At 58.0% G+C, this 44,513-nt stretch carries 34 protein-coding genes and 1 pseudogene; 16 read left to right on the top strand and 19 right to left on the bottom strand.

Annotation, left to right across the window (positions count from 1 at the left end; genetic code table 11):
- Window positions 1–14: 14 nt before the first annotated feature.
- On the bottom strand, window positions 15–1,703 hold the full coding sequence (locus DT23_RS09585) for a peptidoglycan-binding domain-containing protein (RefSeq protein WP_051697183.1): 1,689 nt from the start codon (window positions 1,701–1,703) through the stop codon (window positions 15–17).
- Window positions 1,704–1,890: 187 nt separating this feature from the next.
- Between DT23_RS09585 and lipB the strand changes: the two are divergent.
- The 4 genes and pseudogenes from lipB to DT23_RS09565 all read left to right on the top strand — a co-directional run.
- A pseudogene (gene lipB, locus DT23_RS09580) lies at window positions 1,891–2,571 on the top strand (lipoyl(octanoyl) transferase LipB); the annotation flags it as partial.
- A gap of 115 nt (window positions 2,572–2,686) precedes the next feature.
- Complete coding sequence (locus DT23_RS09575; protein WP_038130754.1) at window positions 2,687–3,115, top strand: c-type cytochrome; 429 nt, start codon at window positions 2,687–2,689, stop codon at window positions 3,113–3,115.
- Between the two features lie 247 nt (window positions 3,116–3,362).
- Window positions 3,363–5,036, top strand: coding sequence for a cytochrome c oxidase subunit I (gene ctaD / locus DT23_RS09570; protein WP_038130752.1), 1,674 nt, complete (start codon window positions 3,363–3,365; stop codon window positions 5,034–5,036).
- 132 nt (window positions 5,037–5,168) lie between these two features.
- Window positions 5,169–5,693, top strand: coding sequence for a DUF2244 domain-containing protein (locus DT23_RS09565; RefSeq protein WP_038130751.1), 525 nt, complete (start codon window positions 5,169–5,171; stop codon window positions 5,691–5,693).
- A gap of 3 nt (window positions 5,694–5,696) precedes the next feature.
- Here DT23_RS09565 and DT23_RS09560 read toward each other — a convergent pair whose 3' ends face one another.
- Window positions 5,697–6,113, bottom strand: coding sequence for a hypothetical protein (locus DT23_RS09560; RefSeq protein ID WP_038130749.1), 417 nt, complete (start codon window positions 6,111–6,113; stop codon window positions 5,697–5,699).
- A 49-nt stretch (window positions 6,114–6,162) separates the two neighbouring features.
- Window positions 6,163–6,627, bottom strand: coding sequence for a GatB/YqeY domain-containing protein (locus tag DT23_RS09555; RefSeq protein WP_038130747.1), 465 nt, complete (start codon window positions 6,625–6,627; stop codon window positions 6,163–6,165).
- A gap of 167 nt (window positions 6,628–6,794) precedes the next feature.
- Between DT23_RS09555 and carA the strand changes: the two genes are divergently transcribed.
- Together carA and DT23_RS09545 are read left to right on the top strand one after the other, a co-directional pair.
- A complete protein-coding gene (gene carA, locus DT23_RS09550) occupies window positions 6,795–7,961 on the top strand; it encodes a glutamine-hydrolyzing carbamoyl-phosphate synthase small subunit (RefSeq protein ID WP_038130745.1) in 1,167 nt (388 codons plus the stop codon).
- A gap of 117 nt (window positions 7,962–8,078) precedes the next feature.
- The gene (locus DT23_RS09545) at window positions 8,079–10,160 is read left to right on the top strand and encodes a glycosyltransferase (protein WP_081847063.1); all 2,082 of its coding nucleotides are present in this window, start codon (window positions 8,079–8,081) and stop codon (window positions 10,158–10,160) included.
- Between the two features lie 6 nt (window positions 10,161–10,166).
- Here the strand turns inward: DT23_RS09545 and DT23_RS09540 are convergent, their stop codons facing one another.
- Window positions 10,167–10,820: a GntR family transcriptional regulator gene (locus DT23_RS09540; protein ID WP_038130743.1), complete on the bottom strand. Its 654-nt coding sequence runs from the start codon at window positions 10,818–10,820 to the stop codon at window positions 10,167–10,169.
- 95 nt (window positions 10,821–10,915) lie between these two features.
- On the opposite strand from DT23_RS09540, the gene DT23_RS09535 reads away from it, so the two are divergent.
- The 3 genes from DT23_RS09535 to DT23_RS09525 all read left to right on the top strand — a co-directional run bounded on the left by DT23_RS09535 (window position 10,916) and on the right by DT23_RS09525 (window position 13,375).
- Window positions 10,916–11,566, top strand: a complete 651-nt coding sequence (locus tag DT23_RS09535; protein ID WP_038130742.1) for a pyrimidine 5'-nucleotidase — start codon at window positions 10,916–10,918, stop codon at window positions 11,564–11,566.
- Between the two features lie 113 nt (window positions 11,567–11,679).
- Window positions 11,680–11,913 carry a hypothetical protein gene (locus tag DT23_RS09530; protein ID WP_038130740.1) on the top strand — a complete coding sequence of 78 codons (234 nt, stop codon included), beginning with the start codon at window positions 11,680–11,682 and terminating at the stop codon, window positions 11,911–11,913.
- Between the two features lie 250 nt (window positions 11,914–12,163).
- On the top strand, window positions 12,164–13,375 hold the full coding sequence (locus tag DT23_RS09525) for a UbiH/UbiF family hydroxylase (RefSeq protein ID WP_038130739.1): 1,212 nt from the start codon (window positions 12,164–12,166) through the stop codon (window positions 13,373–13,375).
- Here the strand turns inward: DT23_RS09525 and DT23_RS09520 are convergent.
- The 5 genes from DT23_RS09520 to ppk2 form a co-directional block, all read right to left on the bottom strand.
- Window positions 13,368–14,765 (bottom strand): MATE family efflux transporter, encoded by a 1,398-nt coding sequence (locus DT23_RS09520; protein WP_240473582.1) that lies wholly within the window; start codon window positions 14,763–14,765, stop codon window positions 13,368–13,370. The genes DT23_RS09525 and DT23_RS09520 overlap by 8 nt on opposite strands.
- Before the next feature lie 43 nt (window positions 14,766–14,808).
- Window positions 14,809–15,402 carry a cytochrome b/b6 domain-containing protein gene (locus tag DT23_RS09515; protein WP_038130736.1) on the bottom strand — a complete coding sequence of 198 codons (594 nt, stop codon included), beginning with the start codon at window positions 15,400–15,402 and terminating at the stop codon, window positions 14,809–14,811.
- A 15-nt stretch (window positions 15,403–15,417) separates the two neighbouring features.
- On the bottom strand, window positions 15,418–15,864 hold the full coding sequence (locus DT23_RS19490; RefSeq protein WP_038130735.1) for a c-type cytochrome: 447 nt from the start codon (window positions 15,862–15,864) through the stop codon (window positions 15,418–15,420).
- A gap of 241 nt (window positions 15,865–16,105) precedes the next feature.
- Window positions 16,106–16,708: an SAM-dependent methyltransferase gene (locus DT23_RS09505; protein ID WP_038130733.1), complete on the bottom strand. Its 603-nt coding sequence runs from the start codon at window positions 16,706–16,708 to the stop codon at window positions 16,106–16,108.
- Window positions 16,709–16,775: 67 nt separating this feature from the next.
- The gene (gene ppk2, locus DT23_RS09500) at window positions 16,776–17,822 is read right to left on the bottom strand and encodes a polyphosphate kinase 2 (protein ID WP_081847059.1); all 1,047 of its coding nucleotides are present in this window, start codon (window positions 17,820–17,822) and stop codon (window positions 16,776–16,778) included.
- A gap of 140 nt (window positions 17,823–17,962) precedes the next feature.
- On the opposite strand from ppk2, the gene DT23_RS09495 reads away from it, so the two are divergent.
- The 3 genes from DT23_RS09495 (at window position 17,963) to parE (ending at window position 21,251) form a co-directional block, all read left to right on the top strand.
- Complete coding sequence (locus DT23_RS09495) at window positions 17,963–18,622, top strand: glutathione S-transferase family protein (protein ID WP_038130732.1); 660 nt, start codon at window positions 17,963–17,965, stop codon at window positions 18,620–18,622.
- Between the two features lie 220 nt (window positions 18,623–18,842).
- Window positions 18,843–19,178 carry a hypothetical protein gene (locus DT23_RS09490; RefSeq protein WP_156023911.1) on the top strand — a complete coding sequence of 112 codons (336 nt, stop codon included), beginning with the start codon at window positions 18,843–18,845 and terminating at the stop codon, window positions 19,176–19,178.
- A gap of 117 nt (window positions 19,179–19,295) precedes the next feature.
- Window positions 19,296–21,251, top strand: coding sequence for a DNA topoisomerase IV subunit B (gene parE, locus DT23_RS09485; protein ID WP_038130729.1), 1,956 nt, complete (start codon window positions 19,296–19,298; stop codon window positions 21,249–21,251).
- 58 nt (window positions 21,252–21,309) lie between these two features.
- Here the strand turns inward: parE and DT23_RS18570 are convergent, their stop codons facing one another.
- From DT23_RS18570 to DT23_RS09440, 9 genes are all read right to left on the bottom strand, one after another.
- Window positions 21,310–24,294 (bottom strand): methyl-accepting chemotaxis protein, encoded by a 2,985-nt coding sequence (locus DT23_RS18570; RefSeq protein WP_051697182.1) that lies wholly within the window; start codon window positions 24,292–24,294, stop codon window positions 21,310–21,312.
- A 109-nt stretch (window positions 24,295–24,403) separates the two neighbouring features.
- Window positions 24,404–27,505 carry an efflux RND transporter permease subunit gene (locus tag DT23_RS09475; RefSeq protein ID WP_038130727.1) on the bottom strand — a complete coding sequence of 1,034 codons (3,102 nt, stop codon included), beginning with the start codon at window positions 27,503–27,505 and terminating at the stop codon, window positions 24,404–24,406.
- Between the two features lie 6 nt (window positions 27,506–27,511).
- Entirely contained in the window at window positions 27,512–28,714 is a 1,203-nt protein-coding gene (locus tag DT23_RS09470; protein WP_051697181.1) for an efflux RND transporter periplasmic adaptor subunit, read from the bottom strand.
- A gap of 181 nt (window positions 28,715–28,895) precedes the next feature.
- Window positions 28,896–30,863 (bottom strand): bifunctional 2',3'-cyclic-nucleotide 2'-phosphodiesterase/3'-nucleotidase, encoded by a 1,968-nt coding sequence (locus tag DT23_RS09465; protein WP_038130726.1) that lies wholly within the window; start codon window positions 30,861–30,863, stop codon window positions 28,896–28,898.
- A 147-nt stretch (window positions 30,864–31,010) separates the two neighbouring features.
- Window positions 31,011–32,024 carry an ABC transporter ATP-binding protein gene (locus DT23_RS09460; protein WP_038130724.1) on the bottom strand — a complete coding sequence of 338 codons (1,014 nt, stop codon included), beginning with the start codon at window positions 32,022–32,024 and terminating at the stop codon, window positions 31,011–31,013.
- Window positions 32,021–32,989, bottom strand: a complete 969-nt coding sequence (locus DT23_RS09455; RefSeq protein ID WP_038130723.1) for an oligopeptide/dipeptide ABC transporter ATP-binding protein — start codon at window positions 32,987–32,989, stop codon at window positions 32,021–32,023. The genes DT23_RS09460 and DT23_RS09455 overlap by 4 nt, the downstream gene beginning before the upstream one ends.
- 1 nt (window position 32,990) lies before the next feature.
- Window positions 32,991–33,893 carry an ABC transporter permease subunit gene (locus DT23_RS09450; RefSeq protein ID WP_038130759.1) on the bottom strand — a complete coding sequence of 301 codons (903 nt, stop codon included), beginning with the start codon at window positions 33,891–33,893 and terminating at the stop codon, window positions 32,991–32,993.
- Between the two features lie 22 nt (window positions 33,894–33,915).
- Window positions 33,916–34,839, bottom strand: coding sequence for an oligopeptide ABC transporter permease OppB (gene oppB / locus DT23_RS09445; RefSeq protein WP_038130721.1), 924 nt, complete (start codon window positions 34,837–34,839; stop codon window positions 33,916–33,918).
- Window positions 34,840–34,901: 62 nt separating this feature from the next.
- On the bottom strand, window positions 34,902–36,488 hold the full coding sequence (locus tag DT23_RS09440) for a peptide ABC transporter substrate-binding protein (protein WP_038130758.1): 1,587 nt from the start codon (window positions 36,486–36,488) through the stop codon (window positions 34,902–34,904).
- 605 nt (window positions 36,489–37,093) lie between these two features.
- Between DT23_RS09440 and DT23_RS09435 the strand changes: the two genes are divergently transcribed.
- From DT23_RS09435 to ilvD, 4 genes are all read left to right on the top strand, one after another.
- Window positions 37,094–39,220 carry a glycosyltransferase gene (locus DT23_RS09435; RefSeq protein WP_038130720.1) on the top strand — a complete coding sequence of 709 codons (2,127 nt, stop codon included), beginning with the start codon at window positions 37,094–37,096 and terminating at the stop codon, window positions 39,218–39,220.
- Window positions 39,221–39,283: 63 nt separating this feature from the next.
- Window positions 39,284–40,423: a hypothetical protein gene (locus tag DT23_RS19485; protein ID WP_156023910.1), complete on the top strand. Its 1,140-nt coding sequence runs from the start codon at window positions 39,284–39,286 to the stop codon at window positions 40,421–40,423.
- A 13-nt stretch (window positions 40,424–40,436) separates the two neighbouring features.
- Complete coding sequence (locus tag DT23_RS19055; protein ID WP_162177202.1) at window positions 40,437–41,396, top strand: sulfotransferase family 2 domain-containing protein; 960 nt, start codon at window positions 40,437–40,439, stop codon at window positions 41,394–41,396.
- A gap of 414 nt (window positions 41,397–41,810) precedes the next feature.
- Window positions 41,811–43,646 (top strand): dihydroxy-acid dehydratase, encoded by a 1,836-nt coding sequence (gene ilvD / locus DT23_RS09420; RefSeq protein WP_038130716.1) that lies wholly within the window; start codon window positions 41,811–41,813, stop codon window positions 43,644–43,646.
- A 90-nt stretch (window positions 43,647–43,736) separates the two neighbouring features.
- Here ilvD and DT23_RS09415 read toward each other — a convergent pair whose 3' ends face one another.
- Window positions 43,737–43,922 (bottom strand): PLDc N-terminal domain-containing protein, encoded by a 186-nt coding sequence (locus DT23_RS09415; RefSeq protein WP_038130714.1) that lies wholly within the window; start codon window positions 43,920–43,922, stop codon window positions 43,737–43,739.
- Window positions 43,923–44,513: the final 591 nt, after the last annotated feature.

The following is a 44,513-nucleotide window of genomic DNA, read 5'->3' as shown; positions in this document are numbered from 1 at the left end:
GCAAGAGTTTGGCGTTACTGCGTGGCCCCCGTGGTGACCAGATCCGCCGCCATATCGGCAAAACCGGGCGTGACGGACGCTGCCGGAACCGGGGCCGCCTGCGTGTGACCGTTGATCATCAGCGCCGCCTTGCGGATCAGACCATTGCGTTCAGGCTGCGCAGGGGCAAAGACCGGCGTGGCTGCGGCGCTTTTTTCATACCAGCCCAGCGCCAGATCGCGGCGCTCCTGCGTGCCGATGCCACGCACCAAATGGTGACCGATCAGCTCTCCGTAGCCATCTTGGCCCAGCGCGCTGAGCACCAGCGCCGAGCCCATCGCCACGCCCATATCATCGGTGCGATAGCCGACCGACAGGCAGATCTTGGCGGTGCCCGTCAATTGCGCGGGGCTCATGCCCGAGCCTGCAACAAAGGCTTTGACCTTATCAATCACCACATCGCGCGGGCTGATCCCGGCCGAAGCCACCTCGGATTTCAGCAACGCGCCGAAATCGCGGCATTGCGCGGCCACCTGATCAGGCGTGAAGCCGGAAATCTTGGCCGCCATCGCCTCACCACTGTCGATTGCGTAACCGCGCGCAAGACAGAACTGCTCGCCCAGCGCCTGATCGGCATCGCTGAGCGCGGCTTCGGTCATGAACCCACCATTGGACGAGGTCACAAGCCCGACCTTGGCGCAGTAAGAGGCCAACGACACCGTGGGCTCTGCTGTTGCAAACGACGGCATCGCGGGGGCCGCCGCAACCTGCGCGGCAAATGCAGGCACCTGCGGTTGCGTGGTCGAGGTCATCACCGTATCGGGCAAGCCCTGCGGTTGGGTGGACAGGTTCGAGCCGGGCGCGCCCGCCATCACCGGCGCGGTCTGATCAAGCTTTTGGCAAATCGCCTGACGACAGGTGAACATCGCAGGCGTGGCCCCGACGGCCTGAAAATCGTTGCGCTCATAGCCCTGCGGGGTCGAGGCGAAAATCCGCACGACGCAATTGTTGCCATTGCACCAGAACCCCTGCCCCAGAACCGAAGTATCCAGCAGATAATCCGTGCGCCCGTCAGCATTCATATCGGCCAGCTGCACAAAGCCCGCCCGCGCGATCAACTGCTGGGGCTGCACATTCGAGTTGTGGGCGATTTCAAATACGGCTTCCGACACCTCGGGCGGCAGACCGCCAATCGTGCCGCCAGCGTAGGTCTGCGACCCCGAACCGCCCAGCATCTGCTCGCGCGTTTCGATCAGCAAACCGCGCATCCCTTGGGGATGGTTTGAAACGGTTTGCGCAACCGCAGAGCCGCCCAGCCGCGCCTTTTGATACGCGGTGGTCAGGATCGTGCGCTCCATTTCCCCCAGCTTGCCGGTGATCGGGAACTTCATATAGGCCTGATATTGCGACACACCCGCGCGCGAGTTGCGCCCCAGCACCCCATCAGGCGTGCCCACATTCCAGCCGAAATGATTGAGCGAGGTCTGCACTTCGCGATTTTGCTCGCGCTGCGCCGAGGACATCGTGGGTTTCTTGTAATAGCGTTTAGTGACGGTGCGCGTCCGGGTGGTCCGATTGCGATTCGCCTCATTGACGATCGCACCGCCGATGATACCACCGATCACCCCGCCAACGATATCAGAGCCACCCGCCGCAACCGGACCCACCGGCCCAAACGTGACGGCCAGCGACAGCGCGCTGATAATCAAAGCCTTATGTTTCATCTCTTGATCCCCCAATCCCAGAATTTCGGCCTTGCATTTTCATCGGCAAAAGCCATTTTCGCAGCGCAAGGCGGGTCCGCCGACTGTCGAAGGTGCCATGCACGCGTCACGATTGTGTGAATTTTGGCGCTTGAACCGTGTTTATGGCAAGCAAAATTGACGTCAGGTAAGGAATTCCAGCCTCAGAAAGGATAGCGACATGGTTGAGTGGCGTATCAGCGAGGCTCCCGTGCAATACGACGAGGCGCTCTCTTTCATGGAAGCCCGCGTTGCGCAAATCCACGCGGGTGAAGCGGATGAAATGATCTGGCTACTCGAACATCCCCCGATCTATACGGCGGGCACCTCGGCCAAGCGCGCCGATCTTGTCGATCCGGATCGCTTCCCGGTTTATGAGGCAGGGCGCGGCGGGCAATACACCTATCACGGGCCGGGCCAGCGCATCGCCTATGTCATGCTGGACCTGAACAAACGCGGGCGCGATGTGCGCAAATTCGTGCAACAGCTTGAGGAGTGGGTGATCGCGGCGCTGGCCGAATTCAACGTCAGCGGCGCGATCCGCGACGGGCGTGTGGGCGTCTGGGTCACGCGCCCTGAAAAGCCGCTGGGTGCCGATGGTATGCCCGCCGAAGACAAGATCGCGGCGATCGGGGTCAAACTGCGCCGATGGGTCAGCTTTCACGGCATCTCGATAAATGTTGACCCCGATCTCAGCCATTTCGAGGGAATCATCCCCTGCGGAATTCGCGACCATGGCGTGACCAGCCTTGTCGATTTGGGGATTCCTGCGACGATGGTCGATCTTGACGTAGCGTTGGCTGCGACATTCGCGCGCACATTCGGGGACAAACCTGCTCACGCGCGATAAATTTACTGACATCACCCCCGATTTGCATGTTATGAACGCCATCAAGACAGCGTGACTGTCTGTGAAAGCCGGGTCGGGAGGACCCGCAACACTCACATAAAACAAGGATTACGCGATGAAACTTAGCCTGATTGCCACGATCACCGCCATCGCTCTGGCTGGCCCTGCTTTCGCGCAGGACGTCGCCAAAGGGGAAAAAGAATTCAGAAAGTGCAAAGCCTGCCACGCAATCACTGCGCCCGATGGCACTTCCATCGTTAAAGGCGGCAAGGTTGGCCCGAACCTCTATAACGTCGTGGGCCGCCCGGTCGCTTCGGTAGAAGGCTTTAGGTACAAGGACGGCATCAAAGAGCTGGCCGAAACCGGTGCCGTCTGGACCGAAGCGGACATCGCTGAATACATGACCGATCCGTCCACCTATCTCGAAGAGAAAACCGGCGATCCCAAAGCCAAATCGGGCATGACCTGGAAGCAGAAGAAAGATCAGGCCGATATCGCCGCCTATCTTGCCTCCCCCGAGGTTTCGCCGGGCGAAGCTAGCTAAGCAGCGCTTGCGCGATGAGACGTTGAAAAGGCGGGCCTTCGGGCTCGCCTTTTTTCGTCGAAACGAGCGTGGTCGGCGCAACGACATGCAAATATTCACGATTCTGCAAAAACCTCACGCCCCTGCGACAATTTTTCACGCTTACGTGTCCTGAATTCTTGCGACGGGCGCGAAATCCCCATAACGTCACCCTATTCAGGCCCATGGGAGGGAGACCCCGGCCTGCAGGGAGATATGGGAGTTTACTATGGCGGACGCAGCCGTTCACGGCGATGGTGCGCATGACAGCCGCGGGTTCTTTACCCGTTGGTTCATGTCCACCAACCACAAAGATATCGGCATCCTCTACCTGTTTACCGCAGGTTTTGTTGGCCTGATCTCGGTTCTATTCACTGTTTATATGCGCCTCGAGCTGATGGAGCCCGGCGTGCAATACATGTGCCAGGAAGGCGCGCGTTTCATTGCGAACGCGGCCGAGGAATGCACCCCCGATGGGCACCTTTGGAACGTGATGATCACTTATCACGGCGTTCTGATGATGTTCTTCGTGGTGATTCCCGCGCTATTCGGGGGCTTTGGCAACTATTTCATGCCGCTCCAGATCGGCGCGCCGGATATGGCGTTCCCGCGGATGAACAACCTCAGCTACTGGCTGTATGTGGCAGGCACCTCGCTGGGGATTGCTTCGTTGCTGGCGCCGGGTGGCGGTGGTGGCATGGGGTCTGGCGTGGGCTGGGTTCTGTATCCGCCGCTTTCAACCAATGAATCCGGCTATTCGATGGATCTGGCGATCTTTGCCGTGCACGTTTCTGGCGCAAGCTCGATTTTGGGCGCGATCAACATGATCACCACGTTCCTCAACATGCGTACACCGGGCATGACGCTGCATAAGGTGCCGCTGTTTGCTTGGTCGATCTTTGTCACATCGTGGCTGATCCTGCTGTCTCTACCGGTTCTGGCGGGCGCGATCACCATGCTGCTGATGGATCGCAATTTCGGCACCACCTTCTTTGATCCTTCGGGCGGTGGCGATCCGATCCTGTATCAGCACATCCTGTGGTTCTTCGGTCACCCCGAGGTCTATATCATCATCCTGCCGGGCTTTGGCATCATCAGCCACGTCATCGCGACCTTCTCGCGCAAGCCGGTCTTTGGCTATCTGCCGATGGTCTATGCGATGGTGGCAATCGGCGTGCTGGGCTTTGTCGTCTGGGCACACCACATGTACACGGTGGGTCTGTCGCTAACGCAGCAAAGCTACTTCATGGTGGCGACGATGGTGATTGCGGTGCCCACGGGCGTGAAGGTATTTAGCTGGATCGCAACGATGTGGGGCGGGTCTATCCAGTTCAAGACGCCGATGCTTTGGGCGCTTGGGTTCCTGTTCCTGTTCACCATCGGCGGCGTGACCGGCGTGGTTCTTAGCCAGGCGCCGCTTGATCGTGTCTATCACGACACCTATTACGTCGTGGCACACTTCCACTATGTGATGTCGCTTGGCGCTGTGTTCGCGATCTTTGCCGGGATCTATTTCTGGATCGGCAAGATGTCGGGGCGGCAATACCCGGAATGGGCGGGCAAAGTGCATTTCTGGGCGATGTTCATCGGCTCGAACATGATCTTCTTCCCGCAGCACTTCTTGGGCCGTCAGGGCATGCCGCGCCGCTACATCGACTATCCCGAGGCGTTCGCGACTTGGAACTATGTCAGCTCGATCGGCGCGTTCATCTCGTTTGCCAGCTTCATCTTCTTCATCGGCATCGTGTTCTACACGCTGTTCTTCGGCAAGCGCGTGACCGAGAACAACTACTGGAACGAATATGCAGATACGCTGGAATGGACCCTGCCCTGCCCGCCGCCCGAGCATACGTTCGAGCAGCTTCCCAAACGTGAGGACTGGGATCACGCCCATTCCCATTAGCGGGGCTCCCGTCTCCTGAACTTGAAACGGCCCCGAATTAATCCGGGGCCGTTTTTGTTGCAACCCGCGCGTGACGCTTTGCGGGACCTGCAACCCGCGTTAGTCTGAAAGCCCGCGTGACCGAGAGAGCCAATGCCCTATCGCTGGATCGAAACCGCCCCCACCGAGGGGCAAGCGGATGCCCCCGCAACCGAGCTGCATTTGTGGCCTTACCGCTCCTTGCCGCGCAAAGGGTTTGTGATTTTCATCGTGATCTTCGTCACCCTGATCAGCCTGCCGCTTTTTGCGGTGCTCGGGCGGGTGGAGCTGTGGTGGCTTTTGCCTTTCGTCATGGCAACCGTGGCCGGGGTCTGGTGGGCGATCTCTGCAAGCTACCGCACCGGCGAAGTGCGCGAGGTGCTGTCCTTCAGCCCGCAAAAGCTGCGCCTGATCCGTCGCGATCCGGGGCGCGCCGAAGCACGCGACTGGGAGGCCAACCCGCATTGGGTCCGCGTCGAAATGCACGTCAAGGGTGGCCCGGTGCCCAACTACCTTACGCTGCTTGGCGGTCCGCGCGAGGTCGAGATCGGCGCGTTTCTGTCTCCCGAGGAACGGCGCGATTTACACGGCGAACTCACCCGCCACATCGCCAAGGCGAGTGTGCCAGACCCGCTTTAGCGCCTAATCCTGCACGCCCACACCGGGGCCGGAAATCGGCAGACATTGATAGGTTTTCTCAATCTTGAGGGCCGCTTGGCGCGCCCAAACCGCGCTGTCGCCATTGACCTTTCGCGTGGCCGCCTTTGGCGAGGTGCCCGCCGTCAGCGCCCCCACCAGCTCTGCGGCAAAGGTGTCACCATAGGTGCGAATCTCGGCCTCATAAGCCGCATGCGCCTTGCGCGCACGGGCTTTGGTCGCGCGCGGCGTTACACCGGGCGCACAAAGATAGCCCAGTTCCCCGCCAGCAACGCGGGAGGAGAACTGAAACATTTGCCTGTCAGGATAGCTGCGTTTGATCTCGTCCAACCCCGCCGTGGGCACGCAAGCGCCAAGCAGTGCTGACACGCCCAACACGTGCAGTTTCAAGCGGTTGAACATATCGCGCGCCCCCTCACGCACATAGCCGCAAAAGCAAACGCCCGCCTGTTTACGAGGCGAGGCGATCCTTGACCTGCGGGCCGACTTTCGAGAAATCCATCTGGCCGGTGAATTGCGCTTTCAGCTCGCCCATTACGCGACCCATATCGCGGATCGAATCTGCACCGAGCTTGGCGATCGCGCTATCAATAGCCGCTGACACCTCATCTTCGCTCAGCTGGCGGGGCAGGAAATCTTCGATCACCGCGACTTCCGACAGCTCTTTTTCGGCCAGTTCCAGCCGCCCGCCCTCTTCATAAGCGCGCGCGCTTTCCTGCCGTTGCTTGACCATTTTTCCCATGATCGCAAGCACTTCGGGATCACCGACCGTGCCTTCACCCTCGCCTTCCGAGCGCATCGCAATCTCGCGGTCCTTGATGGCCGCATTGATCAAGCGCAGCGTCGAAAGCCGCTCGCGATCCTTGTTCTTCATCGCTGACTTCAGCGCCGTTGCGATCTGTTCGCGCATTTGCATAATCTACGTCCTTTATGCAGCAAGCCGCCAGAATAGCCGCTTTGCGAAATGCGCACAACCGCTGCAAATTATTGATTTCGTTGATAAATACAAATCTCTCGCGAGCCCTTGACCCGCGCGTGGCGCGCGCCTAAGTTCCGTCGAATTTTGCCTCGGGGAGTCGCGCCATGCCTGCAAGTCAGACTGCATCGGAAAAGCCCACCGCCTTGATCGCGTTGGCGGATGGACAACTCTTTTATGGTCGCGGATTTGGCGCAACCGGTGAAACGGTGGCCGAGCTGGTGTTCAACACCGCGATGACGGGCTATCAGGAAATCATGACCGATCCGTCCTATGCGGGTCAGGTCGTGACCTTTACCTTTCCCCATATCGGCAACACGGGCGTGAACCCCGATGACGATGAAACCGGCGATCCGGTGGCGGCTGGCATGGTGGTCAAATGGGACCCGACCGAGCCAAGCAACTGGCGCGCAAGCGAGGATCTGGTGGACTGGCTGGCAAAACGCGGGCGCATCGGCGTGGGTGGCGTTGACACCCGCCGCCTGACCCGCGCGATCCGTCAGCAAGGCGCGCCCCATGTCGCGCTGGCTTATAATCCCGATGGCGAGTTTGACATCGAAGCGCTGGTGAAAAAGGCGCGCGATTGGTCGGGGCTTGAGGGGCTGGATCTGGCCAAGGACGTGACCTGCGCGCAAAGCTACCACTGGGATCAGATGCGTTGGGCTTGGCCCGAGGGTTACACGGCCGCCAAGGGCAATGATCTTAAGGTTGTCGCGATCGATTACGGTGCGAAACGCAACATTCTGCGCTGTCTGGCCTCTGCGGGCTGCGATGTGACTGTGCTGCCCGCAACCGCGACTGCCGAAGATGTGCTCGCGCTGAACCCCGATGGCGTGTTTCTGTCCAACGGTCCGGGCGATCCTGCGGCAACAGGTATTTATGCCGTGCCGATGATCAATGGTGTGCTCGAAGCGCAACTGCCGGTTTTCGGGATTTGCCTTGGTCACCAGATGCTGGCGCTTGCACTGGGGGCCAAGACGATCAAGATGAGTCACGGCCATCACGGGGCCAACCATCCGGTGAAAGATCTGACCACCGGCAAGGTTGAGATCACCTCGATGAACCACGGCTTTACGGTCGATAGTCAAACGCTGCCTGAGGGTGTCACTGAAACGCATATCTCGCTGTTTGATGGCTCCAATTGCGGCATCGCCCTGCAAGATCGCCCGGTCTTCTCGGTGCAACACCACCCCGAAGCCAGCCCCGGACCGCAAGACAGCTATTACCTGTTTGAACGCTTCGCCGATGCGATGCGCACGCGCAAAGCCGGTTGAATTCGTGGCATTTTTGCGCCCTCACGGCGCGAATGCCACGCAATGCCCTTGATGCGTTAACCCCCCGTTAACCCTGCGTCCGCATGTTGAGTGCGGGACAGTGGTTAGGGGCGACTCATGGCGCAGGCCAAGGCAAGTATCGTGGAACCGTTTGAAAGTGTCGCACAGGATGCGCCGCCGCTTTCGTCGCAGCAAAACGTAACGCCCGCACCACGCCGGCAGCGGGTGTTCCCGAAATCTCATTCGGGGCCAGCGCTGCGCACGCCACTGGGCCAGATCCTGCTGGAAATGGGCGAGGTCGAGCCGGGCAACCTGCTCAAGGCGCTTGCGCTGCGCCAACGCGAAGACGTCCGTCTCGGGGATATTCTGCTCACCCATGGTTGGGTTGATGAGCCCGCCCTGATGGCCGCTTTGGCGCGGCAATGGCAGGTCTCTGTCGTTGATCTGACGCGCGAGCACCCCGACCCGCGCTTGATTGACGCGCTTGGGGCAGAGCTGTGTCTGGCGCAGGCGATGGTGCCTTGGCGTCAGATCGGCGGGCATACCGTCATCGCCACCGCGCGCCCCGAGAGTTTTGCAGCGCTGAAATCAGAGCTGCCCGCCAAATTCGCCCCCTATCGCATGATGCTTGCCCCCGAGCGTGAGGTCCATGAAAGCCTGCTGCGCCGCCGCCAAACCGCGCTGATCCGGCGCGCCGAGGTCAAGGTCGATCTTGCCGAAAGCTGTCGCACCCATAATGAGGCCCGAGCCGCGCGGATCGCAACGGCGTTCGTCATTTTGACTTGCTTGGGTCTTTTGTTTGCGCCGCAATGGATTTTTGGGGCGCTGTTTGGCTGGGTCATGCTGACCTTGATCGCCTCGATGGGGCTAAAGCTGATGGCCTTTGCCGCCGAATTCAGCGCGTTGCGCAAGGCCGACGCGCGTCCCGTTCCAGAGCGCCGTCCAAAGGCTGGCCCACCGCCGCGCCTGCCGATTATTTCGGTGATGGTGCCGCTGTTTCGCGAAAACGACATCGCGGCGCGGCTGGTCGAGCGGTTGGGAAAGCTGACCTATCCGCGCGAATTGCTGGACGTCATTCTTGTAGCCGAGCAAAGCGATACGATCACGCGCGACGCTTTGGCGCGCACGCAATTGCCGCGTTGGATGCGCGTCGTAAGCGTGCCCGACGGCCCGATCAAGACCAAGCCGCGCGCGCTGAATTACGCGCTCAGCTTTTGTCGTGGCTCGGTGATTGGTGTGTGGGATGCCGAGGATGCGCCCGAACCCGATCAGCTCCATATCGTGGCGCGCCACTTCGCACAGGCACCCGCCGAGGTGGCTTGCCTGCAAGGGATTCTCGATTACTACAATCCGCGCACCAACTGGCTGTCGCGCTGTTTCACGATCGAATATGCGACTTGGTTCCGGATGTTTCTGCCGGGTCTCGCGCGGCTAGGGTTCGTGGTGCCCTTGGGGGGAACGACCCTGTTTTTCCGCCGTGATGCGCTGGAAAAACTGGGTGGCTGGGATGCCCATAACGTGACTGAGGATGCCGATCTGGGCGTGCGTCTGGCGCGCCACGGCTATCGCACCGAACTGATCCCTGCCGTCACCTATGAAGAGGCCAATTGCCGCGCGATCCCGTGGGTCAAGCAACGCTCGCGCTGGCTCAAGGGCTATGCGATGACGTGGTCGGTGCATATGCGCGACCCGCTGCAGCTTTGGCGCGATCTTGGCACCAAGCGGTTTATCGGCGTGCAAATCCTGATCCTTGGCTCGCTATCGCAATACATTCTCGCACCGGTTCTGTGGAGCTTCTGGATCACGCTGTTCGGCCTGTGGCATCCGATTGCGTCCAACATGCCAGCCGTTCTGTTTTGGCCGATGATGGCGCTGTTCGTGGCCTCGGAACTGATCAATATCGCCGCTGGCATGTGGGCCGTGCGCCACGAGGAACACCGCCATCTAATCAAATGGGTGCCCTCGCTGCATCTCTATTTTCCGCTTGGCGCATTGGCGGGGTGGAAGGCAATTTATGAGGTGATCGCGATGCCGTTTTACTGGGACAAAACCCATCACGGCATCTTTGACACCGCGCAATCGCATGATGCGTTAGGGCCAGCACTGAGCGAAACAAGCTTAATTCCCGCCATCGCCTTGGTCAGTGACCAGTTCTCAAAGCCTGCCCCACGCACCGCACGCGCACCCTTGATTGACTAAGCGCGACTAAAGCGCCTCGGCCCAATGGCCTGCGGTGCCATGGCCCGCCGCATCCAGCTTGAGGCGCGTTTCAAAGGCCCGCGAGATATGGGCGCGCAGCGCGGCAGCCGCAGCCTCTTCATCGCCCTCGCGGATCGCATCAATAATCGCCTGATGTTCGTCCAGCGCGGCCTTGCCCCGACCCTTTACACCCAGCGATGTGGTCGCCAACAACGCCATCGAGCGATGCACCAGATCAAGCTGCTGCACGAGATAGCGGTTATGCGAGGCCAGATGGATCTGGTGGTGAAAGCGCCGGTTGGCACGGCTCAGTGCCTCGGGGCTGTTAAGCTGGCCGCGATCCTCATCAATCATGTTTTGCAACACGCGCACCTCTTCGGGGGCCGCATGTTTGGCCGCCAGCCGTGCCGCCAGCGCCTCTAGCTCGGCACGTACCACGTAAAGCTCGGCGAGCTGGTTGTGATCAAGCGAGGCCACGATCAGCGAACGCCCGTCGCGCGCCAACATCTGCTGCGTTTCAAGGCGCTGCAGCGCCTCGCGCACCGGGGTGCGTGACACGCCGAACCGATCCGCCAATTCGGATTCCACCAAACGGTTTCCGGGGCGATAAATCCCCTCGTCGATTGCTTCGAGTATCAGCGTATAGGCGTCTTTTTGCATCTGTCCTGCCTTGTAACTTGCGCAAGATTAGGCCCGTGCGCGCGCCGAAGACAAGCAGATTGCACCTGCGCGCCTCTCGCCTTACGTTTCGCGCCATGAGCACACATGATTTTTCGCACGTCACCGACTGGGTCTTTGATCTTGATAACACGCTGTATCCGCCCTCGGCGCGGCTGTTTGACCAGATCGAAGTGAAGATGACCGATTTCGTGATGCAGGCGCTGGGGGTTGATCGCGCCCATGCCGATCATCTGCGCGGGCATTACTGGCAGCTATACGGCACGACACTGGCGGGGCTGATGCATGAACATGACGTTGATCCCGGCCCCTATCTGACCGAGGTGCATGAGATCTCGCTGGATCATCTGCTACCCGATCCGGCCCTGCGCGCAGGGATTGCCGCCCTTCCCGGTCGTCGCATCGTGTTCACCAACGGTTCGGCCCCCTACGCCGAACGGGTTCTGGCTGCGCGCGGTCTGTCGGGGCTGTTTGACGGGGTTTATGGCGTAGAACATGCCGAGTTTCACCCTAAACCCGTGCCACAGGCCTTTGACACGGTGTTTGCGAAAGCAGGGATCACGCCCGCGACAGGCGCGATGTTCGAAGATGATCCACGCAATCTGCGCCACCCCCATGCGTTGGGAATGCGCACCGTACATGTCGCGCCGACCGCCGAGCCCGATGATTACATCGAATTTTACACCGATGATTTGGCGACATTCCTGACGCATCTGACACAAAAGTAACGCCGCGATCACGAAACTGCGACATTATGGCGCGCGTTGCGCTATATAAAATAAATCCACCTCCCGTTAAGCCCTAACGGACTATCAGGGAGATAGCGAAGGGAGATTCGACAATGACCACCACGACCGCCGAGCACGGCGTTACGCCCCCCGTCGTCGACACTCAGGATCATGCGCATGACACTGCGCACGTGAACCCGCGCATCGCCTATCTGATCGCATTCGTGACCGTTGCTCTCGCTGTTGGTCTGATTGCCACGATGGGCCTTGGTGGCTTGATCCTTTGGGGTGTTGGTGCGACCTGGATCATGCTGGCCTTGCTGGTTTTGATGACCGCTGGCGGTTGATCTGCCCGACTTAGGGTCGGTCGCGTAAAGCTGACTTTTGTGTTTTTAAGCGCGGCCAGAACAAAAGGTTCGGGGCCGTGCGCAGTTATGCGCGACGCCACGACCGTTTGGATGACCGCGATGGCCTTTGTGGTTTTCGTCGTGCTTGTGGGAATCTCGTTTAGCTAGGCTGCACGGGACCCCGACTTTCAGTGATTGCGAACGCGGCCCGATCGGCGCAAATTGGGCGTGTATCAGACGGGGGTTTTCCATGTCACAATCAAGCCACATCCAACAGACCGACATCCTGATTTCCGGCGGCGGAGTCGCGGGCCTAACGGCAGCGGCGGCGTTTGGCGCGGCGGGTTTCACGACAATCTGCGTCGATCCCACTCCGCCCGTCACCTCGGAGGGCGATGACGGGGCGGATATGCGCACGACGGCACTGCTGCACCCCTCGCGCAAATTGCTTGAGGCGGCGGGGCTTTGGGCGCGGCTGACGCCCCATGCTGCGCCATTGCAAATCATGCGCATCATCGACGCGGGTGGCGAGAAATCCGAGGCGCGGCTGTCGCGCGATTTCGATGCTGCCGATCTGTCGGACGATCCGTTTGGCTGGAACTTTCCCAACTGGTTGCTGCGCCGCGAAATGGTGGCGCGGCTCGCGGAAATCCCTCAGGTTGATTTCCGCCCCGGCGTCGCAACGACCGGGCTGATAACGCGTGAAAGCGGAGCCGAGGTGACGCTGAGCGATGGCAGCCATGTCCGTGCGCGGCTGGTGATTGCTGCCGACGGTCGTAACTCGTTTATCCGCGAGGCGGCAGGTATTTCCGTCAAAACAACGCATTACGGACAAAAGGCGCTGGCCTTTGCGGTCACCCACCCGATCCCGCATGGCAATGTCTCGACCGAGATCCACCGCTCGGGCGGGCCGTTCACGCTGGTGCCGCTGCCCGATCGTAACGGCGTGCCCTCATCCGCCATCGTCTGGATGGAGCGCGGGGCCGAGGCCGAACGTCTGGCCGCCCTGCCCGTCGCGGAATTTGAGGCCGCTATGCTGGAACGCTCGACCGGTATTCTTGGGCCGCTCAAGCTGGAGACGCGCCGCTCGATCTGGCCGATGATGACGCAGATCGCGCGCCGCTTTAGTGCCCAGCGCGTGGCCCTGATCGCCGAGGCGGCCCATGTCATCCCGCCCATCGGCGCGCAGGGATTGAACATGAGCCTTGCCGATCTGTCCTATCTGCTTGAGCTGTGTGACCGCGATCCCGCGCATCTGGGCGAACCCGCGATGCTGGATGCCTATCATCGCCGCCGCTGGCCCGAGGTTAAGGCGCGCGAGATCGGGATTGATTTTCTTAACCGCGCCTCGATGGTGCAGGCCCGCCCGTTGCGCGATCTGCGCGCGGGGGTTTTGGGCGCGCTTTATTCGCTGGGGCCGGTACGCAAGTCGTTGATGCGTGCGGGATTGGGCGTCAAATAGCTGTGCGGCTCGGAGTTTGACGCAGCCACGGCCCGCGCCAGAACCGCCGCATCATCAGCGCACCCGCACAGGCCAGACCCAGCACCAGCCCGAACCACAGTCCGACCCCGCCAAATCCCAGCGGAAAGGCCAAAGCGTAGCTTGCCGGAATACCGACCAGCCAATAGCTCAGCACCGCCATCCACATCGGCACACGCGTATCCTGCACGCCCCGCAACAGGCCCAACGCCATCACCTGCATCAGATCAAAAAGCTGAAACACCGCCCCAACCATCAGAAAGCTGACGCCGCTCGCGATGATCTGCGCACTTGCAGGATTGGCGCGATCCAGAAACAGCGCGGTCAGCGGCCCGCCCAATGTCACAAACAGCGCCACCGTCGCCAGCCCGTAGGCCAGCGACAGGCCGATGACCGCCAGCGCCCCGTCGCGCAACAGCCGTGGATTGCGCGCGCCATGCGCCCGCCCTGCGCGCACCGTCGCCGCATTGGACAGCCCGACATGCACCATGAACGCTATCGAGGTGATTTGCAGCGCGATGCCATGGGCGGCCAGCTCGACCGTGCCAATCCAGCCCATCATCAGCGCCGAGGCCTGAAACATCGAGCCCTCCGCAACCGAGGTCAGCCCGACCGGCACGCCCATTTTCAGCACCAGCCAGAACGCCTCCCAATCGGGGCGCCAGAAGCGGGCGAACAGCTCGATATGGGTCAGGCCAGGGGCGCGCGCGGCGTAGATCGCCTGTGCGACCAGACTAAGACAAGCGACGGTAAGCGAGGCAATCGCCGCCCCCCGCACGCCCAGTTCGGGAAAGCCCCAATTGCCGAAAATAAACAGCCAGTTCAGCCCGATATTGACCCCGATACCCGCCAGCGTGATCCATAGCAGAACCTGCGTGCGCTCTTGCGCAGAGAGGTAAGAGCGCAGCACCATCATCGCCAGCGCAGGGGCCAGGGCAAAGCCGAGGATGCGCAGATAGTCCTGCGCGAGGCTCGCGATCTGGGGCTCTTGGCCCAGCAATTGCAGGATCGCGCCAGAATACCACGTCACCGGCAACACCGCGATACCATACAGGATCGACAGCCAGATCCCCATCCGCGTGTCACGGCGCGCCTGCACCTCATCATCCGCGCCAAGGCTCGCCGAGACCCGGCCCATCACCGCCAAAGCGATGCCATTGCCCAGCATAAACAGCGAGAAAAAGAACGACGAGCCGAGCACCAGCGCCGCCAATGCCTCAATCCCGTACCAACCCACCATCACCGTATCGGTGACGTTGAGCATCATCTGAGCAAGGTTGGACCCGACCAGCGGCAAGCCAAGCGTAAGGATCGCGCGCAGGTGGCGCGTGATCGGCATCGGAGAGGTTGAGGTCGGGATTTGCGCGCTCATCCAAGTTCGCTAGACGCGCGCGCAGGCTCGGTCAAGAGTTGGGTTAGTCTCCCTCGACCACCTTCTTGCCGGTGATCATCGGGGTAACGAGGTTCTCACCCTTCCACCGCTTGTAAAACAGGATCGCAGAGATATGCACGCCCACCACGATTAGCAGCAAGGTCGAGATGATATTATGCAGCTTCACCGACAGATCACTGATGCTATCGGGCACATATTGCGCCAAGGGACCGACATTGATGTAATCCTTGGGATCAGACATCAGCCCGGTCGCGATCTGCGCGATCAGCAGTCCAAGGATAATAAAGACCGACCACCCCCCCATAGGGTTGTGGCCGATCCAGTTTGACGGTTCGCGCGAGGGCAGATGGCGCAGATACGCCAACGTCTTGCCCGGTCCGAACAGAAAGCTTGAAAAACGCGCGTTACGCGTGCCCACAAAGCCCCAGATCAGACGCACCCCCACCAGCCCCGCGATGAAATAGCCAAAATAGAAATGCCATGTCATCTGGTTCGGCCCCCATTTCCCCAGCCCCCAAGCGCCAGCAAACGCCAGCACCAGAAGCCAGTGGAAAGAGCGAACGACCGGGTCCCAAACCTTGACGGTTCGGGTTTTGGGGGAGGTGGTGTCACGCATCTTGATACGCCTTACTTACTTCGCGCGGAAATCGTCGTGGCAAGCCTTGCAGGCGCCGCCCAGTTTTCCAACAGCGGGCTGAAGTGTCTCAAGGCTACCTGCGGCTGCGGGCATTGCAGCGGCTGCTTCGTGCAGCCCGGTGGCTTTGGCCGTGAAATCATCGCTCTTTTCCCAGATCGCGGGAAGCGCGCGGGTCTTGTCGCCCAAATCATCCGTCGACGTACCCGGCATGAAGAGCGGCGAGACATCAACCTTGGCGAGGGCGGCGATGTTATCAGCGGCGACTTTAGCCTTGGCTGCATCAAATTCCATTTTGCCCTGCGCCATCGGTGCCAGCACGGCCATCTGGGCACCGAGCATTTCGAAATAGCCTTGGCGAGCTTTAACCGCATCTTCAGGCGATTGTGCTGCGACCATACCGGCGGGCAGAGCGAAGCAAAGAGCGAGGAGGGTTTTACGCATGATAGTCTCCCAAATTATAAAAATCAGATAGTTCCCGCTTCGCATGTTACACGAACGCGTGAAACTCCCAAGACACTTTATTTGTGCGCGAAAGCACATGCGGCGTGCTGACGCTGGCGCAAAGCATTTGATTTCACGCGATTTTCCGCCGAGTGACAGAAATCTCATCATCCGTGCGACGGAAACTACATATAGCGACGTATCAACGAGTTCACGCGCGCTCAAATATGAGTTAATCGCACTATCGCACTGGTTTTCGTGCCACGAAATCGACCAGGGCCGCACGACCGGAATGCCCCGCGCCCTCGTCCAGATCGCCGTCATAATCGGCTTGATGCAGCACGTCCCAACGCGGAAACGCGCCGTTGAGCAAATCCAGATCATAGAGTTGCTCAACCATGCCCGGCCCGCCAGTGCCATAGCGCGGCTGGCGGCGTGCAAAGCCGTGGATCAACACCAGCCCGCCGGGTTTTAGCGCCCGGGCGAGACCGTCAAAAATCTCGGCGCGAAACGCGGGATCCGCAAATTGGATGTAGCAGGCCAGAACCGCATCATATTCCGCCTCGGGCCAATCAAAGCCACGCAAATCCGCGTCGATGAAATCAAGCGTCACGCCGCGCTCTTGCGCCAGCCTGCGCGCCTTCGTACGGGCATTCGGCGCGGCCTCAAGCGCGGTCATCACCACGCCCTGCCCGGCCAGGAATGCCGCGTTGCGCCCCTCTCCCTCGGCAATCGAAAGCATTCTGGAACCCGGCGCAATACGCCACGCCTGCTCTGCCACAAACGTTGCAGGAGCCTTGCCGTAAAGATAGTCCTCACCTGCGAACCGCGCGTTCCAACTCATCGTGACCTCCTTGGTCTGGCCTGATGAGATGGAGCGCGATTGCAGTGTGGCAAGCCGAGCACGCAAGTCACTTCGGCGTAGCGGGTGCCTTGCGTGAGGTCTTGCGCTGATCGGGATGCATGGACGCCCCCAAAATGTGATCGGCCGAGTGCACCACGTGGCTGGCATTACCAACGATCAACGGATCGGGGCCTGACGCGATCTCATAGTCTTTATCGGGATAGTCCAGCGTGGACAGGAAATGACGCATGCAATTGAGCCGCGCACGTTTCTTGTCGTTCGATTTCACGATGGTCCAAGGCGCATCGGCGGTGTCGGTATAAAAGAACATCGCCTCTTTTGCCTCGGTGTAGTCATCCCATTTGTCCAGCGAGGCAAGGTCGATCGGCGATAGTTTCCAGCGCTTGAGCGGATCGGTTTCACGCGATTTGAACCGCGCGCGCTGTTCGTTCTGCGTCACAGAGAACCAGTATTTATACAACCGAATCCCCGAGCGCACGAGCATCCGTTCCAATTCCGGGGTCTGGCGCATGAATTCCAGATATTCGCTGGGCGTACAGAACCCCATCACCCGCTCGACACCGGCGCGGTTATACCAACTGCGATCGTAAAACGTCATCTCGCCAGCCGTGGGCAAATGGTCGATATATCGCTGGAAATACCATTGGCCACGCTCTTCTTCGGTCGGCTTATTGAGCGCCACGACACGGGCAAAGCGCGGGTTGAGATGCTCGTTAAAGCGCTTGATCGTGCCGCCCTTACCCGCCGCATCCCGCCCTTCAAACAGGATCACAAATTTCTGACCCGTCTCAAGCGCCCATTTCTGGACCTTCAGTAATTCAGCCTGAATCTGCGCTTTCTCACGCTCGTATTGGGCGCGCTTCAACCTAGTTCGATAGGGGTATTTGCCACTTTCAAACGCCAATCGAACGGCGTTGGGGTCAACGCGCGGAAAGCTCTTCGGCCCTTTCTCGGTCTGGCCATCCGCCACGATTGCGGGATTGGGATCAACCGGATCGGCTGGCTTTGCAACGGCGCTTGCCGCAACCGCTTTTGACTCTGCTGTGGCTTGAGTGTCGGCGGTTTTCTTGTCGGTCACGGTTTCATCCTTCATGCGCGTCTCTCCTGTTTGAAATCGTCAGCAAGGTTAGAACAAAGCCCCGTGATCTGCTTTGATACGCATCAAGAATGTCGCACTTGGGGCTATGCAACGGCTCCGAAAATCCGCCATATCACTCAAAAGTGGAGGATCGGATGCTCACAGTCTACGGAAACTATCATTCCCGCGCGAGTCGCACGCTTTGGCTGCTTGAGGAAACCAAGCTGCCCTTCAAGCTGACGCGTGTGGTGCAGGCCAATCGCTTTAAGGATCCGCTCGCGCCCGATGCACCGCTCAACACCCGCTCGCCCGAGTTCCGTCGCCTCTCGCCGATGGGCGCGATCCCGGTGCTCGAAGATGAGGGGCTGATCTTGTCGGAATCGCTAGCGATCAATCTGCATCTGGCGCGCAAGGTTGGTGGTCCCTTGGCCCCTGCCAATGAACGTGAACTCGCCCTGATGGAGCAATGGGCCCTGTTTTCCGCCACTTGGATCGAGGCGGATTCACTTGCGCTGAGCTTTGTCTATCGGCGCAAGGAACAAGACACCGAGGAAGGGCGGAGCGAAATCGCGCGTTTGACCGCCAAGCTTGTCCGCCCGCTTGCGGCGCTAGAGGCCCATCTCGAAGATCACAGCCATATGGTCGGCGGGCGCTTTACCGTCGCTGACATCAACACCGCCGAAATTTTGCGCTATGGCACCGATCACGCAGATTTCCTGTCGCCTTACCCGCGTCTCGCTCAATGGTTAAAGCTGTGTCACGGACGCGCCGGGTTCCGCGCGATGTGGAGCAAGTTTCAAGCCGAGCCCGTCTAGGCGCGAATCGCATCGCAGAAATCAGGCGATTCGCGGGCGCATCCCCCGCCCACAACAGGCATTGCTCGCCACGCGGGCAATTGCTCAGCCCGCGCCTAACCTTTTGGTCAGGTTTTCCTGCACACTCAGTCTGGAATTCCTCTATCGACCCGAATTCTTCTTGGTAAACACGCTTCCCCTACGTCAATGTGAGGGGGTGAAAAAGATGTGGAGTTCGGGGATGTCGGGCCTTGTGGCATATGGGATTTGTTTGCTTGCGGTGAGTGGGGTCATTGCAAGCGAGCGCTTCCTTAAACCAGTGTCTGGCAGGCGCGTAACCCTGCATGGGCCAACGATCTTCCTTGGCGCCATGTGCTTTGTCGCTGCGGCGACAGCTTGGGTTCTTGCGTTACGTCATGTCTCCTTGGCGCAAAATGCGGGTTCTGCACCGCTTTTCACATTGTTGGCGCTTGTGACGATTGGTGTGCTTTTGTTCGGTGGAAAACGTGCCGTGCTAGAGCCGCTCGGGATAGCCATGGCTGTGGGGGCGATGTTGCTAATGTCGAGCATTCTCTGATCGTCGTTGATCCGTAGGGGTGGGGCCCGCGGTGATAACGGGGGCGGAGGGGCGTTCTTGCCCCCCCGCCCCTACCTGCTGTATCTGTGGTCTAACAAACCACAAGAGGATGCGAGCATGGCCGACGATCTTTTGACGCCCAAAACCGATAGCTACGACGCGTCCTCAATTGAGGTGCTTGAGGGGCTGGAGCCCGTGCGCAAGCGTCCGGGCATGTATATCGGGGGCACGGACGAACGCGCTTTGCACCATCTTGTGGCCGAGGTGCTTGATAACTCGATGGATGAAGCCGTCGCAGGCCATGCGACTCGCATTGAGGTCGAACTGCTGGCCGATTATTCCGTCGTGGTGCGCGATAATGGCCGCGGCATCCCGATTGATCCGCACCCGAAATTCCCCGGCAAATCCGCGCTTGAGGTGATCTTGTGCACGCTGCATGCGGGCGGGAAATTCTCGGGCGATGCCTATGAAACCTCGGGCGGTTTGCATGGCGTTGGTGCCTCGGTTGTGAACGCTTTGTCTGATTCCATGATCGTGCAAGTCGCTAAAAACAAAGAACTTTACGAGCAACGCTTTTCGCGCGGCATCCCCGAAGGCCCGGTGCAAAAGATCGGCGCCGCCCCCAATCGGCGCGGCACCACCGTGACCTTCCATGCCGATGAGCAGATCTTTGGCCATCACCGCTTCAAGCCCGCGCGGCTGATGAAAATGGTGCGCTCCAAGGCGTATTTGTTCTCGGGCGTCGAGATTCGCTGGAAGACCGAGATCGACGATGGCGAGACCCCCACCGAGGCCGTTTTCCATTTTCCCGGCGGCTTGTCAGACTACCTGACCGAGACGCTCGGCAGCGCCAGCACTTATGCCGACCGTCCCTTCGCCGGAAAGGTGAAGTTTCAGGAAAAATTCGGCGTTCCGGGGCAGGTCGAATGGGCGATCAATTGGACGCCGTCGCGCGATGGTTTCATCCAATCCTACTGTAACACCGTCCCCACACCCGAGGGCGGCACCCATGAGGCCGGATTCTGGGCCGCGATTCTCAAAGGGATTCGTGCCTATGGCGAGTTGGTGAACAACAAAAAATCCTCGCAGATCACGCGCGACGACCTGATCACGGGGGGCTGTGCGCTGGTGAGTTGTTTCATCCGCGAGCCAGAATTTGTCGGCCAAACCAAAGACCGGCTTGCCACCGTTGAGGCCCACCGCCTTGTCGAGGGCGCGGTGCGCGACCATTTCGACAACTGGCTGGCCTCGGACACGAAATCGGCGGGCGCGATTCTTGATTTCCTTGTGCTGCGCTCGGAGGAACGCCTGCGGCGGCGTCAGGAAAAGGAAACGCAACGCAAGACCGCCACCAAAAAACTGCGTCTGCCCGGTAAGCTGGTCGATTGCTCGGCCACCAACCGCTCCAATACCGAGCTGTTCATCGTCGAAGGCGACTCGGCGGGTGGCTCGGCCAAGATGGCACGCGATCGCAAAAATCAGGCGCTGCTACCGCTGCGCGGCAAGATCCTGAACGTGTTGGGCGCGGCGAGTTCCAAGCTTGGCACGAACCAAGAAATCAGTGATCTCACGCAGGCTTTGGGCGTGGGTCTGGGCACCCGGTTCAATGTCGATGATCTGCGCTACGATAAGATCATCATCATGACCGATGCGGATGTCGACGGCGCTCATATCGCCTCGCTTTTGATGACCTTCTTCTTTACGCAAATGCGCCCGATGATTGATCAGGGGCACCTCTATCTGGCTTGCCCACCGCTTTACCGGCTGACCCAAGGAGCAAAACGGATTTATGTCTCGGACGACGCCGAGAAAGAAGAGATGTTAACGAAGGGTCTGGGCGGAAAAGGAAAAATTGATGTGCAGCGTTTCAAGGGCTTGGGCGAGATGGACGCCAAAGACCTGAAAGACACAACAATGAACCCCGAAACTCGCAAACTGATCCGTGTGACGATCCACGACGATATGCCCGGCGAAACCGACGATCTGGTCGAGCGCCTGATGGGCAAAAAGCCCGAACTGCGATTCCAGTATATTTCCGAAAACGCGCAGTTCGTGGAGGAGTTGGACGTTTGAGGGCACCTCTGCCAAGCCCACGAAAATGCGCGCCCCTCATACCCGTTTCTTAGCCTCGCTAGCTCGCCCGCGCTTGCGGTTGCAATTCTGCAGGCGCGTGTAGCACAGGGGTTTCGGTTGTGAACTGACCGACGGTCTCCGTCAGTTCCGTCGTCGATTCAAGCAGCTTGGCACTCGCGGCCGAGGTCTCCTCAAACATCGCCGCGTTTTGCTGCGTTACCTGATCAAGTTGGTTTGCGGCAGTATTGATCTCGCGCAGGCCTTGGCTTTGTTCTGTCGTGCCCTGCGCCATTTCCTGAACCTTGCCGGAAATGCTATTCACCGCGTCCATGATGGAATGGAGCACCTCACCTGCTTTGCTGACAAGGCCAACGCCTTGACCGATCTGCGCGCTTGAGCGGTCGATCAAGTCATTGATTTCGCGCGCGGCATCCGATGATCTCTGCGCCAATGCGCGCACTTCCGAGGCGACGACAGCAAAGCCGCGCCCTGCTTCTCCCGCGCGGGCAGCCTCCACCCCGGCATTAAGAGCCAGAAGATTGGTCTGGAACGCAATCTCGTCGATCACGCCGGAAATGCGCGAGATTTGTTGCGAACTGTCGGCAATTTCATCCATTGCATTAACGGCTTCGCGCACAACACCTTCGCTAGAACGGGCGTCACTTTGTGCCTCGACAACCATCGCGCTCGCCTGTCTGGCCCCTTCTGCCGCCGACTGTACAGAGGCCGTGAGTTGATCAAGCGCTGCAGCGGTCTGTTCAAGCGTGGCTGCTTGCGTTTCCGTGCGTTTGGCAAGTGAGCCTGCAGCTGTGCTGATCTCTTGCGTGTCGCCACGGATCGAAATGGCGTTGGTGATAATGTCACCCACCGCAGCGTTCAGCTTGCCCGACGCAGCGTTGAAGTCAGAGCGCAACTCTTCATAGCTTTCACCAAATTGCATCTCGATCCGTGTCGTCAAATCCCCTTCCGAGAGATGGCCAAGCGCGCGACGAAGCTCTTCGACGACAATTGATTGCTCACGACTCGCGCGCGCCCGGTCTATTGTCGCCTTGTCCAAAGCGGCGCGCGTTTCGGTCACGTCATTGCCGATGAGAACAAGTCCAGAGAGTTTACCAAACGGATCAATCATTGGGCTCAGACTGGCATCAGACAATAAAGTGCCCTCGTCATGCTGGATGTGAAACAAGCCAGTCACAGTTTCACCAGAGGCGATCAAATCGACAAAGCTGCGATAGGGTTGGCCATGGGGTGGCTCATATTGCACCACCTCTTCGATATCGCGCCCCAGGAAATGGCGCAGCTCCATTCCAGCCAGTTTGCAAGTCACGTTGTTCACGAAGGCCACTTTCGCATCGGGCGAGATTTCTAAGCGGATGAGCCCCGTGTCGAGCGCCTTGAAGATCGACGCCTCGCGCAGCGTTCGGGTTTGGTTTTTCCACTCGACTACAAAGCCGAAAGGTTGATCATGTTCATCTTTTGCTGCCGTCACAGCCAGCGAGAAATAGCTGGTTCCCATGCGCACATGCGTTTGGAACGGAAGGTTCGCCGGATTGGATAGCCGCGCGCGGGCTTTTTCCGGCAAGACATGAAACCGATCCATGTTGATGCCAATAAAATCCTTGACGCCTAGGCCGTTCAAAACGGTATCAAAATCAACGGCACGTTCCTGCACAAGATCGCTCAGCGCCCGGTTCACATAGAGAATATTGAACGCGTCATCGACCATCATAAGAGCGGTCGAATTGTCCGAGAAGGCGGCGCTTTTGAACGCGGTTTCGCGCGCCAGCGCATCGGCCTCTTTCATCTTGTCGCGAAAGGTCTCGAGCGTTTTGGAAATCTGGCCAATCTCGTCCCCGCGCGCACTGGAGGGGAGCGCGACGTCATAGCGTTTGTCCGAGATTTCGCACATCGCGCCGCCGACGCGCGACAGCGGCACAGCGATTGAACGTGACATGGCCAACGCGATGAGCGCGGCAACTGCCGAGATTGCGGCGCCAACCAGGAAGAACTGGTTTCGCATCGCGCGCACCGGGGCAAACACTTCGGCCATATCTTCCTTAACAATCAAAGCCGAGCGCGTGCCGTGAATATCAATCGGCTGGTAATGCGCGAGCGTGAGATTACCGAAGCGATCTGTCATTTCAACGAACCCGGTCTTGCCTGCAAGAGCGGCTTTCACAGCGGGATTATCGACCTTGGTGGAAAGCGGATCTTGGGCCTTTGACCGGATGCTGTCGGTATGCATCAGCCCATCGCGACCTGCCAGATAAGCGTCCCCGCTTGCGCCCAGATTGGAAAACCCGTTCACCGCCGCATCAAACGCACCAATCGGCATCTGATAGGCCAGAACCCCAACCAGTTTTCCCGCGTCGTCAAATACCGCACGCGCCATGAATGCTGCGGGTGCGTCACCACTCGGCTTATAGGATGCAAAATCATCATAAACGGTTTGCGTATCTTTCGCCGCCAGCACAGCGCGAAACGCCGTGGCCAAACCGGAGTCTTTATACGCTCCCGTCAGTAGATTGGTCGCGTAATCCGCCTCTTTAGACACCGTGTAAACAACATCTCCCTCGGCATTAATGAGGAATATATCATCGTAACCTTTGTCGTTCCGAATTGAGTCGAGGCCGCGATGCAATCGCGCGTGCAACTGATCGTAGGCGGAGCCATCCCCGGCGCGCGCAAGCTTATCTTTTTCGCCTGCCGCGTTAGGGTTTTCATCAATATACAGTTTCTGCAGATCGCGCTGCGGCGTGTCATATTCCTTGAATCCGGCAGAAAACCCGTTGATCGCCTCAACAATGAGCGGGCTTGACGACTGCGCGCGCAGATCATTTCCCACCCCTTTCAGAAGCGTCTCGACCGCCTCGGCGCGCGCATGCGCGATCGCGGAAAGGCGTGAGTGAGTTTCTTCGAGTAGCGTCGTCGACGAACTGCGATAGGCCGCAAAAGCCGTGGCCGCAATCGCACCGATGGTCAGCAGCAGAATGATCACCGGCAGTTTCAGAGTGATCCGGATATTGTTAATCGGGTTCGTCACAGGAGCGATCCTCGCACGTAAGGACAAGACAGGTTGCCTCAGCCCTACGCGCGAATAATTAATACTCGGTTCAAATCCCCCCGAAACCTGACTTTTCGTGACGGATTTCCTACTTCACCTGCGGTTTACTTTTTGGCGTTAGCTTGCGCACCAGCACATAAAAAGCGGGCACCATGAACACGCCGATAAAGGTGGCCGCAGCCATGCCGCCCATCACGCCGATCCCGATCGCGCGTTGTGCCGCAGCCCCTGCCCCGGAGGCAATCGCCAGGGGCAAGACCCCCAGCATAAACGCCAACGAAGTCATCAGGATCGGTCGCAAACGCAGCCGCGCGGCCTCAAGCGTGGCGTCGATCAAATCGCGCCCTTGGGCCTCAAGATTGCGGGCAAATTCGACGATCAGAATGGCGTTTTTTGCGGCCAGCCCGATGGTCGTCAGGATCCCGACCTTAAAGTAGACGTCATTGGCCTGACCTGTCACCCAAGCCGCCGCCAGCGCGCCGAGCACACCCACGGGCACGGCCAGCATCACCGAAAGCGGGATCGACCAGCTTTCATAAAGAGCGGCGAGACAGAGGAACACGACCAGCACAGACAGCGCGTAAAGATAGGGGGCCTGATTGCCGGATTGGCGTTCCTGATAGCTGAGACCCGTCCAAGCCAGCCCATAACCGCCGGGCAGTTTGTTCACCAATTCCTGCATCGCATCCATCGCCATCCCCGAGCTGGAACTAGCCGAGGACTGACCCGAAATTTTCAGCGCGTCGGTGGCGTTATAGCGCGAAAGTTTCGGCGCCACAGACACCCATTGCGTCGTTACAAAGGCCGAGAACGGCACCATTTCGCCGCTCGAATTACGCGCATACCAGTTGTCAATGTCGCCGGGCTGCATCCGGTAGGGCGCATCCGCCTGCACGATGACCGGGCGCAAATTGCCGTTAAGATTGAAGTCATTAACGTCTTTACCCGCGAAAATCACCGAAAGCATTGCGTTCAAATCTCTCAAACTCAGTCCGAGACTCTCGGCCTTTTGCTGGTCGATATTCATCTGCAAGGCGGCTTTATCTTCATCACCGTTCACCCGAACGTTGGTCAGGCGGTCATCCGTTTTCGCCTCGCCAACCAGTTGATCTGCCGCTTGGCGCAGGGCTGTGACGCCCGCGCCAGCCTGATCGACAAGATACATCTGAAAGCCCGAGGTGTTGCCCAAACCCCGGATTGAAGGCGGTTGCAGGAAAAACACCTCGCCTGCACGAAGCCCGGCGAAGTGTTTATTGGCACGCGCGGCGATCGCCTCGGCGCTTTGGTCTTTGCCTGTGCGTTCGCTGAAATCCTTCAGCTTGGCAAACACCATCGCTGTGTTCTGGCCCGACCCGCGAAACGAAAACCCGAGCGTGGCAAAGACAGAGGAAACATCGCTTTTCTCCTGCGTCAGAAGATAGTTGGTAATCTTGTCAACGACATCCGAGGTTTGCGCGTTGGTCGACCCTTCCGAGAGGCTGACCATCACCATCAGCACGCCCTGATCTTCTTTGGGCAGGAAGGACGAGGGCAGCCGCGTCGACACACCCCACGCCCCGGCCAGCAGCAAAACAAGGACAAGCGCCATCAGAAACGGCTTGCGCACAATCCGCCTGACTGCGCCCACATAGCCCGATTGCACCTTGGCAAATCCGGTGTTGAACGCGCGCGCTGGCGCGATTGGGGGCTTTGTCGCGGGACGCAGCAGTTTCGCGGCCAATGCGGGCGACAAAAGCAGCGCGACGACCGCCGACAGCACCATCGCCGTGATGATCGTGACCGAGAACTGGCGGTAAATAACGCCCGTCGAGCCGGGAAAGAACGCCATTGGCAAAAACACCGCCGAGAGCACTAGCGCCACACCCACCAGCGCGCCGGTAATTTGCGACATGCTTTTCTCGGTGGCGGCCATCGCGGACAGGCCGTCTTCTTCCATCACGCGCTCGACGTTTTCCACGACGACGATGGCGTCATCCACCAGCAAGCCGATGGCCAGCACCATCGCGAACATCGTCAGCGTATTAATCGAATAGCCCGCGACCAGCAGCACCGCGAACGTGCCCATCAACACGACCGGAACGGCCACCACCGGGATCAGCGTGGCCCGCCATTTCTGCAAGAAGACAAGGATCACCAGCAGCACCAGAACAATCGCCTCGCCTAGAGTGTGATACACTTTCTCGATGGATTGCTGCACGAAAGGCGAGGTGTCATAGGCGATGTGAAAACTCACGCCTTCGGGCAGCGACGGGGCCAGACGCGCCAGCGTCGCGCGCACGGCCGCCGCCGTGTCCACCGCATTCGCGCCATTGGCGAGGTTTACGCCGAAACCCGATGCGTTCAGCCCGTCAAAGCGCGAGTTCTTGCCGTAATCTTCTTGCCCGATCTCAATGCGCGCCACATCGCCAAGATACACCGCCGAGCCGTCGTTTTCGGTCTTGAGCAGGATTTTCTCGAATTGCTCGGTCGACGTGAGTTGGCTTTGCGCGGTGATCGTGGCGGTGAATTGCTGACCCACTGTGGTGGGCGTGTCGCCAAGGCTGCCAACCGAAACCGTCGTGTTTTGCGCCTTCACGGCCGCGGTCACATCGTTCGGCGTGAGCTGATATTGCTCAAGTTTGTAAGGGTCCAGCCAGACGCGCAGCGCATAGCCCGAGCCAAAGACATTCAGCCCGCCGACACCGCTCGTGCGCTCGACCGCGCCTTTGACCTCGGTATCCAGAATGTTGCCCAGCTCGACGGTCGAATATTTGCCATCACTCGACACCAGCGCGCCGACCATCAAGATATCAGAGGAGGAGCGCGACACGTTCAATCCGGCGGATTGCACGGCGTCAGGCAGTTGGCTTTCGATCTTGCTGATCTTGGTTTGCACCTCGTTCTCGGCGTCAATCGGGTCAATCGAGCCGTCAAAGGTCAGGGTCACGCGCGCCGACCCTTGGTTCGAGCTGCTCTCCATATAAAGCATGCCATCAAGACCGGTCAGCGCGTCCTCAATCGGCGTGGTGACCGAGTTTTCGACCGCCTCGGCCGTCGCGCCGGAATAGCTGGCCGAAATACGAATCGTGGTGGGCGCAACCTCGGGATATTGCGAGACGGCCAGTTGGGTGACGCTATAGCCACCCGCCAGAATGGTGACCAAGGCCAGAACGATGGCAAAGACGGGGCGGTGAATGAAAAAGCGGATCATATCGGATTACTCGCTTTTCGCCGTTGCGCTGGATTGCCCCGGCGTGGCGTTGTCGGGCGCGGCATCTTTCACCACGCCCGCCCCGTTGATCGTCACCGGCACGGTTTTGATCTCGGCGCCGTCGCGTAGGTGTTTGAGCCCGTCCAAGATCACCGCATCGCCGCTTGCAATCCCGCCCGTCACGATCCAGGCGTTTTGATAGGTGCCAGCGGTCGTCAGCGTCACCTTTTTCGCCTTGCCATCCCTGGCAATAAACGCGGAAAGCGAGCCGTCCCCCTCACGTCTCGTCGCCCCTTGCGGCACCAGAATGGCCTGCGTGTCCCCCAGCGTAATTTTGGCGCGCAAGAACTGGCCGGGCATGATCAGATGGTTGGGGTTGTCGAACTGAAAGCGGAAATCGACGGTTCCGGTCGTGGCCGAGACGGTCGCGCCGGGGCTTATCAGCGTGCCGGTGCCATCATATTCCTCGCCCGTTTCCAGCAGCAACGACACTTTAAGCTGCGCGCCCCGAGTCAATGACCCCGAGGCGATACGCTGGCGCACCCGCATGATGCGCGCCGAGCTTTCGGAGACATCGACATAGATCGGATCGAGCCGCGTCACGGTTGTCAGCGCATTGTTCTGATTGGCCGTCACAAGCGAGCCAACAGACACCGTCGCCACATCGGGCACCCCGTCAATCGGCGAGCGGATTACTGTGCGATCCAGATCAAGCTGCGCGGTTTGCAGATCGGCCTTGGCTTGCAACGATGTGGCCTTAGCCCGCGCTAGCGCCACTTGCGCGCTTTCCAGATCGCTCACGGAAATTGAGGTCTTTTCCAGTTTTGTATAACGATCCACCTGCGCTTGGGCCGCTTGCACATTGGCTGCGGCACTGGCCTGTTCTGCCTGCGCGGCGGTCAGTGCGGCCTGATAGGTATCGTCATCGATATGAAATAGCGCATCGCCGGTTGAGACTTTATGACCCGCATCATAGTCGATGGATTTGATCTGCCCGCTTACACGCGGGCGAATATCGGTTTGCTCATAGGCAACGGCGCGCCCAGGCAGCGTGACGATATAGGGAACCTCTTGCGTCTTGAGCGTCATCACGCCCACCTCGGTCGGACCACTGGCGCGCGGCATCCCCTGCGCAACGGCTTGCGTGGCCATCATCACAACCGCTGTCATCAGCGCGAACCCGCGCACCTGCTTTATGCCGCTCATCATCCAGCTGAACCCCCTGTCACCATATCCCCGCCGATTTGCTATCGGTTTTGCCAGTTCTTCATACGCAAAGGCATACGGGTTCCGCCGCTCGATTTGTGTGAATTTACGCGCCCGACCCGCGAGCGCCAAAATGCAGAAAGGGACGCCGCGCGCCCCTTTCAAATGACTGATTTTACAGGATTTATAACGTTATGCGATAGCGTGCAAAGCCACCCTCACCGCCATCGGCGGGCTCGATGTTAAGCCCGCGCGACTTCACATCTTCGAGATAGCTCTGCGCCCTTGGGCCGGTTTCAAACAAAACCGTCGCCCCGCCTGCGGGCGCAAAGGACCAGTTGGCATCGGCCTGCGGGCTGATCGTGCCCTTGTCGTGGATGTAGCGCACAATCACATCGCGATTGGTGTCAGGCGCGCGGTAGATCACGGTCGAGCCATCCGCACCTGGGAACTGCCCGCCCCCCGAGGCGCGGTAGTTGTTGGTGGCGATCACGAATTCGGCCTCGGGGTCAATCGGCTTGCCCTCAAATTGCAGATCCACGATGCGGTTGGCATCGGGATTCACAACATCGCCGTCCTTGCCGAATTTCGAGGGCTGCGTGATGTCGATTTTATAAGTCACCCCGTCGATCACATCGAAATTGTAGCTTGGGAATTCGGGGTTAAGCAACATCGCGTCTTTCGCGCCAGCCGCGACCTGATTGAACATCCCCGACGCGCGTTCCAGCCAATCCTTGACCTGCGCGCCCGTCACCTTCACCGCCTGTAACGTGTTGGGATAAAGATACAGATCGGCCACGTTCTTGATCGCAACCGGACCTTTGGGCACATCGGTGTAGTAATCCGGGCCGCCACGTCCGCCCGCCTTGAACGGAGCCGCCGCAGACAGCAGCGGCAGCTTGCCCTCGGGCGTGCCCTCAAGGAGTTGTTTGACATACCAAAGCTGCGCGTTCGACACGACCTGCACCGAAGGATCATCCGCCACCAGCGCGAAATAGGAATACAGCGGCGCGGTGGTTTCACCCACCTTGGCGCGGACATATTTCAACGTCGCCTCATGCACCTGATCCGAGCTGTGCAGCACGGGGCCGTAATCCTCGGTCAAAGCGGTGACCGAGCGATCCTCGCCGCGTTTGAAAATCGGGCGGATTTCAGACGTGTGCGTTGCGATTTTCCACTTGCCGCCGTCTTGTTCCAGCATCAGGTCGATCAACCCCATGTGGTTGCCCCAGAACCCTGCCTGAACGGCAGGTTTGCCTTGCAATGTGCCCTTGTCATTGTCGATGCCGGGGCCTTCAAAGTCCTTGCCGGGGAAGTTCAGGTGCTGGTGACCTGTGATCACCACGTCGATCCCCTCGATCCCCGCCACATAGAGCGCGGCGTTCTCCATCCCCTCGCTTTGCGCGCTGGCGTCGATGCCGGTATGGGCAAGTGCGACAACGATATCAGCCCCCTCCTCGCGCATCTGCGGCACCCAGGCTGCGCCGGCCTGCACGATGTCGCGGGTGTTGTAATTGCCCTCAAGATGGCTGCGGTCCCATTGCATGATCTGGGGCGGCACAAAGCCGATCACACCCACCTTGATCGGCAGTTTGTTGCCCGCGCCATCGGTCAACTCGCGATCCAGAATGATATAGGGAGGCAGATAGAGATCATCCTCGCGCGGGCTTGCGCCCAGTTTATGGGCAAAGTTCGCGCAGACCAGCGGATAGCCCGCCTTGGCGTTCACCTTGCCCAGAAACTCCATACCGTAGTTGAACTCGTGATTGCCAAGCGTGCCGCAATCGTAACCCAGCACATTCATCGCCGCGATGACGGGGTGCGTATCACCCTCTTTCATCCCCTTGGAATAGGCGATGTAATCGGCCATCGGGTTGCCCTGCATATAGTCGCCATTGTCAAACGTCATCGTGTTGGCGGCTTCAGAACGCACGCCCTCGATCAGGCTTGCGGTGCGCGACAGGCCAACTGTGTCCACGGGCTTGTCGGCGTAGTAATCATAGGGGCGGATGTGGCAGTGAATATCGGTCGTGCACAGCAAGCGCAAATGCGCCTGACCCGCAGCCGCCGCAGCGGTGAACGGGTGCACCATGACCAAGCCGCCCGCGGCGGTGCTGGTCAGCAGAAACTGGCGGCGTGAAAGCAAAGACATTGGGGGACCCTCCGGTAAATGGCTTCTTGTCGAAGCGCTCTATCGAAGGATCGTAACAGCGTTTTGACCGTTCGGACAAACCCTGTTCCGTGCAAGGGCACAAATCCGCGTGAGCGGGCGGCGCTTAGGCCGCCCGCGCCGCATTTTTCAGCCGTGCTCTAGGATCGCCTGCACCTCGGGCGCAGGACCGGGATGGTGGCAAAACACCTCACGCCCCTCGATGGTCGCCGTAGGCGGGGTGGTGGCGCAGATCTCGGTCGCGCGCGGACAGCGCGTGCGCAGCGGGCAGCCCGAGGGTGGGTTCAGCGGGCTTGGCAAATCGCCCTCCAGATGGATCAGCTTTTTGGCGCGCTCGACCACCGGGTCGGGGATTGGCACGGCTGACAGCAGCGCCTGCGTGTAGGGGTGCTGAGGGGCGGAGAACAGCCGCTCGGTCGGCCCCGCCTCCATCATCTGCCCCAGATAGAGCACCATCACCTCGTCGCAGATATGACGCACGACCGACAGATCATGGGCGATGAAGATGATCGTCAGCCCCAGATCGCGCTTGAGATCTTCGAGCAGCGCGATCACCTGCGCCTGAATCGACACATCCAGCGCCGAGACGGGTTCATCGCAGATCAGCAGTTTCGGCTCGACCACCAGCGCACGGGCAATCCCGATGCGCTGGCATTGACCGCCTGAAAATTCATGCGGGTAGCGGTTGATCTGGTTGGGCAGCAGCCCGACTTTTTCCATCACCGCGCGCACCTTTTCGCGCCGCTCCTTGCGGCCCATCTTGGGGCGATGCGTGCGCAGCGGTTCGGCGATGATCTCGCCCACCGTCATGCGCGGATCAAGCGAGGCCAGCGGGTCTTGAAAGATCATCTGGATATCGGCGCGATGTTTCAGCATCGCGCGCGGCCCCAGCGGCACCAGATCGGTTTCGCCCTGCCAGATCACCTGCCCTTCCGAGGGCAACATGCGGATCAACGCGCGCGCCAGCGTGGACTTGCCACAGCCGCTTTCGCCGACGATGCCCAGCGTCTTGCCCTGCTCGAGCGCAAAACTGACACCGTTCACAGCGCGCAGCTTTGGCGGCGTGGTCCACGGCAAGTCCGAGGCGCGGCGAATGTCGAATGTCACCCGCAGATCACGGGCCTCAATCAGCGGAGCACTCATGCGGCGACCTCCTCGATAGCGCGGTGACAGGCGCGCGCGCGGCCCGGCGCGAATGTCGTGAGCGGCGGCATTGTCGTCGCGCAGATATCCTTGACGAAATCACAGCGCGGAAAAAACGGGCACCCCGTGGGTGCGCCCGTCATATTAGGTGGATTGCCCCGGATCGGGGTCATCGTGCTATCGGCATCCAGCCGCGGAAGCGCCGCCAGCAAGCCCTTGGTGTAGGGATGCGTGGGCTGCGCAAAGAGCGGGTCGATCTCGGATTGCTCCATCACCTGGCCGCCATACATGACGATCGCGCGCTCGCAAAAGCCCGCAACAACGCCCAGATCATGGGTGATCAACACCGTCGCCATGCCCAACTCACGCCGCAGATCGCCCAGCAGGTCCATGATCTGGGCCTGCACGGTCACATCCAGCGCAGTCGTGGGTTCATCCGCGATCAGCACATCAGGTTTGCACAGCAGCGCCATCGCGATCATCACACGTTGCCGCATCCCGCCCGAAAACTCATGCGGAAACAGCCGCACGCGGTTTTTCGCATCAGGGATTTTCACCGCATCCAGCATCTCGACCGCCTGCGCCACCGCATCGCGCTTGGACAGGCCTTTGTGCTGCATCAGCGTCTCGGCCATCTGATCCGAGATCCGCATATAGGGGTTCAGCGCGGTCATCGGGTCTTGAAACACCATCGCGATCCGGTCAGCGCGGATTTTGTTCAGCTGCGCCTCGGGCAGGTTCAAAATCTCGCCACCATCGAAGGTGATGGACCCAGAGGCGCGCCCGTTGGCCGCCAAAAGCCCGAGGATCGAAAAGGCGAGCTGCGATTTGCCCGAGCCACTTTCGCCCACGATGCCCAGCGCCTCGCCTTTTTCCAGCGCGAAGCTGACGCCGTTGACGGCATGCACTTCGCCCTCTTGCGTGGCAAAGCGCACGTTCAGATCTTTCACGTCCAACAATGCCATATCAGCGCTCCTTCGGGTCCAGCGCGTCACGCAGCCCGTCCCCTACGAAATAGAAACCAAACAGGGTGATAATGAAGAAAAACAGCGGAAAGGCGAGTTGCCATAACGTGCCGTAGCTCATCGTGCCTGCCCCTTCCGAGATCAGCGCCCCAAGCGAGGTTTGCGGTTCCTGCACACCCAGCCCGAGGAACGAAATGAAGCTTTCGGTCAGGATCATCAGCGGCACCAGAAGGGTCGCAAACACCACCACCACGCCCACAAGATTGGGCAGGATGTGGCGGCGAATGATGGTGAGGGCAGGCACACCAATCGCGCGCGCGGCCTCGACATATTCGCGGTTCTTCAGCGTCAAGGTTTGCCCACGCACGATGCGCGACATTTCCAGCCATGAAATCAGCCCGACACCGACAAACAGCATCCCAATCGAGCGGCCATAGATCACCAGCAGCAGGATCAGCACGAACATGTAGGGGATCGCGAGCAAGATATCGACAAGGCGCATCATGAACCCGTCGACCCGACCGCCGAAATAACCCGACACCGCGCCATAGACTGTGCCGACGATGACGGCGATCAGCGAACCGATCACCCCCACGAGCAGCGAGATCTGCGTGCCCTGAACGGTGCGCGCAAACAAGTCGCGCCCCAGCGTATCCGCGCCGAAATAATGGCCATTGGCGAAGGACGGTCCAGAGGTGGCAGCATCGCCCATCACATTGTAATCAATGTCGGAATTGTTCCACGCAGCGATGAAATTACCAAACAGTGCGAAGGCGACGACAAAGGTCAGAAGCCCCAGCCCCAGCAGGGCTGCCCTGTTGCGAAAGAACCGCCGGCGTGCATCCGCCCAAAGCGAGCGCCCGGCGACGTCTTCGCGCGATGTAGCCTTGGCCAGCGAGGCCATTTTGCTTTGATCTATGACCATATCAATACCGGATTTTCGGGTCGATCCATCCGTAGACGATATCGACGACAAGGTTGAACAAGATGGTCAGCGTGCCCAGCAGGATCGTCACTCCCATCATCACCGCGTAGTCGCGATTGAGCGCGCTATCGACGAAACTTTTGCCGATCCCGCCGGTGGTGAAATACACGTCGATAATGACCGACCCAGTGATCATCGACACGAACGCCGGCCCCAGATAGGAAATCACCGGCAGCAGCGCGGGTTTGAGCGCGTGACGGAAGATGATCTTTCGGTTCGGCAAACCTTTGGCGCGCGCGGTGCGAATGTGGTTCGACCCCAGCACTTCAAGCATTGAGGACCGCGTGATCCGTGCAATAGAGGCCATGTAGGACGTGGACAGCGCGATCACCGGCAAGATCCAGAACCGCGGGTCGCTAAAGCTCCAGCCGCCACCGGGCAGCCAATGCAGCGTCAGCGTGAAAACCAGCACCAGGATCGGCGCCATCACGAAGTTCGGCAACACCTGTGCGCCAATCGACACGCCCACGGCGAGGTAGTCGAGCCACGAGTTGCGCTTGATCGCGGCGGTCACGCCCAGCGTGACGCCCACCAGAACGGCGGTGATAAAGCTGAGCGAGCCGTAGGTTAAAGTGACCGGAAAGCCCTGCGCGATGATGTCATTGACCGAGCGGTCCTTGTAAACAAAGGACGGTCCGAAATCGAAATGCGCCACCACGTTCCAAAGATAGGTGGTGATTTGTTTCCACAGCGGCTGATCCAGCCCGTATTTCGCGTTGAGATTGGCCAGCACCTCGGGCGGGATGCCGCGTTCGCTTGAGAACGGGCTGCCGGGCGCGATGTGCATCAGCAGATAGGACGCGATCACCAAGGCCAAAAGGGTCGGGATCGCCGTAGCGAGCCGTTTGAGTATGTAAACTATCATGGGGTGCCCCAATAAGCGGGCGCGGGCCGATCACGACCCGCGCCACAAGATCACGTCAAAGCTTAGTTCGCGGTGCGATACATGTCTTTCGCATACCAGTAGTTCATCACGTTCTTGTCGAAGATGCCCTTGATATGGGAATTGATCATGTCAACTTTGGCGTAGTGATAGATCGGAGCCAGCGGCATCTGATCAGCCATGATCTGCTCTGCCTTCGTGTAATCAGACTGCGGATCGGCGGCAGTTTTGGAATCTTTCATCACCGCGTCAAATTCCGCGTTGTGCCATTCGCCCGAGTTCTGATCCGACCACGAGGTGTTCGCGTCCAGATAGGTAGAAGCCTCGTTGTAATCGGCACACCAGCCGGTGCGCGCCACATCGAAATCATGCTGCTGGTTAAGCTTGTCGAGATACACCTTCCACTCGTAGTTATCGAGTGTGGCATTCACGCCGATCGCTTTCCAGAACTGCTGCACTGCAATCGCGATCTTTTTGTGATCGGACGAAGTGTTATACATGATGCGCAGCTTCAGCGGATGATCGGGGCCATAGCCTGCCTCTTTCAACAGCTCTTTGGCCTTCGCCATGCGCTCCTGGTCGGTCCAATGCGCATAAGGAATGTCAGGCGTTGTAAAGCCGGCGGTCGCCCAGTGGGTCCAAGTATAGGCGGGTTTCTGGCCACCTTTGAGGATCTTGTCCACGATAATGTCGCGGTTGATACCATAGGACAGTGCCTTGCGAACGCGAACGTCTTTGAGGGCCTCGGGGCCTTTGGGGCCGACGTTAAAGCGATAGGCATAAGTGCAGGAATAAGGACGGCTCACCGCCTGATCGGGATATTCCTTTTTCAGGCGCGGATATTGCCCGGCCGGAATCTGTACGCGGTCCAGTTCTCCCGCTTCGTAACGGCGCAGCGCCTGATCGTTATCCTGAATCGGAATCGCAGTGACCTCGGTCAGCGTGGTGTTGGCAGCATCCCAATACGTGTCTGATTTCTTCAGCACGATTTTCGAGCCGACATCCCACGTTTCCAGCGTATAGGCGCCGTCGGTGACGATGTTCTCCGGGCGGGTCCATTGGTCGCCGAATTTTTCGATCACCTTTTCAGGCACCGGGAAGGAAGACGCATTGGTCAGCATCTGGCGGAAATACGGGGTCGGCTTGTTCAGCGTCACCTGGAAGGTGTAATCATCCAGCGCCTTGACGCCCAGATCGCTGACCGGCTTTTTGCCATCGACCACGGCATCGGCATTGGCGACGTTCATCAGTTGCAGATACCAAGCATATTCCGAGGCGGTTTTCGGGTCGGCCAGACGGCTCCATCCATAAACGAAATCCTGCGCGGTGACGGGATCGCCGTTGGACCATTTCGCATCTTTGCGCAGATGGAACGTGTAGGTCATCTTGTCATCGGACAGGTCATAGCTGGTGGCCAGCGCCGGGACGAGTTCACCCGTGTTGTCCTGCGTGTAAAGCCCCTCGAACAGCTGGAGCAACATCTCGTTGCCTTCCACGCTTTGGTTCAGATCGGGGTCCAGCGTCTTGATGTCGTCCTGCAACCAGTAGGTATAGGTCTGGTCTTTGGCCAGCTTGGTGCCAGCGGGGACATGATCGGATTGCGCGAATACGGGTGCGGCGCCGCCCATCATCAGGGCAAAAGCGGAAATCGCGAGGATTAGCTTCAAGGAATACCTCCATTTGGTGGGATTTGATGCGTCAGGCGGAATACTGCATCACAACCTATGATTGCTCAAATCTCTTGTTGATGCGCCATCAAGCGCAATCACACCACCGAGGGCAAGCCCGACGGAGCGTAAATAACATTGATGTGAGCGTGCTGTTTTCATCAAGAGCGTAGGGATTAGCATGACCTAAGCGTTGAGCGCGTTGATTTCACTCGCGAAACGGTTTTCCACCTCGCGAGCATCGTGAACGCCGTTAACCTTAACGTCAGCATTGAGACGCGGCGAGGTCACACAGCTCTCATCATGCCAAGTCTCACACCGATGCATCGCGTGCAGCACGCAAACGCGCTGATTCTTCAGCACGAGGGACACGGGGGCGACGCGTCAGACAATGTGCGAATGCGTTCCTTTTTAAATAAATTCTTAACGAATTGTCCGTAGCCTCAACCTGAGGGCGGCTTCGCACTCCTAACGCAGGCCAGCGGGGCAGTCCTTGTTACCGACCACGTTCTGGGCCCCTGCAGGATGGATCGCGACGTCTTGGAAGCGCGAATGTTGGAAAGCACACGATGAACGCTTGGTATTTTACCTTTGAGTATCCACCCGAGTTTGGTGGCGGCCTCAGTACCTACATGCGCATCGTCACCGAAGCCTATGCGGAACGTTCAGATGCATCATTGGTGGTCTTCACGCTTTCCAACCGACAGTCGGGCCTTATGTCCCGACGATATCTGCATGACAATGTGCAACTCATCACAATCAACCCAAACCACTCTCTGGAAAAGGATGAGCTAGGCCACTGGGTGAATATCGCGCGACTATTTGAACGATTTTCAGATCTATTCTTGATGCAAATCGACACCGGGTTAAGGGACCTCGTTCATCCAGACTATGTTGAATTTGCGGACGGCTTCGGCATTGGTTCCTTGACGATCCAGCAAAAGCTTTGCCTGAATTCGCGCCTTCAAGATGTGCCGATTATTGTTACTGCGCATACTCCAACTTACTTGATTGATCGCCTAAATCAAATTCCAACGTTCAAATTGCCACATTATTGGACGGGTCAGCTTGAGCTACAAGCGCTTTGTGGCGCAGATCTTGTTATCGGTTGCTCGCAGGCAATCTTGGATCTTCTTGGCGAGGAGCTCGCGCGAACAGGCGCCAAACTTGGCCCCTGCAAAGTTTTGCACAATCCTTTTCCCGCAAAAATATCCCCAGCTCCGGGATCGCCCCCTAGCCGTCACTACGACCACTTCTACATGGCATCGCGCCTCACCCATTGGAAAGGGGTGGAGTCAGCCATTAAGGCTTTCGAGATCCTCTGGAACGATGGAATAGAGGTGCCACTCTATATCTATGGAGAAGATACATTCTTTTCAGTAACGGGCACGAATTATTCGGAATATATAGAGAAACGATACAAAAGATATATCGATGCCGGATTACTAATTCTCAAAGGAAAATGTCCACGCAGCGAAATTTCCAAAAGCTCAAGCACCGCCTACGCGCAAGTGCACCCGTCTCATTTCGACAATTTTCCTTATAGCATCCTAGAAGCGATGAGCGAAGACACCATATGCGTCGCAGGTTCCAAAGGCGGAATTCGGGAAATCGCGGCTGATGGCGAGGATATTTTCCTTACAGATGTCGAAAGTTCGCATGAATTCGCTGCGGCTTTGCGTAAAGCATACACTCTTTCTGAAGAAGTTCGTGGCGCGATGCGCGCAAGTGCGAAATCAAAGATCGTAAAGCATTGCGATCCCAAAGAATTCCTCCAGAAAAAGGAAGCTATGGTTCGCGAGCTAACTGCGCCAAAAGACGCTCCCCGAAAGAGCTTCCCATTTCTCTCTCCACCAAACGAAGACTGTGTTTTCGAAACTGACATGCCTTCTACTGATCTTCCTGAACTATCAGTCATTGTGCCCTACTTTAATATGGCGGATTATATCGATGAAACTCTTGATAGCATTTCGAAAAGCACTTTTGAAAATATCGAAATCATACTCGTTAACGACGGCTCGACGGATCAAAAATCGATTGAATACCTAGAACAACTTCATAGAACGCATGGGTTAAACGAAAGGCAACTTCGCATCATCACCATACCGAATGGAGGGGTCGCGAATGCACGCAATACAGGCGTTAAACACTCTGTCGCGCCCTTCGTTGCGCTCTTGGATTCAGATGATTTAATCGGCGCATGTTATTATGAAAAAGCAATCAAAATTCTAAAGAATTATGAAAACGTATCTTTCTGTGGCGCATGGATCGAAGATTATAATGCCGATGGTCGCATTCGAAATTGGGCGACATGGAACGCTGAGCCACCGATTCAACTAATTATGAACCAGACAAACTGTCAATCCCTCATCTATAAGCGTGCGGCTTTCGCAAAAAACGGATGGCACGACCCCGATTTGCGCATGTTTCTCGACGACTGGGAAGGCGTGATTTCATTGCTGGCAGGCGGCCATCGCGGCGTCATGATTCCCGAAGCACTTTTTGAATATCGCATCCGTCCGAACTCAATTTTCCGCTCAGGTGGCGGGCTTTGGGATATTAACTTCGAGAAAATCACCCAAAAGCATCGAGCGGCTTACAACGAATGGGGCAGTGATATAGCAGCTTTTCTAAATGCGAATGGACCGAATAACTTTTACCATATTGCAGGCAAAGAAGGAAGCCTCAGGAAGTGATACCATTTTTCAAAATCACCATGCTTGGTGTAAGAATCGAAAACGAACATGTGGGACGGTATCATGCTTGAAGCGCGCGGAGAGTTCCGAGTTGATCTGAATGAAGAAAGCTTTTCAGCTTTGGCTCAATCTGATCCGCTACGCGCTCAAGACATCCTAATCCAAGATCGCTTGCGCGTTAGTTGCGCCCATAATAGCGGCGAAATGCTCGAAATTTCAGCGCAAAAGACGAACAGATGCGATGCATTCTATCGCATAAGCCCAGTAAATATGGGCGCGTCCAAATGGTATTCGATTGAATATGCTCCGTTGATCGAGAACGTAGGCAGTTCAAATAATTTTGTTGCTATTCTAGATGCCGCCAGCATGCAATCTACAACTATTTTTGCGATCTGTCGAATATTCCATCCAGATGGTCGAAGCGAAGACGTAAGCTCTAGACAAATAGAGATTCGCAAGAAACGAAAGAAGCATGTTTTTTCGATTAATACTGACGGCGCCGAAACATTTCTGAACGACAATATCGCGTCATATCGTATAATATTCTTCATTGAAGCTCGAAACGTATCTACCGATATATACGGCCTGCAAATCACTTCATTAGCAACGATAAATCAAAAAAATATTACGAACAATGTAGAAGAAATTCGCTCCGTTCAAAAGACCAGCGTTTTACCTCGTCTCAAACGCGACTTGAACGCGAAATCTAGACGTGGGTGGAGGACAAAGACAAAGAAGCCTTGGGCTCTCGCAAAGGATGTTTTTATTGACTTCGAGCAAGGCTCGGAGCAAGAAGTGGCCGTGACGCGTCGCGACAAGCATTTGGTTGTTGATTTCTCCAAAGCGACAGGCCGCTGGCGGACACTTGAGTTTCGTTTTAACGAAGTGAAAAACACCGAAACGGTTTTTGCACTTTTACACTTCCAAGGAATGAAACTCTCTACGCCAGCACTCGAGGTGACGTTGGTTTTGCGTCAGTACGGGGATAATGCCGGATGGACTGATGTGCCAATTCCAGTTTCGCTCGTATTGCATGCCGAAAGTAAAATCGAGCAACACCTTATTGACGTGTCTTCACTACTAAGCAACGATCATGACTACCATCGATTTGGTATCTTCATGTTCTTTCCGTCAGGGTTGGGCGCAGTGGCCATCAAAGAGCTTGAAGTGTCTGTCTTTGATGCCACGTCCACCCACAACTGAGAGAGGCAATAATATGGCATATCGTGCTGTCCAGCAAAGAATTGTGCGGGCAACAAACCATGTTTCTGGGTCGGATGTCGTATACGTTGAAAACCCGAAAGTGGCTTGTTCAAATATGAAGTGGGCTCTCGTCGGCGCGTTCTGCCCTGAAAATTCAGGGAGGATATCGAATATACACGATCGACGCGAGACCATGTTTATTTCAGATTACCGAGGAGCAGTTCGAACCCTCATCGATCCAAGTTCGCAAATATTTTCGATAGTGCGGCATCCAAGAAATCGTTTTATATCTGCATATTTTGACAAGATGCACAAAGGACGGGATGAGTCGGTATGGAAAATTATCGCAGCAGCGCTCAACCTAGAAGTGGATAAAATCCACGATCCGAAAACCATCTTAGATCGTATATATAGTCATTCGCCACAAGATTTAGACTCACATATCGCAAAGCAGATAACCAATATTTTCTTTGGTCACATTAATTTCTCCAATATATATCATTTGGAAGAATTGACCCCAGACGCTACTCACATCAAAGTTGGAAGTTGCAGCCTAGAGCTGATTAATCGTCAAAGCCAGTCGACAGAGGCGCGAATAGATCGCAGTCTTTTTGATGACGAGGCTCTCGAGATGATCGATGTCGTTTATTCCGATGACTATGCCGCCTTCGGCTATGACCCCAAAGAACCAAAACCTGTTAGGGATATCGCCACGCCGGATAAAAGCTCCATGCTGTTAGATTTTCTCGCGTCGGATACGCCTATTCAATTCCTATTGGATTTCTTCGCCGACGGCCCGCGAAAATTGAGTTATCTAGAAACAGGCGCTATCATTGACATTATCAGCAAGCGAGACGTATGGCACCTCATGCCACATCACCTTATTGATTTTATAATTGCTCGAAATGCGATCCTTCAAGGCGATAACGCCGAAAGATTCTCTTCTCGATTTTCTGGCTTCCCGCAAGCATAACGTGCTATTGGCCTGTTTCGACCTAGTAATCTCATTTTCCAGCAGCGCCCAGCCCGCAACGGGCCTCGGTCATTAGCCCTAGGCTTCTTAGCAAATCGGTGCCAGCGATAAGTGCCCACCCATCGCTGCATGAAAACATACGTCACCGCTAAATCGCAATCCACTCCATTCATCAGCGGTCCTGACCAAGCCGTTCATCTCGGCCATGACGTCATCACACCTGGTCCTGCCTCCCTCGCCGCCGCACAGATCTTGATGAACCTCGCGACCTGTAAACGAGCGCGCCGGCTATGCGGATTTGCGCACGATGCTCTGATCTGGCGGGGTCTGTTCAACGCATTTCCCATGCTATAATGAAGGCCACGACAGGAAATTGCCCGCAGACACGCGGGCGCGACAGAAACGGAAAATTCCATGGCCTTTTATCGCTCTCGCAAATCCACCCATGGGCGCAATATGGCAGGCGCGCGCGGTCTGTGGCGTGCCACCGGCATGACGGATGATGATTTCGGCAAGCCAATTATCGCGGTGGTGAACTCGTTCACGCAATTCGTGCCCGGTCACGTCCATCTCAAAGATCTGGGCCAAATGGTCGCGCGCGAGATCGAAAACGCGGGCGGGGTTGCCAAGGAATTCAACACCATCGCCGTTGATGACGGCATCGCGATGGGCCACGACGGGATGCTCTATTCTCTGCCCTCGCGTGAGATCATCGCGGATTCGGTTGAATATATGGTCAATGCGCATTGCGCCGATGCGATGGTCTGCATTTCCAACTGCGACAAGATCACGCCCGGCATGATGATGGCGGCGATGCGGCTGAATATTCCGGTGATCTTCGTCTCCGGCGGTCCGATGGAGGCTGGCAAGGTCACGATAGATGATCTTGAGCGCGCCGTGGATCTCGTCGATGCGATGGTGATCGCGGCGGATGACAAATACACCGACGCGCAGGTCGCCGAGATGGAGGCCAATGCCTGCCCGACTTGCGGGTCGTGCTCGGGGATGTTCACCGCCAACTCGATGAACTGTCTGGCCGAGGCGCTGGGTCTGGCGCTGCCGGGCAATGGGTCGGTGCTGGCGACGCATGCGGATCGCCGCGAACTGTTCCTTGAGGCCGGCCGCAAGATCGTCGACATCACCAAGCGCCATTACGAGGGCGAGGAAAAGGGCCTGCTGCCGCGTGAGATCGCCACGTTCGACGCGTTTGAAAACGCGATGAGCCTTGATATCGCGATGGGCGGTTCCACCAACACGGTGCTGCACCTGCTGGCGATTGCGCATGAGGGCAAGGTCGATTTCACGATGGATGATATCGACCGGCTGTCGCGCAAAGTGCCGGTGCTGTGCAAGGTCGCGCCTGCGAAACAAGACGTGCATATGGAAGATGTTCACCGCGCGGGCGGCATCATGGGCATCTTGGGAGAGATGAACCGCGCAGGCCTGATCCATGATACCGCGCGCACCGTGCATTCCGACACGATGGGCGAGGCCCTGGCAAAATGGGATGTCGTCAGCGCCAATGACGACGCCGTCGATGCGTTTTACCGCGCCGCCCCCGGTGGCGTGCGCACGACGCAGGCGTTCTCGACACAAAATCGCTACAAGGAAACTGACCGCGATCGCAAAGGAGGCGTCATCCGCGAGGCCCAGCATGCGTTTTCCCAAGATGGTGGCTTAGCCGTTCTCTCGGGCAATATCGCGATGCAGGGCTGCATCGTGAAAACGGCGGGGGTGGATGACTCGATCCTGAAATTCTCGGGTCCGGCGAGGGTCTATGAAAGTCAGGACGATGCGGTTTCCGCGATTCTGACAGGCAAAGTTGTCGAGGGCGACGTGGTCGTCATCCGCTATGAGGGGCCGCGCGGCGGGCCGGGCATGCAAGAGATGCTCTATCCGACCTCCTACCTGAAATCCAAAGGGCTGGGTGCGAAATGCGCGCTGCTCACGGATGGCCGGTTTTCGGGGGGCACCTCGGGCCTGTCGATCGGTCATGTCAGCCCTGAAGCCGAAGAAGGCGGGCTGATCGGGTTGGTGGAAACCGGTGATCTGATCGAGATCGACATCCCTGGTCGCTCGATCCATCTGGCGGTGGACGAGGCCACGCTAGAGGCGCGCCGCACCGCCAAAGGCCCGCTTCCGTGGAAACCCGCTGCGCCGCGCAAACGTGCCGTTTCGACTGCGCTCAAGGCCTATGCGCTGTTGGCCAGTTCCGCCGCTAAGGGCGGTGTGCGTATCCTGCCTGACTGATCTTACGGGCCTTGCAGGACGATCCGCAAACGGGACGCGCCCTATTTCTGAGCGCGTCCCGTCCTCGTTAGATGGTCTACTCGCGGTGCATCAGGCGATTTGTTTGCCACCTTTCGGACCCGCTATCAACCAGATGATGAACCCAACCACCGGCAGGATGAGGATTACCAAAATCCACAAGATTTTGCCTCCAGTTGACGCGCCAGACCCTAAGACCGACACAATGGCCCAAATGTCCAAAATAAAGACGATGGCCGCACCAAGCGTACTAAACATCGACACTCTCCCTTTTCGTTTACGTTCTGCGAGATGAACTCGCCGCGCGGGGCATTTGTTCCAATGTCCCAAATCAAAAGAAAAACCTAAAGAACCGCCAGCAACACCGATCAACGCGTGGCCTGCCTTGCGACATCGCGAAAAAATAGCTCAAGCGTGGCCATTTCATCCTCGTTCAATCCGTTGAGTTCACGCATTTCAGCGCTCTTTTTCGGGAGACGTGAAATGCCCATAAGCGTCAAAATAGACCGATCCTGATCCTAGTGTCCGCAAGCGGGTCAGAAGGGTAGCTTGAATCACAGATCCTGCGCACAGCATCGCCACACAGCGGTTTCGAATTGCTCGTCAACTCATGATCCATATGTTTCACATCTGTATCAGCGAGTTTCACGCTTTCTTGTCCCGAAGGAGGGACCGACATGACCCATGTATTTCCGCGCCACACCAAAGCGACTTTGCCCATAGCCACAAGGGGCGGCGGGTGGCAACGAATGGCGTCGCGCAAAGTTCAATCCGCTTTTGATCGACGTTAGCCACATCGCCCCCGTGCATGAATATCGCTGGCGCGAAGATGGCGAGGCGCTGGCTCAG

The organism is Thioclava indica (genome assembly GCF_000714545.1).
Lineage (GTDB): Bacteria > Pseudomonadota > Alphaproteobacteria > Rhodobacterales > Rhodobacteraceae > Thioclava > Thioclava indica.
The sequence above is the reverse complement of the archived record's forward strand: the minus strand, read 5'-3'. Positions and strand labels throughout refer to the sequence as shown.

Coding starts and splice junctions, on each gene's coding strand:
- DT23_RS09585 (WP_051697183.1), bottom strand. CDS start 1,703: ATGAAACATAAGGCTTTGATTATCAGCGCGCTGTCGCTGGCCGTCACG.
- DT23_RS09575 (WP_038130754.1), top strand. CDS start 2,687: ATGAAACTTAGCCTGATTGCCACGATCACCGCCATCGCTCTGGCTGGC.
- ctaD (WP_038130752.1), top strand. CDS start 3,363: ATGGCGGACGCAGCCGTTCACGGCGATGGTGCGCATGACAGCCGCGGG.
- DT23_RS09565 (WP_038130751.1), top strand. CDS start 5,169: ATGCCCTATCGCTGGATCGAAACCGCCCCCACCGAGGGGCAAGCGGAT.
- DT23_RS09560 (WP_038130749.1), bottom strand. CDS start 6,113: ATGTTCAACCGCTTGAAACTGCACGTGTTGGGCGTGTCAGCACTGCTT.
- DT23_RS09555 (WP_038130747.1), bottom strand. CDS start 6,627: ATGCAAATGCGCGAACAGATCGCAACGGCGCTGAAGTCAGCGATGAAG.
- carA (WP_038130745.1), top strand. CDS start 6,795: ATGCCTGCAAGTCAGACTGCATCGGAAAAGCCCACCGCCTTGATCGCG.
- DT23_RS09545 (WP_081847063.1), top strand. CDS start 8,079: ATGGCGCAGGCCAAGGCAAGTATCGTGGAACCGTTTGAAAGTGTCGCA.
- DT23_RS09540 (WP_038130743.1), bottom strand. CDS start 10,820: ATGCAAAAAGACGCCTATACGCTGATACTCGAAGCAATCGACGAGGGG.
- DT23_RS09535 (WP_038130742.1), top strand. CDS start 10,916: ATGAGCACACATGATTTTTCGCACGTCACCGACTGGGTCTTTGATCTT.
- DT23_RS09530 (WP_038130740.1), top strand. CDS start 11,680: ATGACCACCACGACCGCCGAGCACGGCGTTACGCCCCCCGTCGTCGAC.
- DT23_RS09525 (WP_038130739.1), top strand. CDS start 12,164: ATGTCACAATCAAGCCACATCCAACAGACCGACATCCTGATTTCCGGC.
- DT23_RS09520 (WP_240473582.1), bottom strand. CDS start 14,765: ATGAGCGCGCAAATCCCGACCTCAACCTCTCCGATGCCGATCACGCGC.
- DT23_RS09515 (WP_038130736.1), bottom strand. CDS start 15,402: ATGCGTGACACCACCTCCCCCAAAACCCGAACCGTCAAGGTTTGGGAC.
- DT23_RS19490 (WP_038130735.1), bottom strand. CDS start 15,864: ATGCGTAAAACCCTCCTCGCTCTTTGCTTCGCTCTGCCCGCCGGTATG.
- DT23_RS09505 (WP_038130733.1), bottom strand. CDS start 16,708: ATGAGTTGGAACGCGCGGTTCGCAGGTGAGGACTATCTTTACGGCAAG.
- ppk2 (WP_081847059.1), bottom strand. CDS start 17,822: ATGAAGGATGAAACCGTGACCGACAAGAAAACCGCCGACACTCAAGCC.
- DT23_RS09495 (WP_038130732.1), top strand. CDS start 17,963: ATGCTCACAGTCTACGGAAACTATCATTCCCGCGCGAGTCGCACGCTT.
- DT23_RS09490 (WP_156023911.1), top strand. CDS start 18,843: ATGTCGGGCCTTGTGGCATATGGGATTTGTTTGCTTGCGGTGAGTGGG.
- parE (WP_038130729.1), top strand. CDS start 19,296: ATGGCCGACGATCTTTTGACGCCCAAAACCGATAGCTACGACGCGTCC.
- DT23_RS09475 (WP_038130727.1), bottom strand. CDS start 27,505: ATGATCCGCTTTTTCATTCACCGCCCCGTCTTTGCCATCGTTCTGGCC.
- DT23_RS09470 (WP_051697181.1), bottom strand. CDS start 28,714: ATGATGAGCGGCATAAAGCAGGTGCGCGGGTTCGCGCTGATGACAGCG.
- DT23_RS09465 (WP_038130726.1), bottom strand. CDS start 30,863: ATGTCTTTGCTTTCACGCCGCCAGTTTCTGCTGACCAGCACCGCCGCG.
- DT23_RS09460 (WP_038130724.1), bottom strand. CDS start 32,024: ATGAGTGCTCCGCTGATTGAGGCCCGTGATCTGCGGGTGACATTCGAC.
- DT23_RS09455 (WP_038130723.1), bottom strand. CDS start 32,989: ATGGCATTGTTGGACGTGAAAGATCTGAACGTGCGCTTTGCCACGCAA.
- DT23_RS09450 (WP_038130759.1), bottom strand. CDS start 33,893: ATGGCCTCGCTGGCCAAGGCTACATCGCGCGAAGACGTCGCCGGGCGC.
- oppB (WP_038130721.1), bottom strand. CDS start 34,839: ATGATAGTTTACATACTCAAACGGCTCGCTACGGCGATCCCGACCCTT.
- DT23_RS09440 (WP_038130758.1), bottom strand. CDS start 36,488: ATGATGGGCGGCGCCGCACCCGTATTCGCGCAATCCGATCATGTCCCC.
- DT23_RS09435 (WP_038130720.1), top strand. CDS start 37,094: ATGAACGCTTGGTATTTTACCTTTGAGTATCCACCCGAGTTTGGTGGC.
- DT23_RS19485 (WP_156023910.1), top strand. CDS start 39,284: ATGCTTGAAGCGCGCGGAGAGTTCCGAGTTGATCTGAATGAAGAAAGC.
- DT23_RS19055 (WP_162177202.1), top strand. CDS start 40,437: ATGGCATATCGTGCTGTCCAGCAAAGAATTGTGCGGGCAACAAACCAT.
- ilvD (WP_038130716.1), top strand. CDS start 41,811: ATGGCCTTTTATCGCTCTCGCAAATCCACCCATGGGCGCAATATGGCA.
- DT23_RS09415 (WP_038130714.1), bottom strand. CDS start 43,922: ATGTTTAGTACGCTTGGTGCGGCCATCGTCTTTATTTTGGACATTTGG.